The 57671-nt window shown below is 70.9% G+C and carries 43 protein-coding genes and 1 pseudogene (1 of these 44 running past the window's edge); 15 read left to right on the forward strand and 29 right to left on the reverse strand.

The genetic code is table 11. From position 1 onward, the window contains the following. From ACFY3D_RS06295 to ACFY3D_RS06305, 3 genes are all read left to right on the forward strand, one after another. Positions 1–252, forward strand: a 252-nt coding sequence (locus ACFY3D_RS06295; RefSeq protein WP_389975665.1) for a hypothetical protein, incomplete at its 5' end; no start/stop codon positions are given. A gap of 573 nt (positions 253–825) precedes the next feature. Continuing rightward, the gene (locus ACFY3D_RS06300) at positions 826–4026 is read left to right on the forward strand and encodes an OmpL47-type beta-barrel domain-containing protein (protein WP_389975668.1); all 3201 of its coding nucleotides are present in this window, start codon (positions 826–828) and stop codon (positions 4024–4026) included. A 155-nt stretch (positions 4027–4181) separates the two neighbouring features. Next, entirely contained in the window at positions 4182–5240 is a 1059-nt protein-coding gene (locus tag ACFY3D_RS06305) for a WxL protein peptidoglycan domain-containing protein (RefSeq protein WP_389975671.1), read from the forward strand. A gap of 77 nt (positions 5241–5317) precedes the next feature. On the opposite strand, the gene ACFY3D_RS06310 is transcribed toward ACFY3D_RS06305, so the two are convergent. Continuing rightward, positions 5318–6568 (reverse strand): adenosylhomocysteinase, encoded by a 1251-nt coding sequence (locus ACFY3D_RS06310; RefSeq protein WP_389975674.1) that lies wholly within the window; start codon positions 6566–6568, stop codon positions 5318–5320. 86 nt (positions 6569–6654) lie between these two features. After that, positions 6655–8082: an adenosylhomocysteinase gene (ahcY, locus tag ACFY3D_RS06315; protein WP_362896408.1), complete on the reverse strand. Its 1428-nt coding sequence runs from the start codon at positions 8080–8082 to the stop codon at positions 6655–6657. A gap of 219 nt (positions 8083–8301) precedes the next feature. Here ahcY and ACFY3D_RS06320 point away from each other — a divergent pair, with 219 nt between their 5' ends. Then, positions 8302–8643 carry a MerR family transcriptional regulator gene (locus tag ACFY3D_RS06320; RefSeq protein ID WP_350946480.1) on the forward strand — a complete coding sequence of 114 codons (342 nt, stop codon included), beginning with the start codon at positions 8302–8304 and terminating at the stop codon, positions 8641–8643. 67 nt (positions 8644–8710) lie between these two features. Here the strand turns inward: ACFY3D_RS06320 and ACFY3D_RS06325 are convergent, their stop codons facing one another. Genes ACFY3D_RS06325 through ACFY3D_RS06345 form a run of 5 tightly spaced genes read right to left on the reverse strand, consistent with a single transcriptional unit; the run spans position 8711 to position 12741 of the window. Continuing rightward, entirely contained in the window at positions 8711–9640 is a 930-nt protein-coding gene (locus ACFY3D_RS06325; protein WP_362896429.1) for a cation diffusion facilitator family transporter, read from the reverse strand. Positions 9641–9688: 48 nt separating this feature from the next. Then, the gene (locus tag ACFY3D_RS06330) at positions 9689–10795 is read right to left on the reverse strand and encodes an SIS domain-containing protein (RefSeq protein WP_389975677.1); all 1107 of its coding nucleotides are present in this window, start codon (positions 10793–10795) and stop codon (positions 9689–9691) included. Further along, positions 10792–10965: a Trm112 family protein gene (locus ACFY3D_RS06335; RefSeq protein ID WP_350946478.1), complete on the reverse strand. Its 174-nt coding sequence runs from the start codon at positions 10963–10965 to the stop codon at positions 10792–10794. The genes ACFY3D_RS06330 and ACFY3D_RS06335 overlap by 4 nt, the downstream gene beginning before the upstream one ends. A 4-nt stretch (positions 10966–10969) precedes the next feature. Next, complete coding sequence (locus ACFY3D_RS06340) at positions 10970–12325, reverse strand: phosphomannomutase/phosphoglucomutase (protein WP_389975680.1); 1356 nt, start codon at positions 12323–12325, stop codon at positions 10970–10972. 47 nt (positions 12326–12372) lie between these two features. Then, a complete protein-coding gene (locus ACFY3D_RS06345) occupies positions 12373–12741 on the reverse strand; it encodes a DUF3499 domain-containing protein (RefSeq protein WP_350946476.1) in 369 nt (122 codons plus the stop codon). 407 nt (positions 12742–13148) lie between these two features. Between ACFY3D_RS06345 and ACFY3D_RS06350 the strand changes: the two genes are divergently transcribed. Continuing rightward, positions 13149–13604 carry a metallopeptidase family protein gene (locus ACFY3D_RS06350; RefSeq protein WP_350946475.1) on the forward strand — a complete coding sequence of 152 codons (456 nt, stop codon included), beginning with the start codon at positions 13149–13151 and terminating at the stop codon, positions 13602–13604. A 156-nt stretch (positions 13605–13760) separates the two neighbouring features. On the opposite strand, the gene ACFY3D_RS06355 is transcribed toward ACFY3D_RS06350, so the two are convergent. From ACFY3D_RS06355 to ACFY3D_RS06370, 4 genes are all read right to left on the reverse strand, one after another. After that, complete coding sequence (locus ACFY3D_RS06355; RefSeq protein ID WP_350946474.1) at positions 13761–15176, reverse strand: DUF5719 family protein; 1416 nt, start codon at positions 15174–15176, stop codon at positions 13761–13763. After that, the gene (locus tag ACFY3D_RS06360) at positions 15173–18055 is read right to left on the reverse strand and encodes a glycosyltransferase family 2 protein (RefSeq protein WP_389975683.1); all 2883 of its coding nucleotides are present in this window, start codon (positions 18053–18055) and stop codon (positions 15173–15175) included. Before ACFY3D_RS06360 ends, ACFY3D_RS06355 begins: the two co-directional genes overlap by 4 nt. Before the next feature lie 322 nt (positions 18056–18377). Beyond that, positions 18378–18638: a WhiB family transcriptional regulator gene (locus ACFY3D_RS06365; protein WP_037969494.1), complete on the reverse strand. Its 261-nt coding sequence runs from the start codon at positions 18636–18638 to the stop codon at positions 18378–18380. 228 nt (positions 18639–18866) lie between these two features. Beyond that, positions 18867–21302 (reverse strand): hypothetical protein, encoded by a 2436-nt coding sequence (locus tag ACFY3D_RS06370; RefSeq protein WP_389975685.1) that lies wholly within the window; start codon positions 21300–21302, stop codon positions 18867–18869. A 251-nt stretch (positions 21303–21553) separates the two neighbouring features. Here ACFY3D_RS06370 and cofD point away from each other — a divergent pair, with 251 nt between their 5' ends. Further along, the gene (gene cofD, locus ACFY3D_RS06375) at positions 21554–22576 is read left to right on the forward strand and encodes a 2-phospho-L-lactate transferase (protein WP_389975688.1); all 1023 of its coding nucleotides are present in this window, start codon (positions 21554–21556) and stop codon (positions 22574–22576) included. Further along, the gene (locus ACFY3D_RS06380) at positions 22576–23895 is read left to right on the forward strand and encodes a coenzyme F420-0:L-glutamate ligase (RefSeq protein WP_389975691.1); all 1320 of its coding nucleotides are present in this window, start codon (positions 22576–22578) and stop codon (positions 23893–23895) included. The genes cofD and ACFY3D_RS06380 overlap by 1 nt, the downstream gene beginning before the upstream one ends. Before the next feature lie 216 nt (positions 23896–24111). Here ACFY3D_RS06380 and ACFY3D_RS06385 read toward each other — a convergent pair whose 3' ends face one another. The 6 genes from ACFY3D_RS06385 to ACFY3D_RS06410 form a co-directional block, all read right to left on the reverse strand. Continuing rightward, a complete protein-coding gene (locus tag ACFY3D_RS06385; protein WP_389975694.1) occupies positions 24112–26721 on the reverse strand; it encodes a bifunctional FO biosynthesis protein CofGH in 2610 nt (869 codons plus the stop codon). A gap of 503 nt (positions 26722–27224) precedes the next feature. Then, on the reverse strand, positions 27225–28121 hold the full coding sequence (locus ACFY3D_RS06390) for a DNA-3-methyladenine glycosylase family protein (RefSeq protein WP_389975697.1): 897 nt from the start codon (positions 28119–28121) through the stop codon (positions 27225–27227). 23 nt (positions 28122–28144) lie between these two features. Then, complete coding sequence (locus tag ACFY3D_RS06395) at positions 28145–29239, reverse strand: sugar phosphate nucleotidyltransferase (RefSeq protein ID WP_389975701.1); 1095 nt, start codon at positions 29237–29239, stop codon at positions 28145–28147. Between the two features lie 17 nt (positions 29240–29256). Then, the gene (locus ACFY3D_RS06400) at positions 29257–30378 is read right to left on the reverse strand and encodes a glycosyltransferase family 1 protein (RefSeq protein WP_362896386.1); all 1122 of its coding nucleotides are present in this window, start codon (positions 30376–30378) and stop codon (positions 29257–29259) included. A gap of 92 nt (positions 30379–30470) precedes the next feature. Further along, positions 30471–31388 carry a lysylphosphatidylglycerol synthase transmembrane domain-containing protein gene (locus ACFY3D_RS06405; RefSeq protein WP_350946466.1) on the reverse strand — a complete coding sequence of 306 codons (918 nt, stop codon included), beginning with the start codon at positions 31386–31388 and terminating at the stop codon, positions 30471–30473. A gap of 109 nt (positions 31389–31497) precedes the next feature. Further along, positions 31498–32337: a class I SAM-dependent methyltransferase gene (locus ACFY3D_RS06410; protein WP_362896384.1), complete on the reverse strand. Its 840-nt coding sequence runs from the start codon at positions 32335–32337 to the stop codon at positions 31498–31500. Positions 32338–32460: 123 nt separating this feature from the next. On the opposite strand from ACFY3D_RS06410, the pseudogene ACFY3D_RS06415 reads away from it, so the two are divergent. Continuing rightward, positions 32461–33285, forward strand: a pseudogene (locus tag ACFY3D_RS06415) (lysylphosphatidylglycerol synthase domain-containing protein); the annotation flags it as partial. Positions 33286–33368: 83 nt separating this feature from the next. Here the strand turns inward: ACFY3D_RS06415 and ACFY3D_RS06420 are convergent. From ACFY3D_RS06420 to ACFY3D_RS06435, 4 genes are all read right to left on the reverse strand, one after another. Then, positions 33369–34589 (reverse strand): glycosyltransferase, encoded by a 1221-nt coding sequence (locus ACFY3D_RS06420; RefSeq protein WP_389975705.1) that lies wholly within the window; start codon positions 34587–34589, stop codon positions 33369–33371. Next, on the reverse strand, positions 34590–35483 hold the full coding sequence (locus tag ACFY3D_RS06425) for a glycosyltransferase family 2 protein (RefSeq protein WP_350946463.1): 894 nt from the start codon (positions 35481–35483) through the stop codon (positions 34590–34592). It abuts the gene before it with no gap. Positions 35484–35587: 104 nt separating this feature from the next. Then, positions 35588–36487 carry a permease-like cell division protein FtsX gene (locus tag ACFY3D_RS06430; RefSeq protein WP_389975708.1) on the reverse strand — a complete coding sequence of 300 codons (900 nt, stop codon included), beginning with the start codon at positions 36485–36487 and terminating at the stop codon, positions 35588–35590. Between the two features lie 231 nt (positions 36488–36718). Then, the gene (locus ACFY3D_RS06435) at positions 36719–38932 is read right to left on the reverse strand and encodes a hypothetical protein (RefSeq protein ID WP_389975711.1); all 2214 of its coding nucleotides are present in this window, start codon (positions 38930–38932) and stop codon (positions 36719–36721) included. 128 nt (positions 38933–39060) lie between these two features. On the opposite strand from ACFY3D_RS06435, the gene ACFY3D_RS06440 reads away from it, so the two are divergent. From ACFY3D_RS06440 to ACFY3D_RS06460, 5 genes are all read left to right on the forward strand, one after another. Then, positions 39061–40518, forward strand: a complete 1458-nt coding sequence (locus tag ACFY3D_RS06440; protein WP_362896376.1) for a hypothetical protein — start codon at positions 39061–39063, stop codon at positions 40516–40518. A 156-nt stretch (positions 40519–40674) separates the two neighbouring features. Continuing rightward, a complete protein-coding gene (locus tag ACFY3D_RS06445) occupies positions 40675–42291 on the forward strand; it encodes an LCP family protein (RefSeq protein ID WP_389975714.1) in 1617 nt (538 codons plus the stop codon). A 246-nt stretch (positions 42292–42537) separates the two neighbouring features. Next, positions 42538–44640 (forward strand): acyltransferase family protein, encoded by a 2103-nt coding sequence (locus tag ACFY3D_RS06450; RefSeq protein ID WP_389975717.1) that lies wholly within the window; start codon positions 42538–42540, stop codon positions 44638–44640. Between the two features lie 100 nt (positions 44641–44740). After that, positions 44741–45829, forward strand: a complete 1089-nt coding sequence (locus ACFY3D_RS06455) for a glycosyltransferase family 4 protein (protein WP_389975720.1) — start codon at positions 44741–44743, stop codon at positions 45827–45829. Beyond that, complete coding sequence (locus ACFY3D_RS06460) at positions 45814–46551, forward strand: acetoacetate decarboxylase family protein (RefSeq protein ID WP_350946455.1); 738 nt, start codon at positions 45814–45816, stop codon at positions 46549–46551. Before ACFY3D_RS06455 ends, ACFY3D_RS06460 begins: the two co-directional genes overlap by 16 nt. 244 nt (positions 46552–46795) lie before the next feature. On the opposite strand, the gene ACFY3D_RS06465 is transcribed toward ACFY3D_RS06460, so the two are convergent. From ACFY3D_RS06465 to ACFY3D_RS06495, 7 genes are all read right to left on the reverse strand, one after another. Further along, on the reverse strand, positions 46796–47671 hold the full coding sequence (locus ACFY3D_RS06465) for a sugar kinase (RefSeq protein WP_362896368.1): 876 nt from the start codon (positions 47669–47671) through the stop codon (positions 46796–46798). A gap of 13 nt (positions 47672–47684) precedes the next feature. Beyond that, the gene (locus ACFY3D_RS06470; protein WP_362896427.1) at positions 47685–48566 is read right to left on the reverse strand and encodes a glycosyltransferase family 2 protein; all 882 of its coding nucleotides are present in this window, start codon (positions 48564–48566) and stop codon (positions 47685–47687) included. A 195-nt stretch (positions 48567–48761) separates the two neighbouring features. Beyond that, on the reverse strand, positions 48762–49529 hold the full coding sequence (locus tag ACFY3D_RS06475; protein WP_362896366.1) for a CDP-alcohol phosphatidyltransferase family protein: 768 nt from the start codon (positions 49527–49529) through the stop codon (positions 48762–48764). Further along, positions 49507–50547, reverse strand: coding sequence for an iron-containing alcohol dehydrogenase family protein (locus tag ACFY3D_RS06480; protein ID WP_350946452.1), 1041 nt, complete (start codon positions 50545–50547; stop codon positions 49507–49509). The genes ACFY3D_RS06475 and ACFY3D_RS06480 overlap by 23 nt, the downstream gene beginning before the upstream one ends. Positions 50548–50552: 5 nt before the next feature. After that, complete coding sequence (locus tag ACFY3D_RS06485; protein WP_389975724.1) at positions 50553–51287, reverse strand: sugar phosphate nucleotidyltransferase; 735 nt, start codon at positions 51285–51287, stop codon at positions 50553–50555. Positions 51288–51393: 106 nt separating this feature from the next. Then, entirely contained in the window at positions 51394–52017 is a 624-nt protein-coding gene (locus tag ACFY3D_RS06490; protein ID WP_389975727.1) for a DUF5941 domain-containing protein, read from the reverse strand. Between the two features lie 171 nt (positions 52018–52188). Continuing rightward, positions 52189–53733: a CDP-alcohol phosphatidyltransferase family protein gene (locus ACFY3D_RS06495; RefSeq protein ID WP_389975729.1), complete on the reverse strand. Its 1545-nt coding sequence runs from the start codon at positions 53731–53733 to the stop codon at positions 52189–52191. A 155-nt stretch (positions 53734–53888) separates the two neighbouring features. Here ACFY3D_RS06495 and ACFY3D_RS06500 point away from each other — a divergent pair, with 155 nt between their 5' ends. Then, complete coding sequence (locus ACFY3D_RS06500) at positions 53889–55268, forward strand: SDR family oxidoreductase (RefSeq protein WP_389975732.1); 1380 nt, start codon at positions 53889–53891, stop codon at positions 55266–55268. Here ACFY3D_RS06500 and ACFY3D_RS06505 read toward each other — a convergent pair whose 3' ends face one another. Beyond that, positions 55269–56300, reverse strand: coding sequence for a glycosyltransferase family 2 protein (locus ACFY3D_RS06505; protein WP_389774259.1), 1032 nt, complete (start codon positions 56298–56300; stop codon positions 55269–55271). A 66-nt stretch (positions 56301–56366) separates the two neighbouring features. On the opposite strand from ACFY3D_RS06505, the gene ACFY3D_RS06510 reads away from it, so the two are divergent. Then, a protein-coding gene (locus ACFY3D_RS06510; protein WP_389975735.1) for an LCP family protein crosses the window boundary here: on the forward strand, positions 56367–57671 show its 5' portion. Its footprint extends 189 nt past the window's final position; only the first 1305 of its 1494 coding nucleotides appear in the window; its start codon is at positions 56367–56369; its stop codon lies off the right edge, out of view.

The raw sequence follows: 57671 nt of genomic DNA on the forward strand, positions 1-57671 counted from the left end.
CCCCGCCTGATCAGCGAAACCGAAACCGGAGCCGTCGCCGCCGGCGAACCCGTCTCCAGCGTCATCTCCGACGGCACCGGCGCCCCCAACGTCGGCCTGCAGGGACAGGAACTCCTCGTCTCCACCGCCAACTCCGCCGACGAGATCGGCACCTGGGAGGTCAACGCCGACCTCGCCCTGCGCACCCCCGTCGACGTCACCGCCGGCGAGTACAACTCCACCCTCACGCTCTCGCTGTTCAACCAGTCCTGAGCCAACGGGCAGCCCGTTTCCGCCCGCCGCGACGAGATCACGTCCACTGTCGTGACGAGTCATGAGATGAAAATCCGGCACCTGCTCCCACACCCGCCGGCACACCATCACATGACGACCCACGACCGGGGCGATAACCGCCGGCCTTCCTTCCGGCGGGTACGACACCGCTGGACGGGCGTGTCACGACTCGGCGCCGGTGGAACCCCCCGGTTCCACCGGCGCCACCGCCTTCCCTGACACCTGACCGTCCGCACCCCGGGTGCGCTCCATAGTCACCAGCCGGGGTCACCGGCCGGGGGCACCGTTCGATCCCCTATCTCCACGGGGGTTCGTGCGGCACCATCGGCACGGCCTTAGGGCGCTATATACCGAAAAATCCTTAGAAACCATACCGTTATCTAAAAGTCCAAATTCGGGCTATATGACCGCTTGACGAAAAACGGAACGTTGCAAAAGACTGCCTTCGACTTGCGTGCGCCCCGCCAGGCCGACCCCCTACCTGGCAGCACGCCAGATGGAGGATCAGTGAGAGGCGCTGCCTACAGCAGACGAGTTCGACGTTCCCTCGTCTTGCTCGCACTACCCATAGCGATCACTGTCAGCTCGCTCCCGGTGCTCGCCGAGCCGGGCCCGCCGGTGAGCGACGTCGCTCCTGATCGGCTGCCCGCCACCGAGCAGAACGGCGTCGCCCTGATCAGGATCGTCGTGCCCGACCAGTCCGACGTGGACCGGCTGACCGACATGGGGGTGGACCTGGCCGAATACAAGAAGCCTCTGGACGACGGCATCGAGGTGCACGCCGTCCTCAGCCCCGAGGAGGCCGACAGCCTCAGGGACCAGGGCTTCGATCTTCGCGGCGTCATCTCCGACGAGAGCGACTTCGCCGCCAACAAGGTCGAGCGGTCCAAGGCTCTCGCCAAGAGCACCGCGGCCGAGGCCGCGGAGGACACTCTCACGGTCCTGCGCGCGGAGTGGTTCACCAGTGTGGACAACCAGCGCTTCCTGTCGGTCGAGGTGAAGTCGAGCGCGACCGACGCGCAGACCGTCCTCACCACCACCTGGGACAGCGGCAAGAACACCGCCCCCGACTCGGGCGGCACGGCGACGATGTCCCGCTTCACCGACGCCGGCCAGTACATGTACCACCGGTTCACCTCGCCGCTCGCGATCGACAAGGAGCCGTCCCAGGTCACGGTCACCAGCAACCGCGGCGGTTCGGTGACGGCGAAGGTGACCAAGTGGCTGGGGGCCACGCGCAAGGCACCGAAGCCGCACTACGTCTCCGACTTCGTCGACCGCTACATGGACCCGACCGAGATCACCGATCGGATCGTCGGTCTCGCCGCCGAGTTCCCGAAGATCTCGGAGATCGTCGATCTGCCGTACAAGACGAACGGCTACCGCCGGTCCGCCCAGGCGCAGTTCGGCACGGCCACGGCCTCCATCGTCTACCTGAACTCCAAGAGCTACGGCAGCGAGGGCGGCAACGACATCACCGCGGCGCTCGTCAACCCGAACACCGCGAACTCCCCACTCTCGGTCACGGTCAACGGCAAGGACATCGTGGTCAACCTGGCCACGGACGCCTCCGGCACGATCACCAGCACCGCCAAGCAGGTGGTGGACGCCGTCAACGCCAACTCGGCGGCATCCGCCCTGGTGACGGCGAACACCTACCGCGGCAACGCGGGCGCGGGCGTGGTCGCCGCCGCGGCGGCCGTACGGCTCACCGACTTCCTCACGGCGCCGGCGAGCGTGTCACGCGACCCGTTCCAGATGAAGGTCCTTCGCATCGGCAAGAAGCGGGACCGTTCCAAGACCGGCGTGTTCCTCTACTGCCAGGAGCACGCTCGTGAGTGGGTCACCCCGATCACCTGTCTGGAGGCCGCCGAGCGGCTGCTGCGCAACTACGCGCAGGACAGGGAGACCAAGAAGCTCGTGGACGACCTCGACATCTTCGTGCTGCCGACCACCAACCCCGACGGTTCGCACTACTCGATGTACGACTACAACATGCAGCGCAGGAACATGACCAACCACTGCGCCGACAACGCGTCCGACCCCGCGCGCCGCAACTCCTGGGGGGTGGACCTGAACCGCAACTTCTCGGTCGGCGCCTTCTCCGACGGATACAACGGCGCCTCGGCGACCTGCACCAGCGACACCTACGCCGGCCCCGCCAAGCTCTCGGAGCCGGAGGCCCGCAACGAGGTGTGGCTCACCAACGAGTACCCGAACATCAAGTTCGCGATGAACACGCACTCCTACGGCGGCTACTTCATGTGGCCTCCCGGCGCCTACAAGACCGCCGGACGCGAGGTGCTGCCGCGGGTCGACTTCGGTACCGAGAACTACTTCTGGTCCGCCTCCGACCACATCTTGTCCGCGGTGCAGACCCACCGTGGCACGGCGATCTGGCCGGGCCGCACCGGTCCCGTCACCGACGTCCTCTACTCGGCGGCCGGCAACAGCGCCGACGAGCACTGGTACAACCGGGGCATCATCGGCTGGGACTTCGAGGTCGGCGCGGACATCTACGACCCGGCCACCCAGCGCTTCACCGCGGTCGGTTTCCAGCCGCCCTTCAGCGAGGGGCACCAGGAGGCGATGGAGTTCGCCAACGGTCAGATCGCCATCCTGGAGGTCGCCCGTGCCTTCGCCGAGGACCAGAAGCGCCCAACCTCCAGCCTGAAGATCACCGATAGGACCGAAGGCTCCACCACGTTCACCTTCGAGGTGAACGAGCCCGCCAACGTGTACTACACGCTGGACGGCACGCGGCCGACGTTCGACTCGCTCAAACTGCGGGCGGCGGGCATGCGTGAGGCGGCCCAGAAGATCACGGTCGACAAGACCACCGAGGTGTCCTGGTTCTCCGTCGACATCGCCGGCAACGTCGAGAGGAACTACAAGCCGGAAGGCAACGGCGCGAACTACGGCAAGCAGACCGTGAAGGTCACCAACAAGGCGCCGGTGACGACCGCGACGGTCGCCCCGGCCCAGCCGGCCGGGGGCTGGTTCACCGGTCCGGTGTCGGTGACGCTGTCCGCGACCCCCGGGAAGGACGGGAAGCAGGTCGACCGTACCGAGTACCAGCTCGACGGCGGCGCCTGGACCACGTACACCGCGCCGATCACCATCACCGGCGACGGCTCGCACACGCTGGCCTACCGCTCCGTCGACAAGGGAGGCAACGTCGAGGCGACCATGACGCTCACCGTCAAGATCGACGCGACGGCGCCGACGACGACCTCGACGGTCGGCTCGCAGGACAACGGCGGCGTGCCGGTCACCCTCTCCGCGACGGACGAGACGTCCGGCGTGGAGAAGATCGAGTACTCCCTGGACGGCGGCGCCTGGACGACGTACACCGGGACGGTCATCGTCTCGGGGCAGGGGCAGCACGAGGTGCGGTACCGCGCCGTCGACAAGGCCGGGAACGTCGAGGAGATCAAGGCCGTCGAGGTGCCGGTCGCCCCGACGCTCCCGCTCACCGTGACGGCGGAGTCCCGGTGCGTGGGTACGACGGCGCACCTGGCGGTCACGGCCGTCAACAACGGAACCGCACCCGCCACCATCACCCTGTCGACCCCCTACGGCTCCAAGACCGTCGCCGACGTCGCCCCGGGCAAGCAGGCCTACCAGTCCTTCAACACCCGGACCGGGCAACTCGCCGCCGGTACCGTGACCGTCACGGGCGCCGCGACCATCAACGGCCAGCCGGCCACCTCCACCTACGACACCACCTACAACACGCTCAGCTGCGGCTGACCCGATCCCGACGCCGACCAGTGAACGCCATCTTGTTCAACCGGTCCTGAACCAATGGCGGGGCAGAACGCCACCCCCCGCTGTGCGTGTCCGGGACGTGTGCGAACCTAACCCACACGTCCCGGATGTTCACCATGAAACAGGAGATACCACCGTTGTTCACGAGCAGTTCGCGGAGGGCACTCGCCCTCTTCTCCGCCCTCTGCGCTGTCGGCGCGACCACCTTGACGGGATACGCCCTCCCGGCCGCCGCCGCGGGCCCGGGGGACATCACCTGGTCGGTCGCGCCGGCCGACGCCAAGGGCCCCGACGGCCGCAGCGCCATCGACATCGAGCTCGCCGGTGGGCAGGAGGTGACCGAGCACATCGCGGTCACCAATCGCTCCACCAAGGAGGTCGCCTTCGCGATCGACGCCAACGACGGCTACCTGACCGCCAAGGGACTGTTCGACATGCGGCCCTCGGACGCCACGCCGACCGACGGCGGGGCATGGATCAAGATTCCCGAGCGGGTGACGATTCCCGCCGGTGGCACCGCCGTCGTGCCGGTCAAGGTCTCGGTGCCGAAGAACGCGACGCCGGGTGACCACCCCGCGGGGGTCACGGCGTCCGTGGACACGATCTCCGGCCAGGTCAAGGTCCAGAACCGGGTGGGGGTCCGGATGAACCTCCGGGTGACCGGCGACTACGTGGCCAAGGTCGCCGTGACCGGCCTGCGGGCCGAGTACAAGGGATCGTGGAACCCGTTCTCCTCGGGGTCCATCGACATGACCTACACCGTCACCAACGAAGGCAATGTCCGGGTGGCCGCGGACACGAATGTCCAGACGTCCGGATTCGTCGGCGAAAGCGGATGGAAGGACACCTCCGACGCCAAGACCAGGGAGGTCATGCCGGGCGGCAGGCGCGAGTTCACCGTACAGGTGACCGGCGTCTGGCCGCTGGGACCGATCACCTCGCAGGTCGTGGCGACCCCCACGGTCGTGGGTGAGTCGATCCAGGGCGTCGCCGCCCAGCAGACCACGGTCGACACCTCGCTCTGGGCGTTGCCGTGGCCGCAGCTCGTCTTCCTCGTCCTCCTCGTTCTCGCCTTCCTCGTCATCCGGACGCTGCTTTCCCGGCGCCGCAAGCGCCGCGAGCAGCAGGCCGCGATCCTGCGCGAGGCGAGCGAACTGATCGCCCAGTACGGCAACAAGCCGGAGAAGTCATCGTGACATCGTGACGAGGGGTTTTCTCCCCGGCCCGAGGCCGCGTGCGCGGCGTATCCCGTCTGTGACCGAGGGAAAGGAGGTCAGGAACCGAGCCGCCAGGAGTGGAGGTATTCCTCCTGGTCAACGGTGAGATCGTCCATCTCGATCCCGGCCGCGGCCAGCTTGAGCCGCGCCACCTCCACGTCGACCTCTCCGGGCACGTCGTAGACCCCCGGCTCCAGCCGCGCCCGCTCGCGGACCAGCCACGCCACCGAGAGCACCTGCGCGGAGAAGGACATGTCCATGACGGCGGCGGGATGCCCTTCGGCGGCGGTGAGGTTCACCAGGCGGCCCTCGGCGAGCAACAGGAGCCTGCGGCCGTCGGCGAGCACGTACTCGTCGGTGTTGGGGCGGACCCCCCGGTGGACGGCGTGCGCCAAATCGTCCAGGGCGCGGACGTCGATCTCGACGTCGAAGTGCCCGGCGTTGGCCAGGATCGCCCCGTCCTTCATCTCCGCCAGGTGCTCGCCCCTGATCACGTCGCGGTTGCCGGTGACCGTGACGAACACGTCCCCGGCCCGGGCCGCGGCCGCCATCGACCGTACGTCGTAGCCCTGCAGTAAGGCGTCCAGCGCCTTGACCGGGTCGATCTCGGTCACCACGACCCGCGCCCCCAGGCCCCTCGCCCGCTCGGCGACGCCCCGGCCGCAGTAGCCGAATCCGGCGACCACCACGGTCTTGCCCGCGAGCAGGGTGTTCGTGGCGCGCATGATCCCGTCGATGGTCGACTGACCGGTGCCGTAGCGGTTGTCGAACATCCGCTTGGTCCGCGTGTCGTTGACCGCCACCACGGGGAACCTGAGCGCCTTCTCCGCGGCCATCCGCCGGAGCCTGATGATCCCGGTGGTGGTCTCCTCACACCCCCCGGAGACCGTCTCCAGCAGCTCGGTCCGCTCGGTGTGCAGGATGTTGACGAGGTCACAGCCGTCGTCCAGGACGATGTCCGGCACGATGTCGAGCGCCTGGTGGATGTGGCGGTAGTAGGCGTCCATGGTCACCCCGGCCCGCGCGTGCACGACGACGCCGTAGTCACGGAGCGCCTCGGCGACGTCGTCCTGGGTGGACAGGGGGTTCGACGCGGCCAGCGCGATCTCGGCCCCGCCCGCCTTGAGGGTGCCCATGAGCACGGCGGTCTCGGCGGTGACGTGCAGGCACGCGGCGATCCGCAGCCCGTCGAAGGGCCGCTCCGCGGCGAACCGCTCGCCAAGGGCGGTGAGCACGGGCATCGCCCGCGCCGCCCACCCGATCCTCAGCTCCCCCGCGGCCCCCAGGGCGCGCTCAGCGCTGTCCACATCTCTCCCCAGATCTACCCGAACCCCGAAATCGCCGGAAGGCCCCCGCGAAGCGGCGGGGGCCCGGCGAAACTCGACCGTGGGTGTCAGTAACGGTAGTGGTCGGACTTGTAGGGGCCCTCGACGTCCACGCCGATGTATTCGGCCTGGGCCTTGGTGAGCGTGGTGAGCTTCACGCCCAGGGCGTCGAGGTGGAGGCGCGCGACCTTCTCGTCCAGGTGCTTGGGCAGCACGTAGACGCCGACCGGGTAGTCGTCCGTCTTGGTGAACAGCTCGATCTGCGCGATCACCTGGTTGGTGAAGGAGTTGGACATGACGAACGAGGGGTGGCCGGTGGCGCAGCCCAGGTTCATCAGACGGCCCTCGGCGAGCACGATGATCTGCTTGCCGTCGGGGAAGCGCCAGGTGTGGACCTGCGGCTTGACCTCGGTCTTCTCGATGCCCGGGATCCGGGCCAGGCCGGTCATGTCGATCTCGTTGTCGAAGTGACCGATGTTGGACACGATCGCGTTGTGCTTCATCCGGGCCATGTGGTCGGCCGTGATGATGTCGAAGTTACCGGTCGTCGTGACGAAGATGTCGGCGATGCCGACGACCTCCTCCAGGGTGGTGACCTGGAAGCCGTCCATCGCGGCCTGCAGCGCGCAGATCGGGTCGATCTCGGTGATGATGACGCGGGCGCCCTGGCCCTTGAGCGCGTCGGCGCAGCCCTTGCCGACGTCGCCGTATCCGGCGACGACCGCCACCTTGCCGCCGATCAGCACGTCGGTGGCGCGGTTGAGGCCGTCGATCACCGAGTGGCGGCAGCCGTACTTGTTGTCGAACTTGGACTTGGTCACCGAGTCGTTGACGTTGATCGCCGGGAAGAGCAGCGTGCCGTTCCTGAACATCTCGTACAGGCGGTGCACACCGGTGGTGGTCTCCTCGGTGACGCCCTTGATGCGCGAGGCGACCTTGGTCCAGCGCTTCTCGTCGGTGACCGTGCGGCGGAGCAGGTCGAGGATGACGCTCCACTCCTCGGGGTCGTTCTCGTCGGCGCTGGGGACGGCACCGGCCTTCTCGTACTCGGCCCCCCTGTGGACGAGCAGGGTGGCGTCGCCACCGTCGTCGAGGATCATGTTGGGGCCGTCGTCACCGGGCCACGTCAGAGCCTGCTCGGTGCACCACCAGTACTCCTCCAGGGTCTCGCCCTTCCAGGCGAAGACCGGGACGCCCCGGGGGTTCTCCACGGTGCCCTCGGGGCCGACGACCACGGCGGCGGCGGCGTGGTCCTGGGTGGAGAAGATGTTGCAGCTCACCCAGCGGACCTCGGCGCCGAGCGCGACCAGGGTCTCGATGAGCACGGCGGTCTGGATGGTCATGTGCAGCGAGCCCATGATCTTCGCACCGGCCAGCGGCTGGGCCGCGGCGTATTCCTTGCGGATGGCCATCAGGCCCGGCATCTCGTGCTCGGCGAGCTGGATCTCCCGGCGGCCGAAGGCCGCGAGAGAAAGGTCGGCGACCTTGAAGTCCATGTGGTTACCCCTCTGGTTGATGGGCGGCGTTCGCCTCACACCCTCGCCCGTCGCGCTCGTCTCGCGATCGTGCTTCGCTCTGGGGCCGGGCCCGCCGTTCCATCGGAACAGTCGATGTCTGCGAGTTTAGGCGGCCGGAACGGCTCCGCGCACCCTCTGAGCGGGTAATCTGACACAAGAATGTAAGCTTTTCTGGGAAATCACCGGAAAGAGGGCACCATGCGGATCACCGAGGCCGCCAGAAAGCTGGGCATGTCCCCCCGGATGCTCCGCTACCGCGAGGCACTCGGACTGCTGCCCCCGATCAGGGACCGGGGCGCGCACCGGCGGTTCGGCCCGGAGGAGCTCTCGGCCGTCGCCCAGAGCGTCGAGCTGGAGAAGCGGTTCGACGTCTCCCCCGCCGAGCTCGCCTTCGCACTGCGCACACTGAGCGAACCCGCGGTCGCACAGGCCGTACGGGACCTGGGGCTGCGGATCGGCCGCCTGCAGGCACCTCGCAGGGCACTGGACTTCGAGAAGGAGAAGGCGCTGCGCCTGCTCCAGCGCCGCACCCAGCGGTGACACCGCGAATCCCGGACGACTCCCACGGGTCCGGAGCCCGTCACGGCCCCGGACCGTCCGGTGAGACTCAGACGCGGTCGGCGACGCCGGCCCTGTCGAGATCGGGCTCCAGATAGATGACGCGCGCCTCGGGAACGGCGGCGCGGATGCGCTGCTCGGCCTCGTCGATGCCGCGGGCCACCTCGGCGGCCGTGTCGTCGTGGTCCACCGCGATCTTGGCGGCGACCAGGATCTCCTCGGGCCCCAGGTGGAGCGTGCGCATGTGGATGACCCGGGTCACCTCGGGCGCGCTCTCCAGGGCGTCCGCGATGCGGGTCTCGACCTCGGGCCCCGCGCTCTCACCGATCAGCAGCGACTTGGTCTCGATCGCCAGGATCACCGCGATCACCGCGAGCAGGGCGCCGATCATCATGGTGCCGATGCCGTCCCAGACGGGGTTGCCGGTCACCACGGCCATCGTCACGCCGAAGAGCGCGAAGATCAGGCCGAGCAGCGCGCCCAGGTCCTCCAGCACGATGACCGGCAGCTCGGGCGACTTGGAGCGGCGGATGAACTGCACCCACGACTGCTTTCCACGGACGTGGTTGGACTCGATGATCGCCGTCCTGAACGAGAACCCCTCGGCGATGATCGCGAAGATCAGCACGCCGAAGGCCCACTGGGGCGACGTGAGCTCCTCGGGGGCGTGGATCTTGTGCCAGCCCTCGTAGAGCGAGAACACCGCGCCGATGGTGAACAGCACCACCGCCACCACGAACGCGTAGAAGTAACGCTCCCTGCCGTATCCGAAGGGATGCTGGGGCGTACGCGCCCGCTGCGCGCGCTTGCCGCCCAGGAGCAGCAGCGCCTGGTTGCCCGAGTCGGCCACCGAGTGAACCGACTCGGCGATCATCGATGACGAGCCCGTGAAGAGAAACGCCACGAATTTGGCCACGGCGATCGCCAGGTTGGCCGCCAACGCCGCGATGATTGCCTTAGTACCGCCGCCCGCGCTCACGGCAGCCTCCACTCAGCTGGTTGGTAGGGAAAGACAAGACAAGGGATCCTATTGCGAAACCCTGGCCTTGAGTCCTGTGATGGCCGACACAGTTGCCGGGTCGATCCCGTACCCGAGCGCGAGGTACGTACTCGCGAAATCTCCGAGCGCGATCAATGTCGCGAGCCGCTCCAGCGGATGCGTCCCCTCCGCGGCGATCTGCGTGACCGGGACGCCGCGATCCTCCGCCAGCCGCACCGACGCCTCCCGCTGCCGTACGACCTGCGGGTGCTCCTCCACGTCGCGGAGCACGAACAGCCGGAGCGATCTGCCGCTCTCGTCGGCGAAGATGTCCCGCTGGGCGAGCGGGCCGTCGAGGACGGCCACCTGGTCGTGACCGGCCCCGGGCAGTTCGCCGTACATCGCCGGGTACTTACCGTTCGTATTGAGCGCACCGGCCCACCGCCGGGCCGCGACGGCGGCCAGCGGGGAGGATCCCCAGATCATCGGCACGGTCTCGGCGAACTCCATCGCGAGCGACTTGCCGGGATTGATGAACGACTCGCTCGCCGGGCGGCAGCGGTGGGCGAGGTCCTCAAGGCGCGTGGCCACCTCCTCGAACACCTCCTCCCCGGCTTCGGCCAGGCCGAGCCGGGCGGCGGCGACGATCAGCGGGACCGACGCCGCCCACACCGCGGCGTGCGCCTGCCCGCCGCCCGCGACGGGCACGAACGGCGCTCCCGCCTGCCTGGCGATCGCGTGCAGCGGCGAGTCGGGCCCGCCGACGGCGAGCAGGCGGCAGCCTCTGCGTACGGCCTCGGCGGCGACCGCGAGCGTCTCCTCGCTCCTGCCGGAACGCGACACCGCGATCACCAGGTCGGTCGCGCCGATCCAGCCGGGCAGCCGGTAGGACCTGACGGTCACGATCGGCAGCGGGGCGCCGTGGCCGCACACCACGTCGAGGATGTCACCGGCGATGCCCGAGGAGCCCATACCGACGACCACGACCGCCCGGGGCCTGCCGTCCTCGGCGAGCGAGGACAGGCCCGACTCCAGGGCGGCCCTGCGGGAGGCGCGGACCTGCGCGGCCGAGTCGGCCACCGCCCGTAACGTGCCCGCCGGGTCGCCCTCGATCAGCCATTTCTGGTCGTCGAGCCGATCGGGCTCCCAGTTCACGACTTCCGGGCCTCGTCGACCAGCAGGACCGGGATGTCGTCCCGTACCGGATAGACCAGGCCGCACGAGGCGGAGGTGCAGGACAGCTCGTCCACCTTGGGATCGGCCCTCAGGGGGGACTTGCAGTTGGGGCAGGCAAGGATCTCCAGCAGCCAGTCGTCGATCTTCACTCGTTCAGCTCCTCACGACAGCAAGGACCTCGTCCCTGATCGCTGCCATCTGAATCTCGTCGGCCGCCTCGGCGTTCAGCCTGAGCAGCGGCTCTGTGTTGGAAGGACGGAGGTTGAACCACCATCCGGGGCCGGAGACGGTCAGGCCGTCCAGCTCGTCGAAGGTGACGCCTGCACGGGCGGCGAAGATCTCGCGGACCCGCTTCGTCGCCGCATCCTGGTCGGCGACCGTGCTGTTGATCTCCTCAGAGGCCGCGTACCGAGTGTATTCGGCGAGGATCTCCGAGAGAGGCTTCTCCTGCTCGCCCAGCGCGGCCAGCACGTGCAGCGCGGCCAGCATGCCGGAGTCGGCGAACCAGAAGTCCCTGAAGTAGTAGTGGGCGGAGTGCTCGCCGCCGAAGACCGCGCCGGTCGCGGCCATCTCGGCCTTGATGAACGAGTGACCCACGCGGGTGCGGACCGGACGGCCGCCGTGTTCGGCGACGATCTCCGGAACGCCCCTGGAGGTGATCAGGTTGTGGATGATCGCGGCCCCGGGGTGCCTGCCCAGCTCGCGGACCGCGACCAGCGCGGTGATCGTCGACGGGGAGACGGACTCGCCGCGCTCGTCGACGACCCAGCAGCGGTCGGCGTCCCCGTCGAAGGCGAGCCCGATGTCGGCGCCCACGTCGAGCACGGCCTTCTGCAGGTCGCGCAGGTTGTCGGGCTCGATGGGGTTCGCCTCGTGGTTGGGGAAGGTGCCGTCGAGCTCGAAGTAGAGGGACGTCAGCTCGACGGGCAGCCCCTCGAACACCGTCGGGACCGTGTGCCCGCCCATCCCGTTGCCCGCGTCGACCACCACCCGCAGCGGCCGGATGCCCGACAGGTCGACCAGGGTGCGCAGGTGGTCGGCGTAGCCGCGCAGCAGATCGCGCTCGGAGACCTTCCCGCCCCCCTCGCCGCCGAGGGTGCCCGAGGCCAGGATCGCGGCGGCCCGCTCGCGGATCTCGACGAGCCCGGTGGCGCCACCGATCGGCACGGCACCTGCCCTGCACATCTTCATGCCGTTGTAGCGGGCCGGGTTGTGGCTCGCGGTGAACATCACCCCTGGCAGGCCGAGGCTGCCACTCGCGTAGTAGAGCAGGTCCGTGGAGCCCAGGCCCGCGTTGATCACATCGGCCCCCCGCGAGGTCGCCCCCCGGGTGAAGGCCGCGGCCAGCGGCACCGACGACTCGCGCATGTCGTACGCCACCACGGCGGTCTTCGCCCCGGTCACCTCCACGAAGGCCGCGCCGACCGCCTCCGCGGTCTCCTCGTCGAACTCGTCCGGCACGACGCCACGGACGTCGTACGCCTTGAAGATCTTGGCGAGGTCGCCCACTCCAGCTCCACCCCTTGCGTCGTGTCTCGTGCCCCAGCCTAGTAGGGTCAGCGGTCGCGCTGGGGCTGTGCGGAGCGAAGCACTCGCAGGTGACCTCGGCGGCCGACCTCGACCCCCTGGCCGACCGGCTCGGTGCCGCCGCTCGGCGTGGGCCTGGCCGCCTCGCGGACCGCGTTCGCGAGGGCCTCCAGGTCGTCCGTGCTCGGCGGCGCGCCATCGGTCGGCAGGCGCACCACCTCCCAGCCTCGGGGGGCGGTGAGCCGCTCGGCGTGCTCGGCACACAGGTCGTAACAGTGCGGCTCGGCGTACGTCGCCAAGGGTCCGAGAACAGCGGTCGAATCGGCGTAGACGTACGTGAGCGTGAAAACGGCAGGCTGACTGCACGCGGTGCGGGAACAGCGGCGGACGGGGCTCACGGTGGGACCGTATCCGGTAAGCGTCCGAGGCGCCACTATCTGAGCGCTCTTAACGAGCGTGTCGCCACAATTCGGACACGTGTCCCGGGTTCCACCTGCCTGTACGGCTTACAACCGTTCGCCGATTCCCGGTGTTTCTCCGGGAGGATCAACGAGCCGCCGCGGGCGGCGTTCCCCGACGGGGTTCTCGTCTCACCGCTGTGCGCCTGACGCGAACGACAGGATCTCCCGCGCGCCCCCTCCCTCCCGCGCCCCTCCCCTGCCGCTCCGCCACCTCACTCCTGTCGTCCGCGCGCCTCTCCTCGGCATCCCCCGTCACCCGCGCCCCCGTCGTCCCCCCTTTCGTCCGCCCGCACTCCGGTCACGGCATCTCCCGCCCTTGTCCGGGTCACGTCTAAGCTGGGGCCGTGAGCCCGGCACCCGGCAGACCCCGCCCTCCCCGCAGGCGCGACAGGCATGGTCGCGGCCTGCGCGGCCCGCTGGCGCCCTCGCACGTGCCGATCGCCAAGGCCCGCAGCGAGCGGTTCGACGATCTCGTCCTGGACGCCGTCGACCGGCTCAAGCCCCGGTGGGCCAAGCAGTTGTCCGCCGTGGAGTTCGCGGTCGAGGAGGTCCCGCCGATCAGCGAGCTGGGCGACGGTCCCGGACTGCTGAACGGCGACCCCATCCCCTTCGGACGCTCGGAGCCCGCCGCGGGGAGCCGCCCGGCCGTTGTGATCATCTACCGTCGCCCGCTGGAGAGCAGGGCGCGCGACCGCGACCACCTGGGCGCGATGGTGCACGAGACGGTGGTCGAGCAGGTCGCGGGCCTGTTCGGGCTCTCCCCCGAGTCGGTCGATCCCGGCTTCGACGATCACGACTGACCCGCCGCGCCGGAGAGGGCCGTCCCCGCCGCGTCCCGAGGCGGCCACGACCGACCCGGCACGACACGGGAGACCACGACGGTCCCGTGGCCTTCCGGTGCAGGACCCCGTTCAGGGCAGGACGGTTCAGGGCAGGACGGTTCAGGGCAGGACGGTTCAGGGCAGGACGGTCGCGGCGGACTCGGCGATCGGCGGGACCAGCGCCCACAGGCGGGCGGGGGCGAGCGGCTGCACGGTCAGCGCGGGCCCGCCCTTGAGCCGTTCCTCCAGGACACGCCCCCCGTAGACCGGTCCCGACCCGGGCAGCGGTTGCACGACCACCGCGAAGGGCCCTTTCACCTTGGTGAGCGCGACCTGCTTGGTCCGCTCGGCGGGGATCTCCACCTGGAACGGCTCGCCCGGCTCGCCCTCGCGCGGGACCACCTGCACGCTCACCAGGCCGGCCGTGTCCGGCGCGGTCAGCAGCAGCCGGGAGCTCACCTTGCCGCCCGTACGGTTGTCGGCGACGACGCTGCCCAGGTCGATGGGGGCCGCCCCCGCCGTGAAGGCCACATCGGTCTTCGAACCGGTGCCGGTGGCGACGAGCCCGGCGACGATCGGGGTGTCCGAGGTGAGCACCAGCGCGGACGGCTGGCCGCCGATCCCGCCGGACAGGTCGAGGCTCGTCACGGAACCCGCGGGCACCTCGACGAGTTCGCGGCCCTGGAGCGCGTACGTCCCTTCGGGGGTGAGTGCCTTGACCTCCACCAGGGTGTCGAACTCCTCGGCGGAGGCGACGATCAGCTCGCGTTTTCCGCCGCCGCCGGGAATGCCCGGCACGACGACGCGGGTGGCGGGGGGCGCGGAGGCGGGCAGCCAGTCCACGCCCCGCCCGTCGTTCATGATCGCCCGTGCCGCGGCGGTGACCCGCCCCGCGCTGGTACGGACCTGGATCGCCACGACGAGCGCCGAGGGGGCGATGTCCACGACCTTGATCGAGCGGCTCTGGCCCGGCTTGAGGGTGAACACGCCGCCCGAGTCGTCGAACACCGGCCCCTCGCCCGTGTAGACCATGATCTCCGCGATGGCCGGGGCGAGATCGGCGTTGGTCAGGTACAGCGTGACGTCCGCCGCGGCCGGCCCCGGCCCGACCAGCCAGGTGCTCGCCGTCGGCTCCGTGCAGCGTGTCCCCGCCAGTCCTCGCTGCTCGCCCGACTTCTCCCTGCGGGTCTGCGAGATCTCCAGACCGGCGGCCATGCTCCCGGTGGCAGCGACGACGAGGGGCGGCGACGAGGCGGGCACCTCGTCGTGCCAGAGACGTCCGGGGACGTCGACGGTGGCGAGGCTCTTGTCGCCCGTGACGAGCGTCGCGGAGCCCGGCTCCCGGCTGCCCGGCGGGACGACCACCCCGACGGAGGTGTCTCCGGGCGCCGGGCAGACGGCCGTCACCGAGGCGACGGGCACCTTCTCGAACCCCGGGGCGGTGACGACGACGGCCTGCGGCTGGGTGGCGTAGGCCACCCCGTACAGGGCGAGGAGGGCCACCAGGACCAGCACCAGCAGGCTGAACCGGTTCTCGATCAGGGATTTCACCGGGCGGCCAGCTCTCTGCGAGGTTCGGGCAGGTTCTGGGGGAGCGCGGGCTCGTCGGACTCGGTACGCGCCCCGGGTGCGGCCAGGACCAGGACGACCAACACCAGCACGGCCTGGGCCCAGAGCCAGCGGCCGTGCCAGGGGTCTCCCGGCGGAGGCACCGGAAGGGCGATCGGCTGGGTGAGCCGCCACACGCCGACCGAGCGGGACAGGCTCATCCTCGCCAGCGAGGGCTGCGAGTCGAGCGCGTGGCTGATCTCCGGATCGACGGGCGCGGTCACCACGACGAACCGCACGCCGTGGGCCGCGAGGACCCGGGCGTCGTCACCGCCCCTGCCGGACACCAGCCCCGCCGCGGCGAGGCGGACCAGCTCCCTGGGCCCTTCGGGGACGGGGATGTCGGCCTCGCCGACCACCGGGGTGCGCCCGCGCAGCACGGTGAAGAGCAGACCACCCGTCGAGGAGCGCAGCAGCAGGGTCCGCTCGCCGCCCGAGGAGTTGTTCGCGGCGAGGGCCGGCATGACGTCGCGTACGGTCCCTCGGAGCGGGCCGTCCACGCCCTTCACGATCCACATGCCCGCCGCGAGCAGCGGCGTGGAGAACGCGACCAGCACGACACCGAGCGCGGCGAGCCTGCGCGCTCCCCCCGCGGCCCGGAACTCCACGATCCTGTCGGCGGTGAGCGCGGCCACCACGAGCATGCCGGTGGCGGCGAAGGCGAGCGGCACCCCCGGCCACGCGGGGGCCTCGACGTCGCCGTTGATCGAGGTGACGGTGGTCCTGCTGACCAGAATCGCCACCAGCACCCCGAAGAGCGCGACGCCCCAGCCGACCGCGATCACCATTCGGTTGCGGCGCATCAGCAGCGCGAGCAGGCAGGCGGCGAGGAGGCCGCCGGTCACCCAGAGCGGCGGCATGCCGGGACCGCCGGGGCTGAGCAACAGCAGCGACCCGGCGGGCAGCGCGGGGTCGACCAGCTCCGGCTGGTGCAGCCCGGCCTCCAGCAGCAGCTGCCCGGGGTCGGCGACCACCTGGAGGAGCCAGGGGAACAGCAGGGCCACGGGGACGGCGAACGCCACGAGCATCGAGACCGCGACGCCCCTGCGCGGGAAGGCGAGCGCCGCCAGCGCGCCGAGGATCGCGGTCAGCGGGTAGACCAGCGGGGCGAAGGCCGTGCCGACGGCGAGGAGAAGTCCCAGGCCCCAGGCGGCGCGGCGGGCGCGACGGCGCTCCGCGGTGAGGACGGCGGTGGCGAGCGCCGCGTAGACGGGCAGCAGCACGAAGACCACCGCGGTGCCGAGCCGTCCCGCGGCGACCGCGCCGGTGGCGACCGGCAGGAGGGCGTACGAGGAGGCGAGCCAGACCCTGGTCCAGCGGCCGGGGATCATCGACCGGGTGGCCGCGTACGCGGAGATCCCCGCCAGCGGCACGCAGCCGAGCAGCAGCAGCGACACCGCGAGCCACGTCTTGCCGAACAGCAGCGTGGAGAGCACGGCCAGCACCGCCACGTACGGCGGGGCCCACGCGTCGGTGCCCAGTCCCACCTGGTGGTAGCTCGCGCGGTAGAGGTCCCACAGGTCGGAGGCCCCGCCGATCACCGGGACGAGCGCGCCGCCGCCCAGCCTGGCCCCGCCGGTCACCGCGCGCTCGGCGACCAGCGTCACCAGGACGAGCGCCAGGAAGAGCAGGACGCCGGGGTTTCCGAAGACGCGCTGCATCACCCCGGCGTCGGTGAGCAGCTCCTCGCCGTCCTCCTGCGCGTGCGGCGAGGCCGCCATGGCGTGGTGGCGTCCCGCGGACTCCACGAACCCGCCCCCGGCCAGGTAGCTCCGTGCCCTGTCGGCGAGCCGGCGGTAACCGGCGCCCGGCTGGGTGAGGAGCCGGCTCACCGCCGCGTACCCCTGCCTGCGGCCCTTCGCCCGCACCCGCCTTGCCTTGATCATCCGGATGGGGTGGCCGAACACCGAGCCGAACGCGAGAAACTCGTCCAGCGCGTTGGCGGGCTGCTTGGCCACCAGGAACAGCACCGTACGGAAGATCGACCCGAAGGCGTTGCGCACCAGTGCCCACAGCAGCGGGCGCAGGGGCAGGTTCGCCATGACGACGAAGAGCGCGTTGCGGCGGTCCAGGCGGCGGGGGTGGTCCCCGCTCGCGGTGATGCGGCGGCGCCGCCGGGTGGCCGCCTCCGCGTGCCAGGCGACCGCCCCCGTGACGTTCCGCACGCGGTGTCCGGCGTTCCTGACGCGCCAGCACAGGTCGAGGTCGTCGCGGAACAGCGGCAGGGCGGGATCGAGCCCGCCGACCTCCTCCCAGACGTCCCTGCGGACCAGCATGCCCGCGGTGGAGACCGAGAGCACGTCCCTGGTCCCGTCGTACTGCCCCTGGTCGAACTCGCGGGCCTCCAGCCCGGTGTCCCTGCGGCCGGTACGGTCGACGGTGACACCGACCTCGAGCAGGAGCCGCCGGTCGAGCCAGTCGCGGAGCTTGGGCCCGAGCACCGCCGCCTTGGGGTCCTCGTCCGCGGCCTCCAGCAGGAGCCGCAGGGCGTGGACGTCCGGGGCGCAGTCGTCGTGCAGCAGCCAGATCCACTCCTGTCCGCCACCGGGACCGAGCCGGTCGAGGACCTCGGCGACGGCCTCGCCGAAACCGGTCGAGCGCGGCAGGGTGAGCACCGCCCTGGAGCCGAGGGCCGCGGTGAGCAGCGCGGCGCTGCCGTCCCTGCTGCCGTTGTCGACCCCGACGACCCGGTCCACCGGGCGGGTCTGTTTGAGCAGGGCTTCCAGGGTCTCCCCCAGCCAGCGGGAACCGTCGTGGGAGACGACGATCGCGGTGACGGTGTGGTGGGGGCGCTGGGGGTGCGGGGGGTCGGTGATGGACATATGTCCCGTGTTCAGGAGTGGTGGTGATCGGCGCGCTAACGATACGGCACCCTCTGTCGGACTATGTCTTACACCTGGTCGCGGGCATGAAAAAAGGGTCACGTGACCGACGGTCACGTGACCCCGTGGACATATTCGTCAAACGCCTCCGAGAGGCGTCATGCACTTCTGCCAGACCGACCAAGCCTCTTCGCCACCGCTTCGGCGCCTCGGTCTCGATCGGTTTTCATGGTGTTCATGGTGTTTGTCGTGTTCATAGTGTTCGTCGGTGCCCGGACGCCCAGAGCGCTCAAGCCTTCCGGCCACCCGGTCTCCGGACGGCTCAGACCGCCTCACGCTTGATGCGGCGGCGTTCACGCTCCGACAACCCACCCCAGATTCCAAACCGCTCGTCGTGTTCGAGTGCGTACTCAAGACACTCGGCACGCACCTCGCAGGAGCGGCAAACCTTCTTGGCCTCGCGGGTGGACCCTCCCTTCTCCGGGAAGAACGCCTCCGGGTCGGTCTGCGCGCACAAGGCGCGCTCCTGCCAGCCAAGCTGCTCTTCAGCGATGCTCTCCTGTGCGATGACCAGGTCGGCCACTGCACACCTCCCTGCCGCAAGCCCGCAAAATTGGAGCCCCCCTATGAACGCCTCCCCCTTACCCACCCAGAGGAAGGCGTAACAACACGTGTGTAATTACACGCGTGTGCTCGGTGTGGCGTCAAGCGGCATGCTGGTATCCGGGGAAAGACCTGCTCTCCCCGGTTGTGGGTCGTGTGCCTGCCACGACGGCAATTGCACCAGGTGATCGCTTCGACCGCCAGGGGCTCAGTGCTCTCGGCGGTCGGAACCGTACCAGGACATGTTCTGATCCTGACCGGGGCCCACCCTCTCTCTATCCGTGGTTTCCTCATCCGTGACCTGACCTGGGCGTTGTTCGGGCTTGTAGATCGCCGTGGGGTCTATCGGCTGCGAGTCCCACGTCCTGGCCGCGGGCGAGGGACCGCTCAGCGGGTCTCCCTGGTAGGCGCTCGGGTCGAACCGGACCGTCGTCTCCGACTGGGGGTCCCACTGGTGGGACCCGTACGGCGCCTGGGAGTCCTGCGGAGCCTGAGGGGTCTGTGAGGGCTGGGGACCCTGCGGGGGTCGCGGGGCCTCAGGGGTCTGCGGGTGCCCGAACGGGCCCTCGTACCCCGGGGAACCGTACTCGGGAACGCGCAGCTGCGGCTCGGTGCCGCCCTGCTGGGCCTGCTGCTGGTAGCTCTCCGCCTGCTGGTACGCCTGGGCCATCTGCTGGGACCTGAGGTCCACCGGGTCGGGCGCCGGGTATGCCTGGCTCTGCTCACCCTGGCGGCCGAACTCGGCGCCGGAGTAACCGGTGAACGGCTGGCCGTAGTTCTCCGGCGGCTGCGGGAAGGACTGCGGCGGGCCGTCGAACGGCGGGTGCTGCCGGCTGTCCGCCGGCCGGCCCTGGTGCCCCTCGGCCTGCTGCTCGGGCTGGTGCCCGTAGCCGGGCGACTGCGGCTCCGGCTGCGGGTAGGACTGCGACTCCCGGTGCCCGCCGAAGCCCGGGACCTCGGAGCGCTGGTAGCCCTGCGAGTCGGCGTGCGGGTATCCCTGCGGATCGGGCTGCGGGTAGCTCGGCTGCTCGGGTTGCGGGTAGCCCGGCTGCCGCGGCTCCTGATCGTACGCGGGAGAAACCGGCGAGACCGGGGACGTCGGAGGCTCGTCCTGGCGGCCGAAGAGCGGGTCGGACTGCCCGGAAGGAGCGGTCTGCCCATAGTCGGACCGCAGCGGGTCCGACTGATGACCGTACGCGGACGAGTCGGCCTGCCTGCCGAAGTCCTGCGTCCCCTGACCGTACGACGAGGACGGCGAGGACTCTGAGTACTGGGAGGGCTCTGAGTACTGGGAGTAGCTCGGCAGCCGAGGGCTGGAGTGCCGCCCGGATCCCGACGGCTGCGCCTCCTGGCCGTACGCGGGGGGAACCGGCGAGGCAGGGGACTCCGGGAACGCCGGAGATTCAGCCTGCCTGCCGAAGTCCTGCGACTCCTGACCGTACGACGGGGAGTCGGGGAACTGCGGGTAGCTCGGCAGACGGGGTTCCGTCTGGGCGTGCGGCTCCACCGGGGCGGCGTAGATCGGCGGGTCGTAGGCCGCGGCCGGGGGGTCGTACGGCTTGGCCGGGGCCGAGGGCTGGACGTCCGCCGCGACGTACGGGTTCGGGGTGTAGCTCTCCACAGGCGAGGCGGGCTGCGGGTGGTTCTGCTCCTGCTGCGCGTACCCCTGCGGCTCCTGCTGCTGGGACGGCTGAGCGTAGGGGCCGGGCTGGGCGACGTAGGACTGGTTCTCGGCGGGCGGCGGGTAGGGGGCCTGGGAGTATCCCTCACCGGCCTGCGGCGCGGGGGACGCCTCCGGCCGGCCGTATCCCTCCTGGGCTCCGGTGGAACTGTGCGCGGGCGCCGGCGGGAGCGCGGGGCGCTCGTACGGGGGCTGCGGAGCCGGGACGGGCGGGGCCTCCTGCGGGTATCCCTGGCCGCCCTGCGGCCCCTGGCCCTGCGGATGGCCCTGACCCCCCTGCGGCCCCTGGCCCTGCGGGGGCATCTGCCCCTGGGGACCGTGGGGAGGGGGGCCGCCCTGGGCCTGGGGGTACCCGCCCTGCGGAACGCCCTGTCCCGGAACGCCCTGGGGGCCCTGGGGGCCCTGGGGGCCCTGGGGGCCCGGGAAGGGCGCCTGCTGCCCGGGGACGGGCGGCCGGCCGTAGGCGTACCGCTGCTCCTGCGGGTCCGGGGAGTGGCCGAAGCCGTCACCGGCGCGGAAGGGGTCGCGCGAACCCGGCGGGATCGCCTTCGGCAGCACGTACAGCAGCGCGACCACGGTCAACGCGAGGGCGGGCAGGTTGACGAGGAAGAACTCGACCTTCCCCAGGAAGCCCTCCACGCCCCCGAACAGCCCGCCGAACAGGCCGATCAGGCCGAACAGCGCGGAGAGGCCGAGCGTGCCGGCCACGACGAGGGCCATCACCTTCAGCCGCTCGATCACCGGGCCGAAGTTGGTCGCCAGCAGCACGGCGCCCACGAGCAACGCGGACGCGACCGGCGAGGTGAACTGCCCCGTGAAGGCCGACGAGCGCTCGGCGAAGGAGGACGACGGCCCACCCCCGAAAAGCAGGCGTTCGATGCCGACGAGAACGCTCGCGGACCCGAAGGCGACCATGAGCCACGCCGCCGGTCCCCGGAGCCGGCCCGCCTCGACATTGATCACAACTACCCCCAGAGGGTCTTTAGGTAAACCCGGGTCAGTTTTGCACATGGCTGACTTTGCTGCCGGTGGTCCCGGGAAGCCCACCAACCCCACAAGTACTTTGTTGACACCCTATAAGCCCACATTTCGGGCGTCCTACCAGGCGATCCGACAGGGCGGGCACCCCGCATAACGATCATGAAAAGAGTACTGTGAATCGCCCGCGGGCACCCCGCCAACGGGTCAGGTGACCTAGTGGAACACTGGACGGCATGCGCATCGTCTCCCTCGCCGGCGGAATCGGCGGCGCCCGTTTCCTACGCGGCCTTCTCACCGCGGCCCCCGATTCCGAGATCACCGTCATCGGCAACACCGGTGACGACATCAGCCTCTACGGCCTGCGGGTCTGCCCCGACCTCGACACCGTGATGTACACGCTGGGCGGCGGCATCGACGAGGAGCAGGGGTGGGGACGGCGGTCCGAGTCGCACGTCGTCAAGGAGGAACTCGCCGCCTACGGCGTCGAGCCGCAGTGGTTCGGCCTCGGCGACCGTGACTTCGCCACCCACATCGTGCGCACCCAGATGCTCGACGCCGGATACCCCCTGTCCGCGGTCACCGAGGCGCTGTGCGCGCGCTGGCAGCCGGGCGTACGCCTGATCCCGATGAGCGACGACAGGACCGAGACCCACGTCGTCGTCTCCGACGAGCGGGGCCGTCGCGCCATCCACTTCCAGGAGTGGTGGGTGCGGCTGCGCGCCTCGGTCCCCGCCGAGCAGATCATCCTGGTCGGCGCGGACGACGCCTCCCCCGCCCCCGGAGTGCTGGAGTCCATCGCCGCCGCGGACGCGGTCGTCCTCCCGCCGTCCAACCCGGTCGTCAGCATCGGCACGATCCTGCAGATCAAGGGCGTCCGCGCGGCCCTTGAGGGCAAGACCGTCGTCGGCGTCTCGCCCATCGTCGGCGGCGCCCCCGTCCGGGGCATGGCCGACGCCTGCCTGACCGCGATCGGCGTGGAGACCACCGCGCAGGCCGTCCTCGAACTGTACGGATCACCGCTGGTGGACGGCTGGCTGGTCGCGGAGGAGGACGCCGGGGTCGCCCTCGACGGCGTCGACGTCGAGGCCCGCCCGCTGATCATGCACGACGTCGAGTCCGCCGCGGCCATCGCCCGTGCCGCCCTGGACATGGCCGTACGGCTCGCGGGCCGGCGCGCCGACCCTCCGGCGCCGTACGAGGGTTCTCCCGCCGCGAACGGATCCGGCGCGTCCGCGACTCCCGAGGAAGGTGTGTGATGAGCCGGTTCAGGCGCGGGCAGGAGGAGTCCTCGGACGTCAAGGTGGAGGTCTTCGCGGTTCCCGGCATGCCCGAGGTGCGCGAGGGCGACGACGTCGGCGAGCTGATCGCCACGGCCCTGCCCGACCTGCGCGACGGCGACATCCTCGTGGTCACCTCGAAGATCTCCAGCAAGGCCGAGGGCCGGGTGCTGCACGACGCGACCCGCGCCGAGGCCGTCGAGGCGGAGACGCGGCGGGTGGTCGCCCGCAGGGGTGAGACCGTGATCGCCGAGACGGCGCACGGGTTCGTGATGGCCGCCGCCGGGGTCGACGCCTCCAACACCCGTCCCGGCACGGTCGTCCTGCTGCCCACCGACCCGGACGCCTCCGCCTCGGCCGTCAGGGCGCGCGTCAGGGAGCTGCTCGGTGTGTCGGTCGGCGTGGTCATCTCCGACACCTTCGGCCGCCCGTGGCGCAACGGCCAGACCGACCTCGCCGTCGGCCTCGCGGGGGTGACGGCCGCGCTCGACTACCGGGGCATGTCCGACGACCACGGCAACCCGCTCGAGGTCACCCTGACCGCCGTCGCCGACGAGTTCGCGGCGGCCGGGGACCTGGTCAAGGGAAAGGTCTCGCAGACCCCGGTGGCGGTGATCAGAGGTCTGGCGGAGTACACCACGGAGGAGGACGGCCCGGGAGTCGGCGAGCTGCTCCGCCCGTCCGCCGAGGACATGTTCCGGTACGGTTCGCGCGACGTGGTCTTCGCCCGCAGGACCGTCCGCGAGTTCTCCGCCGACCCCGTGGACGGCGCCAAGGTCCGCAGGGCGGTCGAGGCCGCGATCGCCGCACCCGCCCCGCACCACACGACCCCGTGGCGGTTCGTCCTGCTGGAGTCGGCGGAGACCCGCGAGAAGCTGCTCGACGCGATGCGGGAGGCCTGGATCACCGACCTGCGCGGTGACGGATTCTCCGAGGAGTCGATCGCCAAGCGGGTCAGGCGGGGCGACGTGTTGCGCGCGGCCCCCTATCTGGCGGTGCCCTGCCTGGTGATGGACGGCTCGCACACCTACGGCGACGCCCGGCGCGATGCGGCCGAGCGGGAGATGTTCGTGGTCGCGACCGGCGCGGGGGTGCAGAACTTCCTGGTCCAGCTCGCGGTGGAGGGCCTGGGATCCGCCTGGGTGTCGTCCACCATGTTCTGCCGCGATGTGGTCAGGCAGGTCCTCGACCTGCCCCTGGACTGGGACCCGATGGGTGCCGTCGCCATCGGCCACCCCGCCGCCCCGCCGAGGGACCGCGCCCCCAGGCTCGCGTCCGACTTCGTCGTCGTCCGCTGACGGGAGCACCGGGTCTGCTGTTCGGGCGGACCCGGCGACCGCGACCGCCGCCGGCGGCAGACGTACGCGTGCCTGACGCCGGCGGCGCTCGACGCCGGCTGCCACGCGGTGTCCGCCGGATGACGACAAACCGGGCCCCCTCCCTACATATGGCTACAGGGGGAATGCCGATCGTGCCAACGAACCTTCCGCGAAGACGGCCAGACGTAGAACTTGTTATGACTTCACCGAGGGCTCCAGGGAGAGCAGCGGAAGCGCGTTGGGGCGGACGCTGCGGCAGACGCCGTCACTCGCCCTCGCCGCGGCCACCCGCTCGGCGTCCGGCACGCCGTAGGAGGTGGTCCGCTGCCGGAGCGGCCTCCCGGTCGGGGCGACCATCGCCTCGATCTCACCGATGGTCTTGAAGGAGCCGTTCTCCGACCCGGCCATCCTGCTGATCGTCTCCTCCATCAGCGTGCCGCCGAGATCGTTGACCCCGCCGAGCAGCACCTCGCGGCAGAGCTCGTCCTGGAGCTTCACCCACGAGCACTGGACATTGGCGATCGCGCCGTGCAGCAGGACGCGCGCCAGCGCGTGCACGGCCCGGTTCTCCCGCGCCGTCGGCCCCGGACGGGCGATCCCCGCCAGGTAGATGGGCGCGCTGTGGTGGACGAACGGCAACGGCACGAACTCGGTGAACCCGCCGGTCTCCTCCTGGATACGGCGGATCAGCCGGATGTGCCGCACCCAGTGCCCGTGGTTGTCGACGTGGCCGTACATCATCGTGGAGGTCGTCGGGATGCCGACCCGGTGCGCGGTGGAGATGACCTCGACCCACTCCCTGGTGGGAAGCTTGCCCTTGGTCAGCACCCAGCGGACGTCGTCGTCGAGGATCTCCGCCGCGGTGCCCGGGAGCGAGTCGACGCCCGCATCCTTCGCGGCGACCAGCCAGTCCTCGACGGACAGGTTGGTACGGCTGGCACCGTTGATCACCTCCATCGGCGAGAACGCGTGGACGTGCATCTCCGGCACCCTGGCCTTGACCGCCCTCGCGATGTCGAAGTACGCGGTGCCGGGCATGTCGGGGTGGATGCCGCCCTGCATGCACACCTCGGTCGCCCCGGCCTGCCAGCCCTCCCAGGCGCGGTCGGCGACCTGCTCCAGGGAGAGGGTGTAGGCGTCGGCGTCGGTACGGCGCTGCGCGAAGGCGCAGAAGCGGCAGCCGGTGTAGCAGACGTTGGTGAAGTTGATGTTCCGGTTCACCACGTAGGTGACCTCGTCGCCGACGGCCTCCCGGCGCAGGCCGTCGGCGATCCGGCAGAGCTCGTCCAGCGCGGCGTCGTCGGCGCCCACCCCGTTCTGGTCTCCCGCGAGGTCCAGCAGGACGAGCGCCTGGGCGTCACTCAGGCCCGCCGGGTCGCTCTCGGCCCGGTTCAGGGCCTCCCGCACGTCGCCCCGCACGGCCGAGGTGGCCGCGGGCAGACGCTCCCTGAGCGCCTCCCAGTCGCCGTACACGCTGTCGAAGTCGTCGCGGCGGTCGGCGCCGCGCCCCTCGGTGTCGACCGCCGTGTGCAGGTCGACGCGGCCCAGGGAGACGAAACCGCCGTCGGGCTCCTGCCAGGGGCGGCCGGTCAGGACCGCGTCCTCGCGGGCGAGCCCGGTCTCGGGGTCCGCCAGGGCTGCGACGTGCGCGTTGAGCCTCGGGTCGAGCCAGGGCTCCCCGGCCAGCACGAACTCGGGGTAGATGGTGAGCCGCTCGCGCAGCGCGAACCCGGCCGCGGCCGTACGGGCGGCGAGGTCGTCGATCTGCGGCCAGGGACGCTCGGGGTTGACGTGGTCGGGCGTGAGCGGCGAGACGCCGCCCCAGTCGTCGATGCCCGCCCTGATCATCAGCTCGTACTCGGAGTCGACGAGGTTCGGCGGGGCCTGCACCCTCATCTTCGGTCCGAGCACGAGCCGGGTCACCGCGATCGTCGCGGCCAGCTCCTGCAGGTCGGCGTCCGGCATGCCGCGCATCGCGGTGTCCGGCTTGGCGCGGAAGTTCTGGACGATGATCTCCTGGATGCCGCCGTACTCACGCGCCACCCTGCGCAGCGCGAACAGCGACTCGGCGCGGTCGGCGACCGTCTCCCCGATGCCGATGAGGATGCCGCTGGTGAACGGCACGTTCGTCCGCCCGGCGTCCTCGAGCACGCGCAGCCGCACGGCGGGATCCTTGTCGGGCGAGCCGTGGTGCGCCTGCCCCTTCTCCTCGAAGAGCCGCCGTGAGGTCGTCTCCAGCATCATGCCCATGGAGGGCGCGACCGGCTTGAGCCGCTGCAGGTCCCGCCAGGTCATGACGCCCGGGTTCAGGTGCGGCAGCAGCCCGGTCTCCTCGAGCACCCGCACGGCCATCGCGCGGACGTAGGACAGCGTGTCGTCGTAGCCGTGCGCGTCCAGCCACTCGCGGGCCTGGTGCCAGCGGTCCTCGGGCCGGTCGCCCAGGGTGAACAGCGCCTCCTTGCACCCCATCGCCGCGCCCTGCCTCGCGATCTCCAGCACCTCGTCGGGGCTCAGGAACATGCTTTCCAGCTTGTGCGGGGCGGTGGCGAACGTGCAGTAACCGCAGCGGTCGCGGCACAGGCGTGTCAGGGGGATGAAGACCTTGCGGCTGTAGGTGATGATCCCCTGCCGGCCGACCGCCTCAAGGCCGGCGTCCCGCACCCTCCCCGCGTGGTCGAGGAGGGTCTCCAGATGTTCGTCCCGCGCGTGCAGCAGGACGGTGGCTTCGCTGATGTCGAGAGCTTTGCCGTCGCGGGCCCTGGCCAGAGCCCGGCGCATCGCGTTGTCGGTGGGGTTAGCGCTCATGACCGCACAGTACGACGCGAGACGAGAACGTGGGGCGGCGGGTACCCGCTCACGGCCCCCGGGCCCCAGCACAGGCCCCGGGCCCGATGCCCGCCCCACTCGAATGTCCGGACGCCGGACGCTGGCGCAGGCCCCGTCCGGGCGCCAGGACACCGCCCGCACCAGACGACGGCGAAGGCCGGACACTTCAGCGTTTCTAAAGCATGTCGTCAAGCAAGTCTCGATAGACGTAAATACTTGCAGATGCATAAATTAGAGACGTCAACCGGAACCCCGCCCCCGCGGGAAACCCGCCCCGATCCTCCGTGGGACCCCCTCGGACCTCACCCGACAGGAGCCGACAGTGCTCTGGTTTCTCCTCGCCCTCGCCGCCGTCGCCGTCCTCGCCCCGCTGATCGGAGCCGACACGCGCGACAGCCTCGACTGGCAACGCGGCGAACCCTTCCCCGACGAGGGAACCCGCAGAACGACCGGTGATCGCGCACCGGCATCCGAGGGAGCGCTCAGAACGACCGGTAGTCGCGCACGGACATCCTCGGCCCGCGAGCGGGTGGCCGCACACCGCCCAACCCCAGCAGCCGGCTGACCCGGTGCCGGTGCCCCCGGTAGGGAGCGAGCAGCCGCAACATCCGCGCGTCGTCCACCCGCTCACCGCTGAGCGACCAGCCGACCAGCGCGGGCAGGTGGAAGTCGCCCACCGAGATCGCGTCCGCGTCACCGTGCGAGCGCTGGCGCACCTCGGCGGACGTCCACACCCCGATCCCGGGCAGCGCCCTCAGCAGCCGATCCGCGTCGGCGCTGCCCCCGACCGCCTCCAGCCGCCCCGCGTACCGGGCGGCGTTCGCGATCGTCCGGGCCCGCACCGCCTCCGCCCCCGCGCGGTGCCAGTCCCACGAAGGGATCGACCACCACACCTCGGGTGGCGGGAAGACCCTCATCCCCTCGGGCGCGGGACCCGGCGCGGGCTCGCCGTATCGGCCCAGCAGCCACCGCCACGCCCGCCGCGCCTCGGTGGACACCACCTTCTGCTCCAGCACGGCCGGGACCAGCGCCTCAAGCACCCGTGAGGTCCTGCCGATCCTCAGCCCCGGATGACGTCTCGCCGCCTCACGCAGCACCTCGTGCCCGGGAACGAACCCCGAGACGTCGTCACCGTCGCCCAGCAGCGCGGGGAGCGTCTCCAGCATCCACTCCGCCCCGGGCCCCCACGCCGAGGCCGCCACCCGGCCGCCCGTGAGGGCCACCCGTAGCGTCCCCGGCCCGTCGGGCGTGCGCGAGGTCCGCCAGAAGGCCCCGCCGGGCACCGACCTCAGGGTGGGGTCGCCGCTTCCGCGCCGGTGCGGGTCGAGTGAGAGCGCCAGGTCGACCGGCCAGGGCGGGCACCACTCGCGTTCCCTCACGAAGGTCCACGCGCCCCGGACGCTCAGATGTCGCTGGAGAAGCGGATCGCGAACTCGGGAAGCACGACGCCGGGCCAGACCCGGCTGCCCGCGAGCAGTTCGTTCCCCGAGCCGACCACGGCGCCGTCGCCGAGGACGACGTCCCTCAGGACCGCTCCAGAGTTGACGCGCGCGCCGATGCCGACCACCGAGTCGACCACGACCGCGCCCGAGTGAACGACGCAGTCGTCCCCGAGCACACTGCCGCTGATCTGCGCTCCCGACTCCACGATCGCGCGGGCGCCGATCACGGAACCGCCGGAGACCTTCGCCTCCGGCGAGATCATGGCGCCGGGCAGGGCGAGGAAGTCACCGGTGGGTCCCGGCAGGGCGGGCGAGGCGAGACGGCCGAGCACCAGGTCGCGGGAGCCCTTCACGAAGGCCGCGGGCGTGCCCACGTCGAGCCAGTAGGAGGCGTCGGCGTAGCCGAGCACCAGGGCGCCGTCCTCGATCAGGCCGGGGAAGGTCTCACGCTCGACCGAGACGACCTCGCCCTCGGGGATCGTGTCGATCACTGAGCGGGTGAAGACGTAACATCCGGCGTTGATCCGGTTCGTCACCGGGTTGGGGGTCTTCTCCAGGAAGGCGGTGACCCGCCCTTCCTCGTCGGTGGGCACGCACCCGAAGCGTGAGGGATCCTCCACCTCGGTCAGGTGCAGGGTGACGGCGGCCCTCCTCGCCACGTGCGTCGCGATCTGGTCGCCGATGTCGTGGCCGGACAGGATGTCACCGTTGAGCACGAGCACCGGGTCGTCGGGACCGCAGGTGAGCGCCTCGGCGGCGTTGCGGATGGCCCCTCCCGTGCCGAGCGGGACCTCCTCCGTCATGTATTCGAGCGCGAGACCGAACGCCTCGCCGTCTCCGAACGCCTCGGAGAACATCTCCGCCCGGTAGGAGGTCGCGAACACGATGCGTCGCACCCCGAAAGCCCTCGCCCTGGCGAGTTGGTGGGCGAGGAAGGGCACCCCTGCCGTGGGCAACAGGGGTTTCGGTGTGCCGAGCGTCATCGGACGCAGGCGTGTCCCTCGTCCACCGACAAGGAGAATCGCCTCTAGATCGGGCAAGGGGGTCTCCATCATGCCGAGAGGTTAACCCACTACTCGATCGCGCGCTGATAGGAGAGCAGGTGCGCCTCCGCCGAGGCCTCCCAGGTGAACTCCTTGGCGCGGGCGATCCCGGCGACGGACAGCGCCTCCCTGCGCTCGGGCGAGGAGAGCAGCGTGCGCAGCGCCTCGGCGATGCTCTCGGCGTCCGGCTCGGTGTAGGCGACCGCGTCGCCCCCCACCTCGGGCAACGAGGTGCGGTGGGTGGTGAGCACCGGCGCGCCGCAGGCCATCGCCTCGAGCACCGGCAGCCCGAAACCCTCGCCCCGCGAGGGGAAGGCCGCCACCACCGCACCGCCGAGAAAGCCGCACAGGTCGGAGAACGACAGGAAGCCCGGACGCAGCACCCGCACGGTCGAGGGGACCTTCTCCACCGCGGCGTCCACCTCGGCGTCGCGGATGCCCCCCGCGAGCACCAGGGCGGGCGGGTCGGGGATGTTCTCGACGGCCCGCACGAAGCCGCGGATCAGGTTCGGCACGTTCTTACGCGGCTCCAGCGGGCCGAGGAAGGCGACGTACGGGGTGCCGTGCAGGCCGAGCCGGTCGGAGGCGTGGGTGATCTCCCGCTCGGACGGCGGGTGGAACAGCGCGGGATCGACGCCGTGGTAGGCGACGTCGATGCGGGTCGGGTCGGCGGAGAGGATCCTGATCAGCTCGTCCCTGGTCGCCTTGGAGGGCACGATCACCCGGGCGGCGTGCCGGACCGCCGTGCGGGTCGCGGCCCGGAAGAACGCCGCCTTGACCGCGTCGTGCTGCAGGGGCTCGGTGAAGCAGGTGAGGTCGTGCACGGTCGCCACGGTGGGCAGGCCGGGACTCAGCGGGATCGAGTAGTAAGGGGCGTGGATGACCTGGGCGCCGACCTGCCGGGCCAGAAACGGCAGACCCGTCTGCTCCCATGTCAGGCGGGCGGCCCGGTTGGTGATCCCGTGAGGCCCGGGCACAATCCGCGCGGAGGGTGCCAACCCGGCGTATCGGGCGGCGTCGGCGCGCTGGCAGACGACCGCGAGATCAGCGCCCGCCCTGTCCAGTGCGGCGACGAGCCCATCGACATACCTGATCAGCGCACCGCGATCGGCCGGAACCGCGGCCGCGTCGACGAGCACTCTCGGCGTCAAGAAGGATCGCCCCCCTCATGATCCACAGCGGGACGACCGTCCCCTTCCTCTTGTTTACTCTATTGCCAGAGTCGCTGAAACCGTGGGGGAAATCACACTGCTTTTCCCGAAGCGCGGTCCTTTCGGGATCCCTCGGCGCGGCGCGCGGTCAGGCCGGCGAGACCCGCGCAGAGAAGGTCTCCGAGGATGATCACGATCCGGGAGCAGAGCGCCACCGTGATCGCCGATCCCCGGTCCAGGACCGGCGCCAGCACGGCCACCATCGCCACCTCGCGCACCCCCGCCCCCGCCGGGACGACGAACGTCATGATCCCCAGACACCACGAGAGCGCGAACGCGCCGATCGAGAACAGGACCGCGGAAAGGCCGGAGGACCCGAGGTCGTGGACGATCGCCGCCAGGTGCAGCCCGTACGCGATCCAGCCGAGCAGCGCCCAGCCCAGCGCGGTGAGCATGCCCCCGCGGGTGAGCGGGCGCTCCAGCGGCTCGCGCCCCAGCTTCCGCAGCCCGAACCCGAGGACCGCGTTCACCACCCTCGGCTCGAAGGCCACCGCGAGCACCGGGATGAGCAGGAACGCCCACGCGTACGGCGCCGCGGCCCCCGGCATCGCCGCCAGCAGGGTCACCCCCGAGACCACGAGTCCGCTGCCGAGCTGCACCGGCAGCGTCAGGAAGAACGCCGCCGCGCTCCGCGACCTGGGCACTCCCAGCTCCTTGCCCATCTCCATCTGGGCGATCACCGGCCACAGCGAGCCGGGAATGTACTTGCCCAGCTGGCCCACGAAGAAGACCTTCGCCCCCGCGCGCAGCGGCAGCGGCGAGCCCAGGTCGGCCAGCAGCGCCCGCCACGTCATCATCCCGCCGCACAGCGCGGCGAGCACCGCGACGAGCGACAGCGCGAGGGACGTCCACGACAGCCGGGCGAACCCCGCGCGGATCTCCTCCCACTGGTCCACCACCACCCACGCGCCGAACCCGAGCGCGACGAGCAGGAACGCGACGCGGGCCACCCGCCTCAGGGTGGACCTGCCGGATCCGGCACCCGCGGTCACGAGAGCCCCGCCGAGGTCACCGCGGCGGCACGCCCCGGGAAGGAGATGTGGCGGGCCCGCGAGGAGCTCACAGGGGGCGTACCGGCTCGGGCGGCCGGCGCAGGGAGGCCCCGGCCGGGCGGCGGTCGCCCCTGGTCGCCACCCACAGGTAGGTGGGCACCACCGGCAGCAGCGCCCGCAGCACCGGGCGGGGCAGCCGCGACAGCACCCCGCCCGCGACCCGTCCCACCACACCGGGGAAGAGCTCGTTCCCGGCGAACGCGGCCGGGGTGACGAGCACGGGGAAGGTGTAGTCCCACACCCGCAGGCCGCGCACCATCTTCCGCAGGCCCCTTCTGGTGCGGTAGCGCTCGTAGTAGCTGTCGGCCCGGCCGAAGAGCCGCACGTAGCGGTCGGCGAGCGCGGGCGGCAGGTAGGACAGGAACGGCAGCTTGTAGTGCGGCTCCATCACCCCGAGCCGGTTGCCCAGCCCCAGGTAGAGGACGCCGTCCTCGGAGAGCACCCGGCGCATCTCGGCCATGATCGCGTCAGGGTCGACCACGTGCTCGTAGATGTGGTTGAAGACCAGCACGTCGATCGAGCCGTCGGGGAAGGGCAGCGCGGTGCCGTCCGCGCACACGAACTCGACCCGCTCGCCGAACCTCTGGGACGCCCTGCGCAGGCCCGGCACGTCGATGTCGACGCCGAACGTGTGGCTCGCGCCCGCCGAGGCCAGCTCGTCGGCGATGAAGCCCGCCGAACAGCCGATGTCGGCGACCGTCAGACCGGCGAGGACGTCGGTGTCCCTGCCGAGGAAGTGCCCGAGCACAGCGACGATCTTCGCGGCCTTCCTGCGGCGCTTCTCCTCGTCCAGCATCGCCGCCTGGAACTCGGAGTACTCAAGCTGGGCGACCCGCTCGGCGCTCATCACTCGCTCACCGCTCCTCTTCTTCCCCTCCACGCGACTCCGCGACTTCGCACGACGCCGCCCAAGAGTACCGGTGACCCGCGACCCTACCGTCGGGTAAGCAGGCCGTCGTACCCTTGGCGGATGCTCAGCCGACTGCGGTCAAGCCGCCTCCTCCGGGTGCTGCTCGCGCTGGTCGCGGTGGGCTTCCTCGGGTACGGCCTGGTCAGGAACCGCGAGGAGACGACGGCCGCGATCTCCCAGCTGTCGTGGTGGTCCCTCGGCGGCTCCTACCTCTCGGTGATGGCCGGGATCGGCTTCATGGTGCTGGCCTGGCGGACGGTGCTGGCCGGGATGGGCTCGCCGCTCCCCCTCGGAAGCACCGCGAGGGTGTTCTTCGTCGGCCAGCTCGGCAAGTACGTGCCGGGCAGCGTCTGGGCGTACGCCGCGATGATGGAGCTCGGCCGCGACCACGACGTCCCGCCCCGGCGCATGTTCGGCTCCGTCTCCCTCGCCCTGCTGATCTCCCTGGGCTGCGCGCTCCTCGTCGCGGCGGTCACCCTGCGCGAGACCATGACCCAGGCGTGGTATCTGCTGGCGCTGATCCCGGTGATCGCCGTCTGCCTGCACCCGGCCGTGCTCACGTTCGGGCTCAACCTGGCCCTGCGGATCGCCCGCCAGGAGCCTCTCGGCCAGGGCCGGCTGCTCAGCGGCGGGGCGGTGCTCCTCGCGGTCGCCCTCACGGTCACCGGCTGGCTGGTGTACGGCGCCCACCTGCTGCTCCCCATGGCCGACCTGGGCGCCTGGGGCGACTCCCTCTATCCGGTGGCGGTCGGCGCCTACGCGCTCGCCTGGGCGACGGGCATCGTCACGGTGATCGTCCCCGCCGGGATCGGCGTCCGCGAGGGGGCGCTGGTGCTCGCCCTGGCACCGGTGCTCGACTCCCCCAGGGCGCTGGTGGCCGCGGTGGTGTCGAGGGTGATGTTCACCCTCGCCGACCTGAGCTGGGCCGGGATCGGCTTCCTGTGGGGACGTCTCTCCCGTCCCGGAGGTCAGCGCGAGGAACCCGGGCCCGCCTCCGAGACCGGACCGGGCTCCGGATCCGGCTCGGGGGCCGGGACCGCGTCCGGGCTCGGGTCAGGACCGGCCTCCGGGCCGGGAGTCGGGGCCGCCTCCGAGACCGCGTCCGGAGCGGCGTCCGAGACCAGCGCCTCGACGTAGGAGGCCCAGTAAGGCTCGGGGTCGACGGCCTTGACCCCCGCGCGGAGCCGCTCGGGCTCACCAGGCCGGTAGAACGCGGTCAGCGCGGCACGCAGGCCCTCCACCGAGCCCGGTTCGACCAGCAGCCCGTCCACCCCGTCGGTGACGTGGTCGCCGAGCGTGCCCACCCTGCTGGCGATGACCGGCACCCCGTGCTCGTGGCCGAGCCACACCTGCTGGCTCGCCGTCCCGCTCCGGTAGGGCAGGACGAGCGCGTCCACGTCCGCGAACAGCCCCGGCAGGTCGGCCGAGGCCACGTATCCCGGCCGCAGCTCCACCCGCCCGTCCAGCCTCAGCTCGGCGGCGAGCGCCCTGGTCGTCTCCTCAAGGCCGCCCCAGAACTCCCCGGCGACCCGCAGCGACACCCCGTCGGGAAGCGCGCGGATCAGCAGGTCAAGCCCCTTGTACGGCCTGACGAGCCCGAAGAACAGCAGCCTGTCGTGCACGCCCTCGGCCGGTCCGTGCCCGCCGTGCCGGTCGGCCCCCGACGGGAGGTGCGGCGCCATCTCGGCCACCCGCACCGGCGTGGCCGCCAGCTCGCGGGCCTTGCCCGCCTGCCCCTCCGAGTGGACGAGCACCGTGTCCACCCGGCGCAGCAGCGCCTTCATCAGCGGCGTGTCGTACGGCTTGCGCTCGTGCGGCAGGACGTTGTGGCAGAGCGCCACGACCCGGGTCCTGCGGCCCAGGCCGTACAGGATGCCCAGGTAGGGCGGGACCTGCACCGGGCTGAGGACGACGAGGACGACGAGGTCGGCGCTCCTGAGCCGCCGCCCGGCGCGGACCCAGCCGTCCGGACGGCGCCAGTCGAGGTCGCGCAGGACGTTCGGGAACGGCTCGCCGTCGGGCGTGTCGACGGTCTGCCGTCCCGGATACAGGAAGGAGGGGTACTGCGCCCGCCACGACTCGATCACCACGTCGTGCCCCGCGGCCCGCAGCCGGTGTGCCAGCTCGGTGGTGTGCGCGGCCCCGCCGCCCTTGTAGGGGTACGTCGGCCCGATGACGGCGATCCGCATCTACTCGCTCCTGGAGCGCACGATGAGGTCGGCCAGCAGCGCCAGCGAGCCGATGAGCAGGCCGGACAGGAAGATCACGATGGTGTTGCTGGTCAGGTAGAACCCGTAGCGGACGATGTCGACGACACCCTTGACCAGGCCGATGCCGACCAGCCAGAGTGCCGGCGGCATGAGGACCTTGAGCGGGTTGAAGTACATCACCATCCGCAGCACCTGCAGGATGTAGCGGTAGGCGTCGGAGACGAAGCTGAACTTGGACTTGCCGGCCCGCTTGCTGTAGCCGATCGGCAGGTAGTAGACGTCGTGCTGGTTCGACAGGAACGACAGCGTGATCGTCGTGACGCAGGAGAAGCCGGGGGGCAGCAGCCGCAGATAGGGCTTGGCGACCGACTTGCGGAACGCCCGCAGCCCGCTGTTGAGGTCGGGGATCTTCTGCCCGGCCAGCCGCTCGGCCACCTTGCGGATGAACCACTTGGCCGGGACCCGCAGAAACTTGTGCGAGCCCTCCTCGCTGGTCCGCGCGCCCACGACCTGGTCGATCGTCGGGTCCTTCTCCAGGATCTGGACGAGCTCGGGGATCCGCTCGTTCGGGTACGTCATGTCGGCGTCGGTCCACACGACGATCTCGCCGCGCGCCTCCTGCGTGCCGATCCTGCGCACCGTGCCGGAGCCGCCGTTGCGGTGGAAGGCCCTGATCCGCATGTTCGGGAACCTGGGCGCGGCCTCCTTCAGCCTGGCCAGGGTCTCGTCGGTGGAGAAGTCGTCGACGGCGACGAGCTCGTAGGTGTATCCGCTGTGGTCCATCGCCTCGCAGATGCGCTCGACCTCGGCGATGACGTGGTCCTGCTCGTTGTAACACGGCAGGACGATGGTCACGTACGGCGTTGCGTCCACGGCTGATCCACTCTCGGGCTCTCGGGCATGCTCTCGACGGGCGAGGATACTCTGCCCGGACAGACCCCGAGCGCACATCGCCTCTTCAGCACGGTTCGGCCCCCTCAGTCGACACTCGGTGGTTCGGCTTGGCTGACACCTGGCATGCCCTTCACCGCGTCGACGACCGTCTGCGCGGCTCGTGGGTCCGTGAGCTTGACGAAATAGCTCTCCGGCAGGCGGCTGTTCGCGGCAAAGCCGATGAGGAAGGAGTCACGGCTCACCACCAGATGCTCCAGAACCCGGCGAGCATGAGCGGCGTTCTCGAAATAGATGCGCTCGATCCCTTCGAGCGCCATGAGTCTGGCCTCGATGGCCTTCTTCTCCTCCGCCGTCGCCACTCCCCGGCCCGCACAAGGATCGGGCTTCTCTTCCGTCTTGCCGGGCTCCGCTTCCTCGGGCGGGCACAGGACGACGGAGAGATCGGCCTTGCCCTCCCAGAAATGGTGACCGAAGGCGAAGACGTTGGAAACGCCCGGAGTGCTGCCCATGATGCTTCCGAAGGACTCGAAGTCGGCTCGCCGATGAAGCCTGCCCTTGAACGACTCGGGCAGGTCATCGGTTTCGAAGAGCGAGGCCATCGTCCAGTTGTCGGCGTACTGATCCACGAGTTTCGCCCATGCCGTCTCCTGGGACTCGAACTCCATTTCCGCGACCTCGGGCATCGCACGCAGTCTCTCCTCGATCGACCGCCGCTGCTCCGAGGTGACCGCTCGTTCGCGGCACCGCTCGTAGGGGTCGTCGTCCCTGCACAGGGAGACGGTGAACGTCCCCCCTTCAGGCCAAGGACCGTCCGGCGGCGGGAGCACCTGGACGGAATTCCGGTAGGCGTACCACCCCCCGGCTCCTGCCGTTCCGATCAGCAGGACGGCCACCGTACAGACCAGCAGGGTACGTCGAATCCTCAGGCCTCTTTGGGCCGGCACCTCCTGCTCGGAGGTCCCAAAGGACAGTTCCTCGACCACAGGGATCTCGTTGTTCCCATCACCCGTATGAGAAGCCGGAACGATCGCATCCAATGCGTCACCCAAAGTAAAAATCTGGTATTTGACTAGATATCGTTACACACTTCTCCAGGCTTCGATCACCGGTGACGCGGTGCCCTGAAACCGACCGGCTCCGCCCAGGTCCCCTCCCACATGAGTGATGCCTCCGATGGGGCGACACCTGGACCTGCAACCGGTTCGCGACATCTCTCAGGTGTCCCTGTTCGCCTGCGGAACGGCCATCCAGACGTCGGCGGCGAGGGACCAGGTGCCGTTGGGCGGGGTGACGAGGGAACGGTCGTCCTGGCGGGTGCGGAGGTTCATGATGTGGACGGGGGCGCCGTATTGGGAGAGCTGGCGGGAATCGGCGGCGAGCAGGACCGGGGTACGGCCGACGGAGCGGACCCGGGCGGCCAGGCGGGCGACGTCGGCGGCCTTGGGAAGGTCGGAGCGATAGATGGTGAGCCTGGCTGCGGGAAGGCCGCAGACGCCCCGGACGACCTGGGTGAAGCGGGCGGCGGTGACGCGCTCGACGACGAGCACCGAGGCGCGGGGCGGGAGGGCCGCGCACATGGCCTCGACCGCGGCGAGCTCGTCGCGGTCGACCGGGCTGAACGCCGTCCCCCCCGAGGTGATCACCGGCGGGACGAGGAAGAGGACCGCGCCGACCGCGACGAGGCCCCTGCGCACGCCCTGGCCGTACCCCGACCTCCGGACCCTGTCACGCGTCCAGCCCAGGCCCCAGACGGCGAGCAGGATCAGGCCGGGAATGACGACGGGGACGAGCCGCCGGGCGGCCCACGGATGGTCGGGGGTGATGCCCGGCCGGTAGAGCGTGGTGACCGTGGTCCAGCCGATCACGGCGAGCGGCAGCAGCCAGCCGGGCGCCGTCCCCTTGACGAGCCTGCGCGCGAGCACCGCCGCGGCGAGGGTGGCCATGATCGCCACGGGGAGTCCGACGTACCAGATCACCCAGTGCGCCGAGTTCTCGTAGTAAAGCCGGGAACCGTCGAGCGGCAGGCGCTCGACCCGCTGGACCCCCTCGATGAACTGCGCGGTCATCCGGTCGCCCGAGGTGACGGGGGGCCGGATCACGGTCTCCAGCCACGGCCGGGCGGCGAAGGCCGCCGCGACCAGCACCACCAGTCCGGCGGCGATCTCGGGCAGTCTCCCGATCCCGGCCATCCGCCGCAACGGCGCCGCGAGCCACGGGGCGAGCACCGCCGCCACCACGGTGAGGACCACGACCGCCCCGCAGACGGCGAGCAACGGGATCAGCGAGTCCGACAGGTATTTCAGGTACGGCCTGGACAGCAGGTAGGCGGCGGCCAGACCCAGTCCGGTCCCCGCCGCGAGCCCGCCGAGCAGCGGCATGCCCAGCCGTCCCCCGTCGCGGTTCCCCGCCCGGCTCAGGGCGATGAGCAGCCCGGCGTAGACGAGCACCGGGAGCACGTCGCGCAGCCCGTCGATCCTGATCAGGATGGCCAGCCCGAACACCAGCCCCGCCAGGGCGGCGCCCGTTCGCGCCATGCCCTCGCCGAGGCCGGGACCAGGGCCGGGACCGGGACCGGGGTTGAGGCCGGAGGCGGAGACGGGGGCGGAGACGGGGGCGGGGGTGGGGGTGGGGGTAGGGGGCATGTGCGGCGGAGCGCCGGCGCCGACGGTGTGGGAGCGGAGCCTCGCCTCGGCGTCGTACAGCAGCGCGAGACCGCCGAAGAGCAGGACGAGGGACGGGATCTCGCTGAAGGTCGTCCGCGAGGTGTAGAGGATCGGCAGGCAGACGGCGAAGACCAGCGCGGCGAGAGGTGCCCAGCGAGCCCCGGCGAGCCGGGCGACGACCCCCGCGAGGACGAGCACGGCCGCCGCTCCCAGCACCGGCGGTACCAGCAGCAACCCCGCGATGTCCCCCAGCCAGGCGCCCACCACGTGCAGCATCGGCGCGCCCGGCATGAACTGCGGTACGACCGCGCCGCCGGAGACGTAGAAGCCCACGCTGTCGAAGTGGAGCGCCGGGTCGGTGCCGCCGAAGGCCCAGTCCTGGAAGGGGATCGGCAGCGAGCCGTGCCTGGCCAGCCAGATGCCGTACTGCGCGTAGGTTGCGGGGTCGCGACGGACGATCAGCTGCTCGCCGTGGAGCAGGCCGTTGAAGATCCCGGAGGCGAGGGCGACGGCGACCACCCCGGTCACCTGCCAGGCGGTCGCCTCGACGATCTCCGGCAGGCGGCGCAGGCCGTACCGGCACAGCAGCGCGATGGCCACCAGCCCCAGCGGGACCGCGACGAGCGGCCGGAACCAGCCGAGCAGCAGCAGCGGCAGTCCTGCCAGCAGCCAGCCCGCCAGGACGAGCACGGGCACGACGGAGACCACGGCGAGCACCCTGCCCGCCGAGGGCCTGCGCGTACGGTCCAGCCAGCCAATGGTCATGATTCGAACCGAGCGTAGTGCCACTTCCCGCCCGCACCGGGCACCGGAGCGCGGACACGAGGGCCGGTGCGAGCATGGAGCCGAGGGAGGGCCGGTAGCGTACGCGCAGCGTGCGAGGAGGTGGACGAGTGATCGGGTGGGTGCGGGGTGGTCGCGGGGGCGCGGGCGGTCGCGGGTTTCCTGAGCGCCGCGGGCTCCCCGGTCGCCGCCGGCTCACCGACCATCGCTGGTTCCTGGCCGTGCTCGGCGCGGGGATCGCGCTGCGGGTGATCACCATGCTCGGCTACCGGCCCGCGCTCTGGTTCCCCGACTCCTACACGTACGTCGTCACCGCGCTGAAACCCCGGCCCGACCTGGTCCGTCCCGCCGGATACCCGATGTTCATGCGACTGCTCGAACCGTTCCACGAGTTCGCCGTCGTCGTGGCGGCCCAGCACCTGCTGGGGCTGCTCATCGGCGTGCTGGTCTATCTCACCGCGCGGCGGCTGCGGGCGCCGGGCTGGGCCGCGACGCTCGCGGCGGTCCCCTCCCTCCTGGACGCCTACCAGATCCAGCTGGAGCACCTGCTGGTCTCCGACACCCTGTTCGCGGTCCTGGTCGTGTCGGCGGCCTGCCTCGCCGTGCGCGACTCCGTCGGATGGCGTACGGCGTGCGGGATCGGACTGCTGCTCGCGGCGGCGACGCTGACGAGGACCGTCGGGCTGCCGCTGGTGGCGCTCTTCGCCGCCTGGCTGATCTTCAGGGAGCGGGGGCGGGTGCTCGCGGCCGGCGTGATGATCGCCGCCGCGACGGTGCCGATCGTGGGGTACGGGGCCTGGTTCTACGCGACGTACCAGCGGATCGGCATCGTGGGCGCGAACGGCGTCTTCCTGTACGGCAAGACGATGACCTTCGCCGACTGCGACGTGATGCGCCCGCCGCCCGACCTGGCGGTGCTCTGCGATCCCCGCCCGCCGCACCTGCGGCCTCCCGCTCAGGAGTACGTCTGGGCGCAGGACTCCCCGCTGGTCAAACTGCCCGGCATCACCTTCACCCGGACGAACGACACGCTGGCCGGGCGGTTCGCGTCACTGGCGATCATGAGCCAGCCGCTGGACTATCTCGGTTCGGTCGCCTCGGAACTGGCCCGCTCGTTCACCGTGGGCCGCCCGGTCTACCCGGATCAGGAGATCTACGACTACTACCGGTTCCCCGCGACACCGCCCGCGCCGCCGGGGCGCTATCCGGCGACGGTGGGCGCCGAGGCCGCGAAGCGCTACGAGCGGGGACCGATCTCCACCCGGATCGTCGAACCGTACGCGGGCTGGATCCGTACCTATCAGGGAGTCGCAGGACTGCCTGGCGCGGCTGTCCTGGTGATTCTCCTGCTGCCGCCCGCGGCGGCGTGTGTCCGGCGCTTCCGCCCGGAGTCCACGGCGTGGGCGCTGCCCTGGTCGGTGGCGGTGGTGCTGCTGGTGCTGCCGCCGGCGGTGGCGGAGTTCGACTACCGGTACGTCCTGCCGGCCGTGCCCGCCGCCTGCCTGGCAGCGGCACTTGCCGTACGTAAACCTAATTTCAGTAACATTCCTACTAATGTCCGTATTTGAGTATGCTGGCCGCCGGATCCAAACATGGCGGTTGTCAGGGGGCGGTCTTGGCCAAGTTCGCATCATCATGTCTCCTGGCGCGCATCTCGTGATCTACCCTTTGGGCTCGATGACCGAGCATGAGCACCGGACGACGCCGCCGAGCGGAAGGATCGCATGAGCGACCACCGGCAGGCGGCCGTCAGAGACCGCCGGAGCGAACCGACCTCCCCCGGCCACCGCGGACCGCGGCGCTCAAGAGGGGACGCCCCGCCCCAGGGCCCGCCGGGAGACCTCCCGCCGCCTCCGCAGGAGAAAGCACCGAAGGGCCGGGGCCGCAAGCAGCGGCGGCTCAGCATCGGCGCCTGGGCCGGCATCGCGGCGACCGGAGTGCTGGTGCTCAGCACCCTCGGCGGCTACAAGGTCTACCGCGACACCCTCGGCGAGTTCCAGACCGTCGACCTCAGCGGCAAACTCGGCCAGAACCGGCCGGCTGCCGTGAAGGGCGCCCTCAACGTGCTGATCGTGGGCTCCGACACCCGCGAGGGCGACAACCTGAAGTACGGCCAGAAGATGGCCGACGCGGGCAAGCGCACCGACACGATCATCCTCATGCACGTCTCCCCCGACCGCGACAAGGCGACCTTCATCAGCTTCCCCCGCGACTCGGTCGTCGAGATGCCCCCCTGCAAGTCGGAGACCGGCGCGCCGGTCGCGGCCCGCACCGAAATGATCAATGCCGCCTACAACGAGGGCGGCATCACCTGCACGATCACCACGATCGAGGCGCTCACCGACATCCGCATCGACCACTTCGTCGAGGTCGACTTCACCGGTTTCAAGAACATCGTGAACGCTCTCGGCGGCGTCAGGATCTGCCTGACCAAGCCGGTCGACGACAAGAAGTCCAAGCTCACCCTCCCCGCGGGCTGGCACCTCCTCGCGGGCGAGAAGGCGCTGGGCTACGTCCGGCTGCGCAACTACGGCGACGGCAGCGACATCGGCCGCATCAAGCGCCAGCAGGTCTTCCTCAGCCAGGTGGTGAAGAAGGCGACCAGCAGCGAGCTGCTGACCGACCCCGCCAAGATGCTGAACTTCATCACCACCGCCGCCAAGTCCGTCCGGATGGACGAGGAACTGGCCAAGGACACCAACACCCTGCTCCAGATCGGGCAGAGCGCCCAGAAGCTGACCGCGAGCGGCGTCAAGCTGATCACCGTCCCGTGGGGCCCCCACCCCGACGACCCGAACCGGGTCGCCTGGGTGCAGCCGTACGCGAACCAGCTGTTCGCCGCGATCAAGAACGACACCGAGGTCACCCCGCCCCCCGACCCCAAGGCCAAGCCGGCCGTCAAGCGCGAGCAGGTAAGGCTCCAGGTCTTCAACGGCACGGACACGCCGAACAGGGCGAGGGAGGTCGCCGCCGAGCTGGCCGACCAGGGGTTCGTGGTCACCCATGTCGGCAACGCCCGCCCGGCGACCGCCAACGTGCCCACCACCACGGTGCGCTACGCCAAGAAGGACGCCGCCGACGGCGCCTCGTACGGCGACGCGGTGGCCGCCAGGCTCTCCGGCGACAAACGGACCCCGGTCGCGGGCAAGGTCAAGCCGGTCACCACCGAGAAGTACGTCCCGGCCGTGGCCCCCCCGCCCACCCCGGAGGGCAAGGCTCCGACCGGGCCGGTCATCCAGCTCGTCATCGGCGCCGACTGGCCGGGCGTCCGCGCCCTCCCGAAGATCCCCGACGCCCTCACGGACAAGGTCGTCGACAGCAAGACCAACCCCTGCAGCTGAGACGCCTCCCCTCACCCCCGGCCGCCCCGCGGACACGGCCGGGCCCGTGACCCCGTGGACAGTCACGATTACCCGAGAACCGTCCGAATCAAAGTGCATGCGTGCGACAGAGGGCGCACAGTCGGTTTAGGGTTGGTCAAGGCGGCGAGGCGAACACCTGCCCGCGTCCCCGACCCTTCCCTGGGCGCCCCGCCGATCTGCCCGACACTTCCCCCGGTCTCCGACAGATAGCTGAGCCTCCCCCTCGTGAGCGACATCCGACCCTTCCAGGTGCCCGCCCCCCAGGACGACGGCGGTTCCGACCCCGGCTCCGGTGGGGCCAACGGCGGGCAGGGCCGGAGGTCCGCTCCGTGGCCCACGCCCGGCCAGGCGCAGGCGTCCGGTGGATCCCAGCCCTCGTGGCCGGAGCCACCGGGACCGGTCACCTCCGGCGGGGCGTCCCGGCGCGACACCGGGGACGGCCGCGAGGAGAGCCCCGGCGAGGTCACCGAGTGGGGGGGCTACCCGGCGTATCGCGAGCCCCACCCCGGCGGGACCCGTGCCGGCGGACCCTCCGCCGGCGAGACCCACCCCGGCGGACCCCACTTCGGCGAGCCTCGTCCCGGCGGATCCCCGTTCGGCGAGTCCTACTTCGGCGAGCGTCCCGGCGGCCCCTCGTTCGGCGGGGCCCACGGCTCCCACGACCCGCTCGACCTGTCGAAGCCCCTCGCGCCCGAGCCGGTCGTCCAGGACCCCTCGTGGGACCGCGAGGAGCCCGGCTGGGCACAGGACGGCCCGTCGTGGACGCGGGAGTCGCCGTGGGCACAGGAGACGCCGTCGTGGGCGGAGGGGCCCACCCCTCCGCAGGGCGCCCCCCGTGCGCCGTCCCCCCGGCCCGACTGGGCCCCGCCACCCACGACGCCGCGCGTCCCCGCGCCGGCCTCCCCACCGCCAGGAGCCGCGCACCCTCAGGATCCCGGCTGGACGCCCGCTCCGGGGCGGCCCCGGTTCCCCGAGGAATCCGAGCTTCCCGGACGTCCCAGGCTCCCCGGGGAGCCCCAGGCTCCCGTGCGGTTCCCGGACGCGGAGGCCCCGAGACCCCGGCAGGAGCCGCGAGCGTCCGGTGAACGCCCCTTCTCGTACTGGGAGAACACCGCCAGGGACGGCGGCCCCTCGTACTGGGAGAACACCACGAGGGACGGCGGTCCCTCGTTCTGGAACCAGGGACCGCGGGCCGAGCAGGAACTGCGGGCGGAGCGTGAGCGCGAGACGGTCGCCGAGGAGGAGCCCCCGGCCCCTCCGGTCAAGAAGAAGCGCGAGCCGTACCTCGACAACGTGAAGTTCGTCCTGATCGCCCTGGTGGTGATGGGCCACTCGCTCGTCCCCACCCTGAAGGCGCACTCGTCGGAGGCCGCGTACCTGTTCATCTACACGTTCCACATGCCGGCGTTCGTGCTGATCAGCGGTTATCTGGGACGCAACTTCTGGAACTCCAACGCGAAGATCAACAAGCTGGTCGACACCCTGTTGATCCCGTACATCGTCGTGGAGATCGGTTACGCGCTGCTCCGCTACGGGCTTGGCCAGAAGTGGACGCTGACGATCATTGATCCGGCCTGGCTCAACTGGTACCTGGTCGCCCTTGTCCTCTGGCGGATCTCCACGCCCATCTGGACGCGGATGCGACAGCCCCTGCTGGTCGCGGTGGTCATCTACCTGGTCGCGGGCTTCTCGGAGATCTCCGGCGACTTCAGCATCGACCGCTTCTTCGGCCTGCTGCCGTTCTACGTGCTCGGCCTGCTGCTCAAGCCGGAGCACTTCGACCTGCTCAAGCCCCTCTGGGTCAAGATCACCTCAGCGGTCGTCCTCATCGGCGCCGCCGGGGTGGCGATCCTCATCGCGCCCCACGTCCCGCGCGCGCCGATCTACTTCCGCTACAGCTTCAAGGCGATGGACATGTCCTGGTGGGTGGGCCTCGGCGTGCGAGGCGCCCTGCTGATCGCGGCACTCGCCATGACGGTGGCGCTGCTCGCGCTGATCCCCCGGGGTGAGACCTGGTTCTCCGACCTCGGCACCCGCACCCTGTACGCCTACCTGCTCCACGGCGTCGTGGTGGTCATCGCCAAGGACCAGGGCTGGCTGAGCTTCCCCTGGCTGTACGGCCCGCTGGGCGTGGCGGCGATCGCGTCGAGCTCGCTCGCCCTCGCCATCGTGCTGTGCCTGCCCGAGACCCGCAAGCTCTTCAAGTGGATGCTCGAACCCCGGCTCGTATGGCTCTACCGCCGGCCGTCCCCTCCCCCCGCCGCTACCACCGCACCGGCCGAGGGCGCACCCGCCGCCAAGGAGAGTTCAGCCTCAGTTCCCCGCTAATTAACGCAACACATCCGGTGATGACGGAACGAACACTCAACATCGGGACATGCGGGTATGCGTCGCGACGATCGCTCATCACCCAGAGGACGCCAGGATCATGCATCGGCAGATCCGGGCGCTCCTCGACGCCGGGCATGAGATCACCTATGTCGCCCCCTTCACCGACTGCAACGTCACCCCGGATCCCGGTATCCGCGCGATCGACGTACCCCGGGCGATCCCCAACCGCCGCAGACGCGCGCTGAAGGCCGCGCGGGGGGCTCTCAAGCGCGGGGTGGAGGGCGCGGACCTGCTGGTCGTGCACGACAGGGAGCTGCTGTTCCGCCTGCCCAGGCACCGTCCCGTCACCGTCTGGGACGTGCGCGGGGAGATCGGGGACGGCTGGGGCGCGACCGCCGCGCTCGGCCTCACCCTCCCCGGCCACCTGAGCCGCGCCCTGCCCGCGCTCGCGCGCCGGATCGGGGCCTCCCCGGAGCACCGCCTGCACCTGATCCTGGCCGAGGAGTCCTACCGGGAACGGCTCTCCGGCCCCCACCAGGTCGTTCCCGACACCGCCTACGTCTCCCCGCGCCCGCCCGCGCCGCCCGGCAGGAACCGGGTGGTCCACGTGGGCCACCTCTCCAGGGCCGGAGGCGTGCGCGAGATGATCGAAGCGGCGAGGCGGCTGCTCCCGCACGGGATCAGGCTCGACCTGATCGGCTCCGCCGACGTCCGCGTCAGGCCGCTGCTGCGGGACGCGCAGCGGGAGGGCCTGCTCGACTGGTACGGCTACGTGCCCAACCGGCACGCGCTGCGGATGGCCGAGGGGGCGATCGCCGGCCTGTCGCTCCCGCACGACGCACCCGGCACCCGGCCCGTACCCGCCAAGATCATCGACTACATGTCCAGGGGAGTCCCCGTCGTCACCACCCCCCTGTCCGCCGCCGCGTCCATGGTCGAGAGGGTCGGGTGCGGCGTCGTCGTACCCTTCGGGGACGCCGAGGCGACGGTACGCGCGGTGCTGGCGCTGCGGGACGACCGGGAAGGGGCGGCCGAGATGGGAGCGCGCGGCCACGCCGAGGCCCTCGCCCGCCACAACTGGCCGGATCACGCGGGCGCCTTCGTCGGGCGGCTTGAGGAATGGGCCGGCAAACCAGTGACGTCCGGCCGGGAGATTGGTGTACTGGAGGCATGGCACGCCATCTGATCCAGGGGCGCGAGGTCACCATGCCGGTCCGCGTCCGCGACGTCATGGTCTGCAGCGCGTCCTACCTGGTCCGGGCGGACGCCGCGCGGGCCGTGATCGCCTACTCGCACCTGGACGTCGCCGAGGTGTTACCCCGCAAGGCCCTGTGCACGCTGGTGTTCGCCGACTACCGCGACGGTGATCTGGGCCGCTACCACGAGTTCGGCGTCGCCTTCCTGGCGAGGCCGCCCGGCGCGGGCCACGTTCCCGGCGGAGGGCTCCGCGCGAACCTGTCCGAGCTGCGCCGCACCGGCGCCGGGGCGTTCGTCCACTGGCTCCCGGTCGACCAGGACTTCACCTTGGAGGCGGGCCGCGCCATCTGGGGCTTCCCCAAGGAACTGGCCGACATCGACCTGCGGATCTCCTCCCCCTACAAGCGGTGCGTCCTGCGCAAGGACGGCCGCCTGGTGCTGGACCTGCTGATCAAACCCGGTGTCCCGGTGCCGGGCACCGGGATGATGACCGCCCTCGACGCCTACAGCCACCTGGACGGCGTCACCCGCCGCATCCCGTGGTCGCTCTCTCCCCGCGGGGTCCGCACGCGTCCCGGGGGCGCTCTCATCCGCCTGGGCAACCATCCGATCGCCAAGGAGCTGAGTGAGCTCGGTCTGCCCAAACGCGCCCTGATGACGAGCACGATCTCCCACCTGGCCATGACCCTCGGTGAGGCCAAGGAGCCGTGAAGCTCCTCGCGAGAGGCCCGGCCGGACAAGGCAGGCCCCGTCCCGGCCCGGCGGAGCGCTCGGAGACCCTCGCCCGGCGAGGAATCGGGCACCGGACCAGGCACCGGGCCCCGAAAAGGCCCTGACCCGCCCGCGCACGGCGAGAAGCCGCGCGGATCGGCGGGTCAGATCCTGTCAAGGACCCCGCGGTCGGTCAGAGGTCGGGTCAGACCCCGCCTGGAGGCGCTCACCCACATCCTCACCGTCAGGTGTCGAGCTCCAGGAGGGGCAGTTCGGCCCTCGTCGGCAGGCCCTGCCAGTCACTCGGCCCCGACGAGGCGAAGGCCGCGAGCAGACCGCCCCTGCGCAGCCGGTCGGCCGGGTGAAGACCTTCGAGCAACGCGCTGAGATAGCCCGCGACGAAGGCGTCCCCCGCGCCGTTGGGGTCGACCACGGGCGCGGAGAGGCTCGCGGCGTCGTGGCGTACTCCGTCGACCCGCACGCTCGCCCCTCGGGCACCCCGCGTCACGATGACCTCGCGATCCCCGGTGAGCGCGGGCTTGACCAGGTCGAGCTCGCTCTGCCGGACGAACAGCACGTCGGCGGAGCAGGCCAGCACGCTGAGGATCTCCTCCGCCTCGCGCAGGTCGGGCCAGAGCTGGTCGTGGTAGTCGATCGCCACCGAGACCGCGACCCCGGCGGTCCGCGCGGCGCGTACGGCCGCGTGCATGGCGTCGCGCGCGCTCAGCGCGGCGGTGATCCCGCTCACGTGCAGGATGCGTGAGGCCGCGATCCGGTCCACGGGAACGTTCCCCTGGGCCAGCCTGACGCCGGTGCGGTAGTAGGTGACCCTCGCCGCCTGGCCGAGCCTCGACTCCTTCAGCAGGATCCCGGTCGGGGACCCCTCGTCCACCCTGGCGTCGGAGACGTCCACGCCCTCGCCGCGCAGCACGGTGAGGATCCTCGCTCCCAGCTCGTCGCCGCCGACCTTGCCCAGCCAGCCCACCCGGTGGCCGAGCCTGGACAGCCCGACCGCGACGGTGAACTCGGCCCCGGCGACGTCCAGCCTGGCCTCGTGCTCGTGGCGGATCCGGCCGCTGGTGACGACGCCGAACGCCTCGCCGAGGGTGTATACGTCCACTGCTGATCGGAGGTCAGACGATCGGTGGACGGCCGAGGCGGAGCATCCGCCAGGCGGTGTTCCAGCCCATGGGACGACGCTCTCCCGCGGGCTCGCGGAGCCCTTCCGTGAAGCCCTTGAACCAGGCGCGCAGGGCGGGCCTGGAGCGCTCGCGGACGAGGGTGAGCACCATCCAGTTGAGAAGGTAGAGCCCGGCCAGCGGCCAGGGAAGGTTGCGCCGGGCGAGCCAGACCCGGTTGCGGGCGTTGAGGCGGTAGAAGTCGGTGTGCCGGGTCGGGGGGACCTGCGGGTGGTACATGACCGTCTCGGCGTCGTACTCGATGCGGTATCCCTCGCCGAGGAGCCTCCACGCCAGGTCGGTCTCCTCGTGGGCGTAGAAGAAACGCTCGGGGAGCCCGCCGACCTGGAGGAAGGCCGAACGGCGGATGGCGCACGCGCCTCCCAGGAAGGTGGTGACCGGAGAGGACCGCTCGGGGTCGCCCGCGCGCAGGCGGGGAACGTGACGGCGCTGGCCGATGCCGCCCTCGGGGTCCTTCACCCGGAAGGAGACGACCGCGAGGTCGTGCTCGGTGGAGAAGCGCTCCCGCAGGTGGGAGACGAGCCCGGTGTCGGCGTACCAGCCGTCGTCGTCGAGGAAGAGGACGACGTCGCCGGAACACTCCTCGACGCCTCGGTTACGGCCCGCGGGAATGCCCGCGTTGTGGTTCAGCCGCACGCTCCTGATCGAGGCCGAGGACCCCGCGGGCACGGTGGCCGAGAGTTCGGGGACGTCCGCGCCGTTGCCGACGATGACCACCTCGACGTCACCGTCGACCTGGTTCAGCGCGGACTCGACCGCGCGGTCCAGCTCGGGGACACGGTTGCCCATGGTGAGGATGACGCACGAGATCTTCAACGGGTCATCGTCCTGACGCGTCGAGAGCACGTACGGAGCATACTTTCATGATCACCGAGTCTGCTGGGTCGGGAATTCTGGCAGGGCTGGAGTTTCCTGGTATACCGGGGCACAAGCGTATCGGAACCGCCGACGAACACCCGCCAAACAGCGGTGTGTTCGCACCTACGACGCGCCCGGACGCCATCCGGTTCCTCATGAAAGCCGCCTGGACGCCAGAATGCTGATCAGATGCAGGATCATCTGCAGCACGGCGACGATCACGCAGGCCACCACGAGGATCCTCGTCGCCGCCAGCCCTCCGTTGATCGCGTCCCAGATCGCGGCGACCACGATGAGGAGTGACAGCTCGACCGCCTGCACGATCCGGTGGAACTTCAGCGCCGCGGCCGCCTTGCGCGCCATGCCCAGCCCGCGCGACCGGAAGTGCTCGGCCGAGGCCTCGGTCGCCGCGACCAGCCCGGAGCGGGCGCGGGCCACGTCGACCAGGTCGGTCTCCGCCTTGATCAGGATCGCGCCGAGCGCGGCGGCGAACCCCGTCACGGTGTACCAGTCGGGCAGGACCTCCGACGCCCGGAAGCCCAGCCCGATGAGGATCGCGGCCTCGGCGAAGTAGTGACCGACCCGGTCGAGGTAGACGCCCGTGATGGAGGTGCGCCCGGTCCAGCGGGCCAACTCGCCGTCGGAGCAGTCGAGCAGCAGGTAGAGCTGGACCAGCAGGGCCGCGAGGACGGCCGCCCAGAGTCCGGGCAGCGCGAGCACGGCTCCGGCCAGCAGGCCGGTGAAGATCATCAGCCAGGTGGTCTGGTTGGGCGTGATCGGCGTCTTGGCGAGGAACCAGGTGACGTAGATCGACAGCTTGCGCATGTAGAGAGCGCCGGCCCAGTGCTCGCCGCTGTTGCGGTCCATGGTCGTGTGCGGCTGGGCCACCGCACGGAGCTCAGCGACCGACGGCCCGGACATAATCCTCCACCCGATCGCGAATCTCCGGCTCCGACAGGCGCAGGTGCTCAAGAATCGTGTAGCGGCCGGGACGCGTGGCCGGGGCCAGCGCGACCGCCTCGGTGAACTCGGCCGGGGACAGCCCCACATCGGCGGGGGTGACCGGTAGCTCGTGCCCGCGCAGGCAGTCGACGACCTGATTGAGCCTCCGTGAGTCCTCGCGGAGGAAGAAACAGAACGCGGCACCTATCCCGGCGAGCTCGCCGTGGTTGGAGGTGCCGGGAAAAAGCTGATCCACGGCATGCAGGATCTCATGATCTCCGCCACTCGAAGGACGTGAGGATCCGGCGACCACCATCGACATGCCCGACAGGATAAGCGCCTCGGCCAGCACGGTCAGGAACGCGTCGGACTCGATCGAGTCGGATCTGCCGATCACCGCCTCCGCCGCGGTGCGGGCCATCGCGCAGGCCAGGCCGTCGATCGGCTCCCCGCGCTCGCCCGCGCCGAGCTGCCAGTCCTCGATCGCCGAGAGGTTGCTGACCACGTCACCGACCCCGGACCTGACCAGCGAGGCGGGCGCGTCGTGCACGAAATCGAGATCGACCATGATGGCGAGCGGCATGGGGACGCCGAAGGAGCCCTTGCCTCCGTCGTGCGTGAGCGAGGCCACCGGCGAGCAGATCCCGTCGTGCGACAGGTTGGTGGCCACCGCCACCATCGGGATCCCGGCCAGCGACGCGGCGTACTTGGTCACGTCGATGGTCTTGCCGCCGCCGATGCCCACGACCGCCTCGTACGCCCCCTTGCGCAGGTCGGCGCCGAGCGAGATCGCCGCGTCGACCGAGCCGTCGGGCACCCGGAAGACCTGGGCCTGGCCGAGCGAGGGAGTGATCACCGAGGCGATCCTGTCTCCCTGGCCCGCGCCCACGGCCACCGCCACCCGACCGGAGGTCGCCACCCTGCTGTCGGCCAGCAACGTGCCGAGCTGGGCGACGGCGCCCCGGCGCACCTCCATGGACAGGGGTGCCGGGAGCATCCTGGCTAGTATCGGCACGCGATCTCCCGCGCCCTGGCGAGGTCGTCGTGGTTGTCTACCTCGACCCACGGGACGTCGCCGATCGGAGCGACGGCGATCTTCTCACCGCGGGCGACGAGCTCCTGGTAGCCGTCCTCGTAGTAGAGCTGCGGGTCGCGCTCGAAGGTGGCCTGGAGGGCGTCGGCGAGGCGGTCACCGATGCCGGAACGGATGAGCGTGGCGCCGATGTACTCACCGGCGGCGGCGGCCGGGTCCATCAACTTGGTGATCAGCCGCAGGTGGCGGTCGTCGTCGAGGGTCACCTTCATCTCCTCGTCGGCGAGCTTCTTGACGTCGTCGACCGCGAGCAGGATGTCGCTGGTCACCGGCGCGGAGAGCAGCGTCTCCTCCACCGAGACGGGGTGCACCGTGTCACCGTTGACCAGGAGCACGCCCTGGTCGAAGTAGTCGCGCGCGCACCACAGGGAGTAGGCGTTGTTCCACTCCTCGGCCTTGTCGTTGTGCACGAGGGTGAGCTTCACACCGTGCCGCCGCTCCAGCTCGGCCTTGCGCTCGTGTACCGCCTGCGCCTGGTAGCCGACGATGACCACGACGTCACGAAGATCGGCCGCCGCGAGGTTGCGCAGCGAGATGTCCATGATCGTGGTGTCGCCGTCGACCGGCACGAGCGCCTTGGGCAGCGTGTCCGTGTACGGCCGCAGGCGTCGTCCAGCCCCGGCGGCCAGCACCATTCCCAGCAACGTGCACTCCTCATTCGGGTGAGAGCCTCCCGGCGGGCACTCCTAGGCCCCAAAGATTAGTTGCCTTCACGCCCTGATCGTGTAATTGGGCGTTCGCCGGGCGTTCTCAATCGTGGGCGCCGAGGTCGGCCGCGTCCACCCCGAACCTCGGGGCGGCCAGCCAGCAGGTGACACTTTCCCAGGAGAAGAGGCACCACAGGTAGAGCGAGAGCAGGGCGAACATCAGCGTGACCTGCCCGGCGAGCCCGCCGAGGGCGATGAGCAGCATCCGGCCGTCCCAGCCGAGGCCGGATGTGGCCAGCCAGGCGGGCGGGTAGACCCGCTGCCTCAGCCGATAGACGACGTCGTAGTGGTGGAAGGCCATCGCGCCGAGCAACATGAAGATCAGCCACGGCGGCACGTCGTGCGCGAAGCCCACCGAGGCCACGAAGCCGTACTCGGTGAGGCGCAGGATCGGCGGCACCAGCCAGTCGAGCCGGCCGTCGTGCGGATGGGAGCTGCCGGGACCGGCCAGCAGCAGCGCCACCGCCGGGGCGAACACCGCGGGTCCTTCGGTGCCGGCCACGCCGACGAGGAGCAGCACCCCGGTGACGAACATCCCGACGATCGCGGGCGGCAGCGGCGGGAGTTGCCCGGCCACCATGGCGCCCATGCCCCTCGACAGCACCCCGTCGTCCCGGTAGGCGACCACGGCGCTCCGCGGCACCGGCGCCATATGCACAGAAATCATGATCGCACCTGCTTCTTCCACTTACCTGAGGGTCGCCTGACGGGAGATCCGTCCGGGTGAGGGGAGACCCGAGGCGAGATTCGTCCCGGGTGAGGAGAGACCCGAGGACGGATTCGTCCCTCGTCCGGCGGGACATCCGTCCCCGCCGGTCATCGCGCCCGCGGCCTCCGGTCATCGGCTGAGCGATCTGCCGGTCCGGCCGGAGAGGACGTAGAGGGCCGCGATCCCACCCCAGACCAGCAGCGCGACGAAGGTCACCCGGGCGTTGAAGAAGGCCGCGGTCACCGCGATCAGGGCCATCCGTTCCCCGATGGGCAACACGATGATCTTCTTGAACCAGCGGGTGGGCGACGCCTTCTCCATGGTCCGCGAGAGCCACAGGATCGGGTTGCCGCCTCCTGTCCGGGCGTCGTCCGCGGCGGCCGCCCTGCTCAGCGAGTCCGTCCTCCCCAGCGAGCCCGCCGCCCTGGTCCAGGCCGCGCCCACCCGGCTCGCGTCGGCCCGCGCGCCCGCGTACGAGAAGTCGATCATGTGGCGGAGCATCTGCAGGATCATCGCGGCCACCGCGAGCGCCCAGATGCCGTCAGGGCCGCCACCCGCGACGTCCGCCCCCGCCGCGTATCCGACGGCGAGGCCCAGGTAGACGGCGTACTCCTTGACACGGTCGAAGGTGGCGTCCAGCCACGCCCCGAGCGGCGAGAAGGTGCGGGTGTAGCGGGCGAGCTGCCCGTCGACGCAGTCGAGCACGAACGACAGGTAGAGCAGGACCGCTCCCGCGATCAGCCCCGGCCTGGTGCCCTCGGAGAACCAGACCGCCGCGAGCGCGGCGAGACCGACGGATATGCCGGTGACCGCGTTCGGGGTCAGGCCGAGCCCGGTGATCGGCTTCAGCAGGTGCCTGGACCAGGAGCTCACCGCGTACGTGGCGAAGAAGCCGTCGTCGCTCTTGACCGCGGCGTCCAGCCTGGCCTCGTTCTCGTCGACCTCGGCCAGCCGGGGCACGGCCACGTCGGCGTCCGCCTGCACGGTCATCCGGTCGGCGTGGAGGCGGCCGAGTCTCGCCGCCCGCACCTGGACGCCGGAGCGGACGAGGCCGACCAGGAGCAGGCCGGGGACCTCGCCGCCTTCCATCGGGCCGAAGCCGCCCGCCTCGGCGAGCTCGGCGAGCGTCTCGGTGGTCTCGGCGAAGCCCGCGAGGTCGGGCACGCCGACCTGGAGCGCGCCCCTGAAGGTGCCGTTGGTCTCGCCCACCTCGTGGAAGGAGGTGCCCGCGGCCACCACCGACCTGCCCTCGATCCTGACCGGCGGTCGCGTCGGCCCCGGCGGCTCGTCCTTTCCACCCACCAGCGCGCAGGTGTCGCGGGCCGGGTGCTCCACGAGCATGGCCAGCGCCTCGGTGTGCGCCACCAGGTCACCGGCGACCACCAGCACCGGCCCGACGGACGAGCGGGCCGCCTTCGCGACCCTGCGCAGGTCGTCGGCGAGCCCTTTCGGCCCCTCCGTCCCGATCATGTGGGTGCCGCCCGGCACGTGGATGATGTCACTGGAACGGGCCATCACGTGCACATCCCGTACGGGAAGCGTGGCGAGCTGGCCGGTCAGCCTGTCGAGGAGCGTCCCGGCGGGACATCGCAGGTCGGACGCCTCGGTGGTGGCGAGCACGACCGCGACCGCCTGCGAGGCGTCGGACGAGACGGTGGCGCGAGAGTCAGGCAATCCGGGCTCCTTCGTATCCGACGGGATCACCGTACGAATCGGGGAGTGCGCACTCAGCGTAGCTAGATCTTGACGGGATAGCACGGGAGCACGCCGGACGATCAGGGACACACCCATTACGCTCGCCATACCCGAACTGTCAAAGGAATCCGATCGTGGCCGAACGTGAACCGCGTCCCCGAACCGTCGGTGTGGTCCTGGCGGGCGGCGTCGGCCGACGCGTCGGCCACGACACCCCCAAACAACTGCTGGAGATAGCGGGCAGGACGATCCTCGAACACACCCTCGCCCTGTTCCAGGAGGCACCGGAGATCGACGAGATCATCGTCCTGATGGCGCCCGGCTTCACCGGCGAGGTGGAGCGGATCGTCGAGCGCAACGGCTTCACGAAGGTCGGCAGGATCCTGGAGGGCGGCGCGAGCCGCCCGGAGACCACCTGGCGGGCGCTGCAGGCCCTGGGCGCGCAGGAGTGCCACGTGCTGCTGCACGACGCCGTACGGCCGCTGGCGGACAGAAGGATCATCGCCGACTGCGTCGAGGCGCTGAGGACCTTCTCGGCGGTCGAGGTGGCGATCCCGAGTTCCGACACGATCGTGGTGACCTCGCCGGGGCCGCACGGGGAGATCGTCAGTGACGTCCCCGACCGTGCCCGCCTGCGCCGCGTCCAGACCCCGCAGTGTTTCCGGCTCTCGGTGATCCGCGAGGCGTACGAGCGCGCCTTCGCCGATCCCGGCTTCGGCGACCGGTCGGCCACCGACGACTGCGGCGTGGTGCTGCGCTACCTGCCCGACGTGCCGATCCACGTGGTGCCGGGCAGCGAGCGGAACATGAAGGTCACGCACCCGGTGGACCTCTTCGTCGCCGACAGGCTCCTCAGGCTCGCCGCGAGCGAGGTTCCCTCCCGCTCGGACACCGCCCTGCGCGAGACGCTGGAGGGCAGGACCGTGGTGGTCTTCCGCGCGGACGACGGCGCCGGCGCCGAGGTGGCGCGACTCGCCGGAGAGTACGGCGCCCGGGTGTTCCCCTTCCCCGGATCACCGGCCCCCGGCGAAGTGCGCGTGGACGACCCCCGGGCGGTGGCCGACGCGCTCGCCCGGGTCGTCAAGGAGACGGGCGGTATCGACTACGTGATCAGCGCGGCGGGCACGCCACCACAGGGCAGGCTCGACGCGGTGGACGACGCCACGATCGCCGGGACCGTGAACGCGGACCACCTCGGTCCCGTCACCGTCGCCAGGGCGGCGCTCCCCCACCTCCGCGAGACACGGGGACAGCTGCTGTTCCACTCCCCCTCTCCCGGTGGGGACGGGGCGGGCGAGGGCCTGCGCTCCTTCGCGGGAGCCGCCGTGGCCGGGCTGACCCTCGCTCTCGCCAGGGAGTGGACGGAGTACGGGATTCGGGTCAACTGCGTGGAACCCGGACGGGCCGGAGCCGCGACGCCGACGGGCCCGTCCTCCTCGCACACCGTCGCCCGCACCTCACTGGACGTGCTCGCCTCCGGCGTCACCGGTCAGGTGATCGACTCCCGTCCTTGATCAGCCGCCCGCGTGGCCGGGCTTTCCCAGCCTTCTCGGGCTGGTGAGGAAACCCCAGCCCCACGACATGTGCATGGTGACGTAGACCAGCGGCAGCCGGACGAGCGCCGGGGTGGGCAGGCCGCTGCCGGTGATCGCGGAACCGGCGAGGATCGCCGCCAGGTAGCCGCCGGGGATCAACAGCCCCGGCCAGAAGAACGGGGAGACCACCAGGCCCGCCAGGATGGCGAGCACGGCGAGCGGAGGCGCCAGGTAACGCAGGTTGATCGTGCCCTCGTGGGTGCGGGCGACCACCCTGCGCCAGCGGCCGTAGTGGAAGTACTGCTTGGCGAGGGCCTTGAGGTTGGGCCTCGGCCGGTAGGAGACGCGCATCCGGGGCTGGAACCAGACCAGGCCGCCCGACTCGCGGATGCGGTGGTTCATCTCCCAGTCCTGGGCGCGCTGGAAGTGTTCGTCGTAGCCGCCGACCCGCTCCAGCGCGGCGCGGCGGAACACACCGAGGTAGACCGTGTCGGCCGGGCCGGCGGTGCCGCCGGTGTGGAACCGGGCGCCGCCGACACCGATCTTGGACGTCATCGCGCGGGCCACGGCCTGCTCGAAGGGAGTGACGCCCTCGGCCGCCATCACGCCGCCCACGTTGTCGGCGCCGGTCTCCTCAAGGGTCTCCACCGCGACCTGGAGGTAGTCCTCGGGGAGCATCGCGTGGCCGTCCACCCTCGCGATGATCGAGTTACCGGACGCGGCGATCGCCGCGTTGAGCGCGTTGGGAGTGCGGCCGGTCGGGTTGGGAACGACGATCACCCGAGGGTCGGCGGCGGCGATTTCGTCGGCGACTTCCTGGGTACGGTCGTGGGAGGGGCCGATCGCGAGCACGACCTCGATCGGTCCCGCGTATCGCTGCGACAGCACCTGACGCACCGCCTCCCTCAGATGGCGCTCCTCGTTCAGCACCGGGATGACGATGGAGATGGGGGGCCAGACACGTGTCTCGGAAGACGACGCCGGCGAGGGCGAGTCGGGGAACTGCTTCATGGCGTCGCTCACGCTACTGTACGAACGGGTACCTCATCGACCCAGCTGGAGCCTAGGGGGCCATGCATGCGCGACCCGGAGGAGGATTCGGGTGTGCACGTGGGCGGTGACGCCTACGGAAGCGTCCGGGTGGACCCGAGGCGTGTTCGCAGGTCGGCGAGGGGCGCCCGCACCAGGCGGCGCGGCCTGGTGATCGCCGGCGCGCTCTCCTGCCTGGTCCTGGGCAGTTCTGGAGTGACCTGGGCGTTGACCAACTACGCCACGGAGAAGATCGAGGCGGTCGACGCCGGGGTCCAGGGATCGCGGTCGAGCACCGGCGCGATGAACATCCTGGTGGTCGGGGTCGACAAGCGTGACAACCTCACCCGCAAACAGCAGAACCAGCTCAAGCTGGGCCGCGAGACCGGCGAGCGCACCGACACCATGATGGTGATCCACGTGTCGGAGGACCACCGCAAGGTCACCGTGGTCAGCCTCCCCCGCGACACCTGGACGGCGATTCCCGGCAACGGCGAGCACAAGATCAACGCCGCCTACCAGTTCGGCGGCCCGAAGCTCACGACGCGCACGGTGCAGGCCGTCACCGGCCTGACCATCCATCACTACGTCGAGGTCAACGTGCTGGGGTTCATCGAGGTGGTCGACGCCCTCGGCGGCATCTCGGTCTGCACCCCGGTCCCGATCAACGACCCGAAGACCGCGCTCAACCTGCAGCCGGGCACATACTCCTTCGACGGCGTCAAGGCGCTCGCCTACGCCCGCACCCGCGCCACCGCCCGCTCCGACCTCGACCGCATCGACCGCCAGCAGCAGGTGATCTCCGCGTTGCTGAACCAGGCGCTCAGCGGTGAGACGCTGACCAACCCGGTGAGGCTCGCCTCGTTCGTCGACACGGCTCTCGACACGATCCGGGTGGACGACGCGCTCCGCGGGGACCTGCTCGGCCTGGCCGACCAGCTCAAGGACGTCTCCACCGACGACGTGACCTTCGCCACGGTCCCGCTCGCGGACGTCGACTACAAGACGCCGACCGGCGAGTCCGCCGTCCTCTGGGACAAAGCGGCGGCCAAGGAGTTGTTCCGCAGGATCGCCGCCGACGAGACGCTCGTCAAGCCCTCCAAGCCCCCTAAGGCCACGCCCACCCCGACGGCCTCCCCCTCGGCTCCCGCGCTGACCGTCGCGCCCTCGCGGATCGCCCTCACCGTGCTCAACGGCACCACGATCACGGGGCTGGGCGCGCAGACCAGGGCGGACCTGCAGAGGGTCGGCTTCCTGGTGCCCGAGATCCCCGGCAACACCCCGCAGAAGGACTTCGACAAGACCGTCATCCGGTACGGCCCCGGCCGCGAGGACTCGGCACACACCGTCGCC

Origin of the sequence: Streptosporangium sp. NPDC000509 (assembly GCF_042898365.1) — a bacterium.
Lineage (GTDB): Bacteria > Actinomycetota > Actinomycetes > Streptosporangiales > Streptosporangiaceae > Streptosporangium.

What these genes read in the sequence shown, in the direction of transcription:
- ahcY (WP_362896408.1), bottom strand. Translation starts at nt 8,082, where the DNA reads ATGGACTTCAAGGTCGCCGACCTTTCTCTCGCGGCCTTCGGCCGCCGG.
- ACFY3D_RS06320 (WP_350946480.1), top strand. Translation starts at nt 8,302, where the DNA reads ATGCGGATCACCGAGGCCGCCAGAAAGCTGGGCATGTCCCCCCGGATG.
- ACFY3D_RS06360 (WP_389975683.1), bottom strand. Translation starts at nt 18,055, where the DNA reads ATGTCCATCACCGACCCCCCGCACCCCCAGCGCCCCCACCACACCGTC.
- cofD (WP_389975688.1), top strand. Translation starts at nt 21,554, where the DNA reads ATGCGCATCGTCTCCCTCGCCGGCGGAATCGGCGGCGCCCGTTTCCTA.
- ACFY3D_RS06380 (WP_389975691.1), top strand. Translation starts at nt 22,576, where the DNA reads ATGAGCCGGTTCAGGCGCGGGCAGGAGGAGTCCTCGGACGTCAAGGTG.
- ACFY3D_RS06385 (WP_389975694.1), bottom strand. Translation starts at nt 26,721, where the DNA reads ATGAGCGCTAACCCCACCGACAACGCGATGCGCCGGGCTCTGGCCAGG.
- ACFY3D_RS06395 (WP_389975701.1), bottom strand. Translation starts at nt 29,239, where the DNA reads ATGATGGAGACCCCCTTGCCCGATCTAGAGGCGATTCTCCTTGTCGGT.
- ACFY3D_RS06410 (WP_362896384.1), bottom strand. Translation starts at nt 32,337, where the DNA reads ATGAGCGCCGAGCGGGTCGCCCAGCTTGAGTACTCCGAGTTCCAGGCG.
- ACFY3D_RS06420 (WP_389975705.1), bottom strand. Translation starts at nt 34,589, where the DNA reads ATGCGGATCGCCGTCATCGGGCCGACGTACCCCTACAAGGGCGGCGGG.
- ACFY3D_RS06435 (WP_389975711.1), bottom strand. Translation starts at nt 38,932, where the DNA reads ATGACCATTGGCTGGCTGGACCGTACGCGCAGGCCCTCGGCGGGCAGG.
- ACFY3D_RS06445 (WP_389975714.1), top strand. Translation starts at nt 40,675, where the DNA reads ATGAGCGACCACCGGCAGGCGGCCGTCAGAGACCGCCGGAGCGAACCG.
- ACFY3D_RS06455 (WP_389975720.1), top strand. Translation starts at nt 44,741, where the DNA reads ATGCATCGGCAGATCCGGGCGCTCCTCGACGCCGGGCATGAGATCACC.
- ACFY3D_RS06460 (WP_350946455.1), top strand. Translation starts at nt 45,814, where the DNA reads ATGGCACGCCATCTGATCCAGGGGCGCGAGGTCACCATGCCGGTCCGC.
- ACFY3D_RS06475 (WP_362896366.1), bottom strand. Translation starts at nt 49,529, where the DNA reads ATGTCCGGGCCGTCGGTCGCTGAGCTCCGTGCGGTGGCCCAGCCGCAC.
- ACFY3D_RS06480 (WP_350946452.1), bottom strand. Translation starts at nt 50,547, where the DNA reads ATGCTCCCGGCACCCCTGTCCATGGAGGTGCGCCGGGGCGCCGTCGCC.
- ACFY3D_RS06490 (WP_389975727.1), bottom strand. Translation starts at nt 52,017, where the DNA reads ATGATTTCTGTGCATATGGCGCCGGTGCCGCGGAGCGCCGTGGTCGCC.
- ACFY3D_RS06505 (WP_389774259.1), bottom strand. Translation starts at nt 56,300, where the DNA reads ATGAAGCAGTTCCCCGACTCGCCCTCGCCGGCGTCGTCTTCCGAGACA.